Genomic DNA, 56,769 nt, shown 5'->3' on the forward strand with positions numbered 1-56,769 from the left:
GGAGATCAACGACCTGCTGGGCAGCAAGCGCAACATCGCGCGGCTGTCGGCGCGCGCCTATGCCCGCGGGCGGACGATGATCTGGTCGCAGATGGCCGAGACCGCTATGGCGGAGATCGTCGGCGGCATCGCGGCGCAGCCCGCGCGGCTGCGCGGTACGGCCGCGACGCGCAAGGTGCTTCCCGTCGACCTGACCGCGGTCGAACGGATGAGCGACGCGACGGGGATGCTTCAGCATTCGATCTTCTCCGTCCCCGACCGGCGCCACGGCTATTGCATCGACGACAATGCCCGCGCGCTGATGCTGATGAGCGCGGTGGAGGATTGCGACGCGGCGACGCGCGACAAATGGACCACCGTTTATGCCGCGTTCGTCCAATATGCGTGGAACCCCGACGCACGGCGGTTCCGCAATTTCATGAACTTCGACCGGACCTGGTGCGAGGATATCGGGTCGGAGGATTCGAACGGCCGCGCGCTGTGGGCGCTGGGCGTTACCGCGCGCGACGCGCATGAGACCAAGCATCGCGACTGGGCGCAGGCGATGTTCGATGCCACCGCCAGCCTGGCGCTGGAGCTGGAAAGCCCGCGCGCGCAGGCGTTCGCGATGCTGGGCGCGGCGGCGGTGCTGCAGGCCTCGCCCGGCCACCAGCTGGCGTCGCAGATCCTGCGACGCTTCCCCGACGAGCATCTGGCGCTGCTCGACGCGGCACGGCGCCCCGAATGGGGCTGGTTCGAGATCGTGCTGGCCTATGACAATGCCCGCCTGCCCGAGGCGATGATCCGCGCCGGGGTGGCGCTGGATCGCCGCGACCTGATCGAGTGCGGACTGGACACGCTGGCGTGGATCGTCACCAAGCAGACCGCGCCGGAGGGCCATTTCCGCGCGGTGGGATCGGAAAGCTTCGGCCGCATCTACGCCGAGCCGCTGCCGTTCGACCAGCAGCCGCTGGAGGCGCAGGCGACGATCGATGCGTGCGCGGCGGCGTTCGACGCGACCGGCGACCGTCGCTGGTTCGACGAGGCGAAGCGCGCCTATGACTGGTATCTGGGTGCCAACGACCTCGACCTGCCGCTCGCCTCGCTGGGGGATGGCGGATGTTTCGACGGGTTGATGCCCAGCGGGCTGAACCGCAACCAAGGCGCTGAATCGATCCTGGCGCTGCAAATGGCGTCGTGCGCGATTTCGGGGCTTTCAAAGCGCGTGGAAAAAGTGGCAGGGACTGGGGTGCACGAACGGTCGGCCTGACGCCGATCCGACGCGCGAGCGTTACGTCCATAACGACGAGGCTGGTCCTTGAAGCTGTTCAACCACCGGCTGCGTCTGCATGCCGATCCGTCGCGAGTGGTGGTCCGACCCTTTCATATCGGGTGGATGGCGCCGCAGAATGGCGGCCCCAGCCGGTCGCAACGGCTTATCAGCGAGGTGGTCAGCATGTCGCCGCAGGAAGCGCGCGACCAGCTGGAACTGGTGCTGAAGGATTTCGAGGCGCGCCACTGGCAGACGCGCCGCGTATTCATGACCCGTTACGACGAGATCGCGTCGGCGCACGGGCTGGACGGCAGCCGCATCTCTGATGAGAAGCGGCAGCTGATCGGCGCCTATTTCTGCCACGAATACAGCTATGCCGCTGCTGCGCTGATGAATCCCAGCGTGGTGCCGCATCCCGACCAGAGCGGGATGGAGGATGGGGCGCAGCGCATCCTGATGTCGCTGCGCGCGGTGGGGGAGGGGCATATCTCCTCGGTCGCGTTCCGCGAAGGCATCATCACCAGCGACAATGAGCTGAAGCTGGCGCCCGAGCCGCCGTTCGCGACCGCCACCGACGCGGTCGGCAGCGACGAGGAACAGATGCCGAGTGGCCCGGTGACCGTCTATCGTCACCGCGACAGCACGCTGTCGGGCACGGTGATCTTCCCGATCACCGAGGCGCAGTCGAAGGGGCTGGAGGACCTGCGGCTGGTGCAGTTCCACCATGACGACGGCAGCGTCGAATGGCTGGGCACCTATACCGCCTATAACGGCAGCGCGATCCAGTCGGAGCTGATGCGGACCAAGGATTTCCGCGCCTTCGACCTGGTGCCGATGACCGGCAGCGCATCGCGCAACAAGGGGATCGCGCTGTTCCCGCGCAAGGTCGGCGACCAGTATCTGGCGATCGGCCGGCAGGACGGCGAGAACCTGTACCTGCTCAAGACCGACGACCTGACCGTCTGGGACGGCGGCGAGCTGATCCTGAAGCCGGTGTTTCCGTGGGAGTTCGTGCAGATCGGCAATTGCGGCCCGCCGATCGAGATCGACGAGGGCTGGCTGCTGCTGACCCATGGCGTGGGCGCGATGCGCAAATATTCGATCGGCGCGGTGTTGCTGGACAAGGACAATCCGGCGCGGGTGCTGGGGCGCACGCGCTCGCCGATCCTGGCGGCGGCGGACCAGGACCGCGAAGGCTATGTCCCCAACGTCGTCTACACTTGTGGCGCGATGAAGCACGGCGACAAATTGTTCATGCCCTATGGCATCGCCGACAGCTCGGTCGGGTTCGCGTTCGTGTCTATCGCGGAGCTGCTGTCGAAGATGTGAGCGCCGTTGTGAGCTGGGGCAGCCAGGCGGGGTCGATCGTCTCCAGCATCGGCGCCTGATCGTCGAAGCGCAGCCCGGCGCGCCCCGCTACCGCCGCGGACAAAGCGACCGCGCGCAATGCCCCGGCGGGCTGGCGGCGCGCGAGTGTGTCGGCGGCGTCGGCATCTCCGGCTGCGGCGAGTAGCCGGGTCAGTTCGAAGCGGCGGTTGATATCGCCCGACCGCTCGTCCGTGCGATAGGGCGGCAGGATCGCCGCGGCCTCGCCCAGCAGCCGCCGTGCGGTCGCCGGGTCCGCGACCATCAGCCGCTGGCGCGCGACCTGCAAAACGGTGTCGATCAGCAGGAACGGGCTGGCCCGTTCCCTCCGGGCGCGGTCGAGCGCGTCGGCGGTTCGGCCGGCGGTGAGCGACAGGGCGACGTGCGTTTCGGCATCGAGGCCGTTGGGGCACAGCCGACGGAACAGCGGCGTGGCGCTCGCCCGATCGATGAAGGTGCCGACCGCCGGAACAGGGTTGCCGACGTTGCCGAGGCCACCGAGCGCCAGGCCGCCGATCGGCCCGAACCAGCCGAAGCAATCGTCCGACAGGCGGGGCGGCGTGTCGGCCATCGTATCGAATACCGCCATCGCCGCATCGACGTCGCCGGCCGCCAGCATCAGGCGGATCGCCGCCGCCTTGTCGTCGAAGGTGCGCGTGGCGCGGGCGGCGGTGAGCGCGGCGGCGCGCTCGCCCAGCCGGTAGCGCGCTTGCGGCGTCGCCAGCAGCGCGGCGACCGCCGGGTCCGGGCGGCGCGCCTGTTCGGCGGCGACGAAGCGCAGATCATCCGCGCCGCCATAGCCGTTCACCAGCATCGCCAGTACGCCACGGCGCACCCCGGCATCGCGCAGCCGCGATGCCACACCGCGGACCAGGGCGGCATCGGGCAGGCCGATCCAGTGGAAGTCCCGCTTCAGCAGGCAAGCGCGCGCCCAGTCGTCGATCGCGGCGTCGGGGGCGGTATCGCAGCGTGCGTCCGGGAAAGCGGTGCGCAGCGGGACGTAGCGGGGTGGCGCCGGGACGGTGCCGGGGGGTATCTCGTCCTTGCCGCCGTCGGTCATCGCGCGGGCGGCGCGGATGCCGACGTCGGGGTGCCCCGACCAGCGCAGGTTGCGTGATATCGCGCGCAGCACCGCGTCGCGGGGATAGCCGGGCGGGAGCGTCAACGCCTCCGCCACCGCCGCCTCCGCCTGCTCATCGGGTGCGGTATCGGGGGCCGGCGCGGCGCCGAGCAGCGCGAGCGCCGCCAGTGCCGCGCGCCACGTCATGCCGCCAGCCGCCGCGTGCGTCGGTACAGCCACCACGCGATCGCCGCGAACAGCAAGGTGCCCGCGATCAGCGCGGGCGTCTCGAACCCATCGACCAGCGCGAGCGGCGCGTCATTGCCCGCTTCGTAGACGATGCCGGCGAAGACGACGTTCCACAGGCTTTCGCCGACGATCATCCCCGTCGCGGTCAGCACGCCCAGCCGCTTCGTGCCCTCCACATCGGCGCGCCCGTCCGCCCAGCGATCGTAGAAATGGCCGATCACGGTGCCGACGACGACGGTCAGCGTCGCCGCCATCGGCAGATAGATGCCCAGCCCGACGCCGAGCGGGGGCAGGCGCATCCGGCCCATGCGTCCCAGCAGTTCGTCGACCGCGATGATCGCCACGCCGGTCGCCGCGCCCCAGCCGATCATCGTCCAATTGAGGTCGCCGCCCAGCACGCCCTGTGCCAGCGCGGAGATCAGCGCCGCCTGCGGCGCGGCGAGCGCATTGGCGCCGGCGCCGGGCATCCCCGCGAACCCGAACGAGGTGTAGAGCAATTGCAGCACCGGCGGCACCACCAGCGATCCGAAGCCGACGCCGATCACCAGCGCGACCTGTTGCTTCCACGGCGTCGCGCCGACCAGCTGCCCGGTCTTCAGATCCTGGAGATTGTCGTTGGAGATGGTCGCGACGCCGAAGACGATGCCGGTGACGATCAGCGCATAGGCGACCAGCGCCGAGGTTTCCTGCGCGCCGCCGCCGCGCCCGAACCAGCCGACCAGCATCAGCGATGCGGCGATGACCGACAGGATGCCGATCCCCGACACCGGCGAATTGGACGCGCCGATCAGCCCGGCCATATAGCCGCACACCGCCGCGATCACGAGGCCGACGACCAGCACGAACAACAGGCTGGCCGCGATCAGCAGCCATGCGCTGCCCGCCAGCGGCCCGCCCGCCAGCACGCCGTGCAGCAGCAGCGCGATCGGCACCAGCACCGCCAGCGTGCCGCCCGCGATGACCGCGAACGGCAGGTCGCGTTCCTCCAGCGCGACGCCCATGCCGCGTGCGCCGCGCGATGCCGCCAGCGATGCGCGCAGCCCGCCCGCGACCGGCCCGGCGATCCGCACCAGCGTCCAGATCGCCGCGACCCCGATCACCCCCGCGCCGAAGAAGCGCACGTCGTTGCGGAACACGGTGTTGGCCCATTGCGCGACGTCGCCCGCCTGCGGCGCGGCGGCGGTCAGGATCGGCAGCACGATCCACCAGCCGATCGCGACGCCGGCCAGGATCGCCAGCCCCGCCGACAGCCCGATCAGGTGGCCGGCACCCAGCAACGCGAACGACAGCCCGCCGACCACCCCGGTCGCGCCCGCGCCGACGCGGAAGAAGGTGGCGGCTTCCGCCGCGACCAGCTTCGTCTGGGTCAGGATCGCGAAGCCCGCCGAAGCGAGCGTGCTGGCGAGGATCGCGGACAGGCCCCTCGCGCTGTCCGCGCCGCCGGTGCGGCTTTCCTCGCCGACCTTCAGCACCTCCGCCGCGGCGCGGCCCTCCGGGTAGGGCAGGTCGGTGTCGACCACCAGCGCGCGGCGCAGCGGGACGGAGAACATCACCCCCAGCACGCCGCCGGTGGCGGTGATCGCGGCGGTGGTGAGGAAGGGGAACCCCTGCCAGTAACCGACCATCACCAGGCCGGGCAGGACGAAGATGATCGCCGCCAGCGTCCCCGCCGCCGATGCCACCGTCTGGACGATGTTGTTTTCGAGGATCGACGAGCCGCGGAACGCGCGCAGCACCGCCATCGAGATCACCGCTGCGGGGATCGAGGTGGCGAAGGTCAGCCCGATCTTCAGCCCCAGATAGACGTTGGCGGCGGTGAACAGCAGCGTGATCGCGCCGCCCAGAAGGATGCCGCGCAGCGTCAGTTCGGCGACGGGCGTGGGGGAGGGAGCGGGGGCGGAGGGGGATGCGGGGCCGGTCATGGCGCTACCGTGGCATAGCCGCGCCGGCTCCACCAGCGGGTGCGGCGTGCTTGTGCGCGCATGCCCCGCCACGGTACGATGTGCGGACCCGCGGCGGGTAGAGTCATGCCCGCCGGACCATCCGCCGACGCGCAGATAAGGGCTGGACGGGCAACAGTGGGATGGTGCGTTTATCGCATACGCGGGGGGAGCGCGGCCATGTCGCTCCCCCGGTCATCTGCCGGTCCTACCGGCGACATCCTGCTCCTGCGCACGTTGTTTTTTGGGGTGCGGCCCGATTCGTGTATCGCAAGCGGCGGCCAAAAAAAAGCCGGGCAGAAGCCCGGCTGTGAAAGTTTTTAGGAGAGGATGCCTGAAAGGCACGGCTTTTGTGCATCGCAACACATGATTGTGCAAGTGCAATGTGATTCGCTTGCGATTGCAAAATATGCATTCGTCAGCGAATCGCCTGTGCTCGACATCGCGTGCGCCACGCCGTAATCGCGGCCGGCGACTTGGGGGGACAGGCGATGGCGGACGTATTGCGGGTGGCATTGGCGGGGCTGGGCACCGTCGGTGGCGGGGTGATCCGCGTGCTGGACGAGAACCGCGAGCTGATCGCGCGCCGCGCCGGCCGCCCGATCGAGGTCGTCGCCGTGTCCGCCCGCGACCGGTTGAAGAACCGCGGCGTCGACCTGTCGCGCTTCGCCTGGGTCGACGATACCGCGACGCTGGCGGACGTGGATGCCGACGTGATCGTCGAGCTGATCGGCGGATCGGACGGCCCCGCGCTGGCGCTGGCGCGGCGCACGCTGGCGTCGGGCAAGGGGCTGGTCACCGCGAACAAGGCGATGCTGGCGCACCACGGCCTCGACCTGGCGCGCGCTGCCGAGGAAGCGGGCGCGGCGCTGAAGTTCGAGGCGGCGGTGGCGGGGGGTATCCCGGTCATCAAGGGCCTGCGCGAGGGCGCGGCGGCCAATGCGATCGGGCGCGTCTACGGCATCCTCAACGGCACGTGCAATTTCATCCTGTCGAAGATGGAGGCCGAGGGGCGCGACTTCGCCGCGGTGCTGGCCGAGGCGCAGGCGCTGGGCTTTGCCGAGGCCGATCCGTCGTTCGACATCGATGGCGTCGATGCCGCGCACAAATTGTCGATCCTCGCCAGCCTGGCGTTCGGCACCGCGCCCGCGTTCGACGACGTGGCGATCAGCGGGATCCGCCACCTGCTGGCGGCGGACATCGCGGAAGCGGCGGCGCTGGGCTATCGCATCCGCCTGATCGGCGTGGCGGAGGCCGGGCCGGCGGGGCTGTTCCAGCGCGTCCACGCGCATCTGGTGCCCAGCGACCATCCGCTGGCGCATGTCACCGGCGCGACCAATGCGGTCGTCGCGGAGGGCAATTTCGTCGGCCGGCTGCTGTTCCAGGGCGCGGGCGCGGGGGCGGGGCCGACCGCGAGCGCGGTGGTCGCCGACCTGATCGATATCGCGCGCGGCGAGTTCGGCCCGGCCTATGCGATGCCCGCCGACGCGCTGGCGACGACCGCGGCGGCCGACAGCGGTGAGCGGCGCGGGCGCGCATACCTGCGCTTTTCGGTCGCGGATCGTGTCGGCGTGCTGGCGGAGATCGCCGCGGCGATGCGCGATGCGGGCGTCTCGATCGAAAGTCTGATCCAGCGCGGCGCGTCAGCGGAGGGCAGCGTGCTGGTCGCGATCGTCACGCACGAAGGGCCGGAACGCTGCGTCGAGCAGGCGCTGGAGCGGCTGCGCGGATCGCAGAGCCTGACCGGCGAGCCGCTGTGGATGCATATTCTGGCGTAGGCGGGCCGGCCTAGGGGCTGACCCGTCCGGCCATCGACGGTTCGGCGAGGTCGATCGGCACCCGCTCGCCCTTCGGCGCCTTCGCGTGCGGGCGGAAGGCGCGCGCGACGCCGCCGATCACGTCGCCGACCAGCATCCCGGTGCTGGTTCCCTCTCCGTCGCGTTCGCAGCAGCTGCCCGGCGCGACCAGTTTCTGAATCCCGCGCACCGCCGCGGTCCCCATGCCGAGCAGGTCGATCCCCACCTGGCACCCGCCGACGCGCGCCGCGCATGGCGTGCCCTCCGCGGCGAGCGCGCCCATGCCGTCCGCGTTCCGGTTGACCGGCTGCGGCAGCGACGAGGGCACTTCGTGGGGCAGCGGCAGCTTCTGGTCGGGCAGCGGATCGGCGCATACGACGATCTCGTCCGGCGCGCGCCCGCGCACGCACGGCTGGTTGGCGACCGGTGCCAGCACCGAAAAGCGCGCGGGCACGTCCGCCGAAGCGGCCTGTAGCAGGAGCAGCAGGGCAGCGATCATGCGGACAGCGTGGCTGCGCGGGCCGCGATCGTCAACGCCCCGCGAACATGAACGCCGCCGCGCCGACCAGGCAGCCGAACGCCCCGGCGTGACGCCAGGTCAGCGGCTCCTTCAGCACGACGATCGCGAAGATGGTGAAGACCGCCAGCGTGATGACTTCCTGCGTCACCTTCAGTTGCCCGCCGGTCCACCCGTGCAGATAGCCAATGCGGTTGGCCGGCACCGCGAGGCAATATTCGAAGAAGGCGATCGCCCAGCTGATGATGATCACCAGCGGCAGCGCCTTGTCCTCCCCACCCTTCAGATGCCAGTACCAGGCGATCGTCATGAAGCAGTTGGACGCGATCAGCAGGGCGATCGTGGGCATGGCGCGCAGCGTTCCGCGAATGGGGAAAGGGGTTCCCCGCCATGCCGCCGCCGACGCGCCGGTGCAATGGCGCGCGTCGGCGGCGGGGGGCAGCGATCAGGGACGCAGCGCGGCGTCGTCGCGATCGGTGAGTTCGGCTTCCTCGCCATCATCGTCGGCGTCGTCGTCGAAGTCTTCCTGCACCTCGTCTTCCTCGACGTCGGCATCGTCCTGCGCCACGGTGGCGTCGGTCTCGCCGACCTGGCCGTCGCGCAGCGTCAGTTCGTCCTCATCCTCCAGATCGTCGTCCTCGCCGATATCGGGATCGAGATCGACGATGATCGTCCCGTCGCTCGGCCCGTCGCGGGTCGCCTCCAGGATTTCGGCGCGCTGGCTTTCGTCGTAGCCGTCCTCGTCATAGCCGTCGTCGCCGGAACCGTGTCCGTGGATATGCTGTCCGCCCATCGCGAAGCTCCTCATGCCGATGATGGCGACGAACGGCAGACGGGCGTGCGCGGTTCCGCGCGCATCGCTCGGTTCAGCGCGTCGTGAACAGCCGGCCGCGTTCGGTGACCAGCACCGCGGCGAGCGAGAGGATGCCCGCCACCAGGAAGCCGGCGGTCAGCGGCACGGTGGTGCCGTCGAACGCCTGCCCGATCGCGGCGCCCGCGCCCGCCGCGATCGTCACGCTGGTGAAGCCCTGCACGCTGGAGGCGGTGCCCGCGATATGCCCCATATTCTCCATCGCCATCGCGGAGAAATTGGCGCTGGCCAGCCCGAAACAGCCCATGGTGATCGCCTGGAGCACCGCGAAGACGTACAGGTTCTCGACCCCCGCCAGCGCCAGCGCCAGATGCAGCGCGGCGGTGGCGATCAGCAGCAGCACCGCGCCATGCGCCAGCCGCCGCGTGCCGACGCGCATCACCAGCCGCGCATTGGCGAGGTTCGCCGCCGCCATCGTCCCCGCGGTGGTGGCGAAGATCACCAGCAGCAGCCGCGGGCGCCCGAACGTGTCGGCCATGATCTGCTGGATCGAATTGAGATAGCCGTAGAGCGCGCCGAGCAGCGCGGTCGCCGCCAGCGTATAGCCCAGCGACCAGCGATCCGACAGCGTCAGCCGCCACCCGGCGACGATCCGCGCAGGGGACAGCGGCACGCGATCCTCGCGGTGCATCGTTTCGGGCATCCGCCACGAAAACCACGCCAGCACCACGATGGTCGCGACCGCCACCGCCCAGAAGATGTCGCGCCACCCGCCGAACAGCAGCACGCCCGCGCCGAACGCCGGCGCCAGCACGGGCACGATCATGAAGACGATGAAGGTGATCGACATCACCCGCGCCATCGCGCGCCCTTCGAAACAATCGCGCACGATCGCCACCGCCGATACGCGCGCCGCCGCGATCGCGAAGCCGGCGGCGACGCGCGCGGCCAGCAGCAGCGGAAAACTGGCGGCGATCGCGCACAGCGCGTTGGCGGCGACATAGATCGTCATCGCCGCGATCAGGCTGCGCCGCCGCCCGAACCGGTCGGCGAGCGGGCCGTGGATCAGCTGCCCGCCGCCGAACCCCAGCACGAAGGCGGTGATGACATATTGCCGCGCATTGGCATCCGGCGCGCCCAGCGTATCGCCGATCGCCGGCAGTGCGGGCAGCATCGAATCGATCCCCAGCGCGGTCAGCGCCATCAGCGCGGCGATCAGCGCGACAAATTCGGGCAGCGGTAGCGGCGGTCCCCGATCGGTGGGGGCAGGGGAAGACGACATGCCCCCGCGCCTAGGGCAGCGGGCGCGCGGTGTCACGCGTCCAGCGGTGCTGGCATGTCGGGGCGTGCGCGCCTATTGTCGGCACATCAACAAGTTGGACGTTCCTATGCTCGACACCCCCGCCGCCCAGGTTCCGACGCTGAGCCTGAAGGACCAGGATCGCGACCCCGACGGCTTCGCCGCGGCGCTGGGCGGATCGTTCGAGCGCTTCGGCTTTGCGATCGTCGCCGACCATGGTGTGCCGCAGCCGCTGATCGACCGCGCCTGGGCCGAGACCGCGGCGCTGTTTGCACTGCCGGAGGAGGAGAAGCGCGGTTATCACATCCCCGGCGGGGGCGGTGCGCGCGGCTATACCCCGTTCAAGACCGAGATCGCCAAGGACGCGCGCCACGTCGATCTGAAGGAATTCTGGCACGTCGGACGCGAGCTGCCGCCCGGGCATCGTTATGCCGGGGAGATGGCCGCGAACGTGTGGCCGGCGCGGCCCGAGGGGTTCCGCGACACGTTCGTTGAAATGTTCGCCGCGTTCGATCGTGCGGGCGACCGGCTGCTGTCGGCGATCGCGCGGCATCTGGGGCTGGCGCCCGACTGGTTCGACCCGGCGGTGAAGGACGGCAATTCGGTGCTGCGGCTGCTCCACTATCCACCGATCCCCGCCGATGCCGAGGGGGTGCGCGCGGGCGCGCATGAGGACATCAACCTCATCACGCTGCTGCTGGGTGCGGAGGAAGCGGGGCTGGAACTGCTCGATCGCGATTCGGGCCGCTGGCTGGCGATCAAGCCGCCGGAGGGGGCGATGGTGGTCAATGTCGGCGACATGCTGCAACGGCTGACCAACCATGTGCTGCCGTCGACCACGCACCGCGTCGTCAACCCGCCGCCCGAACGGCGCGGCCATTCGCGCTATTCGATGCCGTTCTTCCTGCACCCCGCGCCCGATTTCCTGATCGAGACGCTGCCGCAGACGATCACCGCCGACCGGCCCAACCGCTATCCCGCGCCGATCACCGCCAACGGTTACCTGCACGAACGGCTGGTCGAGATCGGGCTCATCAAGAAGTGAGGTGACGGCGCGGCGGATCAGATCACCGTGCCGGTCGCCTTGCCGATCAGCGCGGTGACCGCCATCGCCAGCGCGCCGAGCGCGACGACGCGCACCATCCCGCGCCCGACCGGCGCGCCGCCCGCTCGCGCGCCGAGTGCGCCCAGCAACGCCAGCAGCAGCAGCGCGGTGGCGGGGACGGCATAGAGGACGGCGCCGTGCGGGGCGAGCGCGGCCAGCACCGGCGGAATCGCGCCGGCGGCGAACGCCGCGGCGGAGAACAGCGCCGCCTGCGCCGGGTTGGAACCGCCGTCGTCCGCCAGCCCCAGTTCGTCGCGGCGATGCGCGCCCAGCGCGTCATGCGCCATCATCTGTTCGGCCACCCGTTGCGCCAGCGCGGGGTCGACGCCGCGCGATTCGTAGATGGCGGCCAGCTCGCGCGTTTCGGCGATCGGCGCGCGGGTCAGCTCGGCCGCCTCGCGGCGCAGGTCGGCGCGCTCGGTATCGGCCTGCGAACTGACCGAGACATATTCGCCCGCCGCCATCGACAGCGCGCCGCCGACCAGCGCCGCGGTGCCGGCGATCAGCACCGCGCCCGCGGTCGCCCCCGGCGCGGCCGCGACCCCGACGATCAGGCTGGAGACCGAGATGATCCCGTCATTGGCGCCCAGCACCGCGGCGCGCAGCCAGCCGGTGCGGTGGACCAGATGATGTTCGCCGGCGGCATGGGGAAGGGCGTCGGTCATGCTGCCTCCGGCATTCGGGACGTCAGGCGATGCGTTCGGGCACCTCGGCGGCGTCGGCGGCGATCGCGCTGTCGGGCGCCATCGCTTCCCACGGGAAGACGAACCAGTCCTTGGTTACCTGGCGGTCGATGCCGTGCGCGGCATATTCGACCCGCTGCCCCGATCGGCAATTGTCGATCAGCGTGGCGAAGCGCACCGCGCCTTCGGCCGCGCCCTCGCGCGCCAGCATCGTGCGCAGGTGCCCGATCGTGCGCCCGCTGTCGTTGATGTCGTCGACGAACAGCAGCCGCTGGCCCGCGCGGGTGCGCGCGGCGAGCTTGGCGATGGCATCGGCGGCCAGTTCCTCCGACTGCGACGAATAATCGACCGCCAGCATCGGCAGGCCGGTGGCGTGGCTGAGATAGACCGCGGGGATCAGCCCGCCACGGCCGATGCCGATGATATGCGCGGGCGTCCAGTCCGCATCCGCCGCCATGGCCGCGGCCAGCGCGCGGACATGGGCGACGAGATCGGCGTGGGTGATGGGGGTGAAGATCGGCGTGCTCATTGCGGCGATGTAACGGAGACGCGCGCGCGAGTCATCGGGGTTGCGCGGTGTGGGTGAAAGGGTGCGTCATCCCAGCGAAGGCCGGGATTTTCTGCCGGGCGGGCGGGGCGGATGATCGCGGGAGACCCCGGCTTTCGCTGGGGTGACGTTCCTTTCGGCGCCCCCTATCGCCGCAGCAGGCCGCCCAGCACGCCGCGCATCACCTGGCCCAGCAGGCCGCCGCCGGACCTGCCGCGGCCCGACCCCAGCACCGCCTTGGTCACCTCGTTCGCCACCGTCCGCCCGATCGCGGAGGAGGCGGAGCGGGTGGCGGAGGTCATCGCCTTGCTCCACGGGTTGTTCGCCGCCTCGCGCTCGGCGGCGCGGCGGGCGCGGTCGTCCTCGCGCGCCTGGCGGTCGGCGTCGCGCTGCGCGGCGATGCGCACGCGTTCGGCGTCCCTGGCGGCCTTCGCCTGCTCCTTTGCGGCGAGCGCGGCGGCCTTGTCCGCTTCGTCCTGCGCCCGGGCGGCGGCGACCGCGGCGGCGGCCTCCTGCGTCTTGGCGGCCAGCAGTTCCTCGGCCGAATCGCGATCGACGATCGTGTCGTATTTGGCGCCGATCGCGTCGGTCTGGATCAGCACGCGGCGTTCCTCGGGCGTGACCGGTCCGACGCGGCTGGCGGGTGGGCGGATCAGCGTGCGCTCGACCGGCGCGGGCGCGCCATCGGGCTGGAGCAGCGAGACCAGCGCCTCGCCGGTCTTCAGCTGGGTGATCGCGCTCGCCACGTCGACCGCCGGATTGGGGCGGAAGGTCTGCGCCGCGGCGCTGACCGCTTTCTGGTCGCGCGGGGTGAAGGCGTTCAGCTTGTGCTGGATGCGGTTGCCGAGCTGCCCGGCGACCTTGTCGGGGATGTCGATCGGGTTCTGGGTGATGAAATAGACGCCGACGCCCTTCGACCGGATCAGCCGGACGACCTGCTCGATCTTGTCCATCAGCGCATCGGGCGCGTCGTCGAACAGCAGATGCGCTTCGTCGAAGAAGAAGCACAGCTTCGGCTGGTCGGGGTCGCCGACCTCCGGCAAATGTTCGAACAGTTCGGACAGCAGCCACAGCAGGAACGTCGAATACAGCTTCGGGCTGGCCATCAGCCGGTCGGCCGCCAGCACGTTGACGAGACCGCGGCCCCGGTCGTCCACGCCGAACAGGTCGTCCAGATCGAGCGCGGGTTCGCCGAAGAAATGGTCGGCGCCCTGCGAGCGCAGCTGGAGCAGCGCGCGCTGGATCGCGCCGATCGACTGTTTGCCGACATTGCCATAGGTGACGGTCAGCTCGTCGGCGCGCTCCGCGCAATGCGCCAGCATCGCCTGCAGATCGTCCATGTCGATCAGCAGCAGTCCGTCCTGATCGGCGACGTGAAAGGCGATCGTCAGCACGCCTTCCTGCACCTCGTTCAGCCCCATCAGCCGCGCGAGCAGCAGCGGCCCCATCTCGCTGACGGTGGTGCGGATCGGGTGACCCTGTTCGCCGTACAGGTCCCAGAACTGCACCGGCGTGTCGGCATAGGCCCAGTCGGTCATGCCAATCTGTGCGGCGCGCGCGGCGAAGATCGGATGCGTCTTGGCGGCCGGGGATCCGGCCATGGCGAGGCCGGACAGGTCGCCCTTCACATCGGCGACGAAGCAGGCGACGCCCGCGGCGGAAAAGCCCTCCACCACGCCCTGCAACGTCACCGTCTTGCCGGTGCCGGTCGCCCCGGCAATCAGCCCGTGGCGGTTGGCGCAGCGCAGGTCCAGCCGCTGCGGCGCCACGCCGCCCTCGCCAGCGCCGATGAAGATGCCGTCGCTCACTCGTCACTCTCCCCACAGGCGAAAAGGGCCGCCGCATCCGATGATGCGACGGCCCCGATCACGGTGCAATGCGGCGCTTACTTGATCTTCACCGCCATGAAGACGCCGCTGGTGCGCTGGCGCGTGATGTTCAGCAGCACCTGCGGCCGGCCCTGCGCCTTGGCCGCGGCGACGACGCGCGCGACGTCGGCGGCGGTGCGCACCGGCTGCGAGTTGATCGAGGAGATCACGTCGCCGCGCTTCAGCTTCTGCCCGGCGTCGCTGGACGGATCGACCGCGCTGACGACGACGCCCTGCACCGTCGAATCGACCCCGATCGCGCGCGCGATCTGCGGGGTCAGCGGTTGGACGGTGACGCCGATCGAGCTGGACGCGGGCGCGACCGCGCCTTCGTCATCGTCGCCCGGCAGGCCGTCGTCATCGCTGCCGCCACCGGTGAGCGCGGCCATCTGGTCCTCCGGCGGGCGCGTCGCGACCGTGGCGGCGACCGTGGTCGGGCGACCGTCGCGGATCACATCCATGCGGATCGTCGAACCCGGCGCGGCATTGGCGACGAGGTAGGACAAGGTGCGGTCGGGCGTCACCGCCTGGCCGTTGATCGCGGTGACGACGTCGCCCTGGCGCAGCCCGGCCTTGGCACCCGGACCGCCCGGTTCGACCCGGCCGATGATCTCGCCCTTGTTCTTCGGCAGGCCCAGCGCCGCGGCGATATCGTCGTTCACCGGCTGGATGCCGACGCCGAGATAGCCGCGCTGGATCTTCTGACCCTTCATCAGCGTGTCGATGATCGGCTTCGCCTCGGTCGCGGGGATCGCGAAGCCGATGCCGATGTTGCCGCCCGACTGCGAATAGATCTGGCTGTTGATGCCGATCACCTCGCCGTTCAGGTTGAACATCGGGCCGCCCGAATTGCCCTGGTTGATCGCGGCATCGGTCTGGATGAAGCTGTCGAACGGGCCGTTGCCGGTCGAACGGTGCACCGCCGAGACGATGCCCGCGGTGACCGTGCCGCCCAGTCCGAACGGCTGGCCGATCGCGACCACCCAGTCGCCGACACGCGCGCGTCCCGAATCGCCCATGCGCACGAACGGCAGCGGGGTGGGCGAATCGATCTTCAGCACCGCCAGGTCGGAGGTGGGATCGCGGCCGATCAGCCTGGCCTTGTATTCCTTGCGGTCCTGCAGCGTGACGGTGATCGATTCGACCGTCGCGCCGCGCGCCGCCGGCGCGATAACGTGGTTGTTGGTGACGACATAGCCGTCCGCCGAGATCAGGAAGCCCGAACCGAGCGACTGCCCCTCACGCGTGACCGGCGCGCCGCCGCCCCCGCCGCCGAACTGGCCGAACAGGTCGCCGAACGGCGTGCCGGCGAACGGATTCGCCTGCTGCTGGACGGTGACCTTCTGGGTGGTGGAAATGTTGACGACCGCGGGTTGCAGCTTCGCAACCAGGTCCGCGAAGCTCATCGGCGCGCCGGCGCGCGGCGCGGCGGCGGCGATGCTGCCCGGTTCGTTCTGGGCGACTTGCGCGGTCGCCGGATTCTGCAGCGTCAGCGACGCGGCGGTGCCGCCGAGCAGAAGGGCGCCGGTAAGGGCGTAGGCGTAACGCACTTTTCTCATGTCCTTCTCAATCACCCATTCAATGTAAGGAGGAACGATGCGTCATCCAGTGCCGGACGTGCGATGAACGCGGTTTGAATGTGAACGCATCGACAGCTGTTTCTGTCCCGGCCCGCCGTGGCGCGCCGGAACGACGTCAATTGCGTCCGCGCCCGTTGAATTCGCGCAGATAGGCGTTGTTCGGGCTCATGATGATGTTGGTCGATCCTTCCGGTGCCGGCCCGCCGTCCGCACCGAAGGTGTGGCGGTAGCTCTGCATCGCGCGATAGAAATCATAGAAATCGGCATCCTTGCTGAACGCGTCGGCATAGACGCGCGCGGCCTGCGCATCCGCTTCGGCGCGGACGATCTGCGCCTGCTTCTGCCCCTGCGCGCGGATCGTGTTCGCTTCCTGCTGACGCGCGGTGCGCATCCGCTGGAGCGCGCTTTCCAGCGGGCTGCCCTCCGGCAGGTCGGCGTGCTTGATGCGCACGTCGACGATCTCCGCGCCATATTGGCGGGCATAGCGTTGCAGTGACGCCTGGATCGCGTCCATCACCTTGCCGCGTTCCGGGCTGAGCAGCACCGAGAACGGCACCTTGCCCAGTTCGTTGCGCAGCGCCGTGCCCAAGAGCGGGCGCAGCTGGTCGGCGACGCGCTCCTCTGTGTTCGACGTGCTGCCGGTCGAGGTCACCGCCTTCAGCGGATCGACGATGCGGAAGCGGGCGAAGGCATCGACGTTGAGCCGCAGCTGGTCGGTCGACAGCACCAGCGTGTTGTCGAGATCGGCGTCGAGCACGCGCTTGTCGACCCACACGATCTTGTCGACGAACGGGATGCGCGCGATCACGCCAGCGCCGGTGTTGCCGATCGTCTGGCCCGGCTGCCACTGGTTGACCAGCCGGATCGGGTTGTTGAGCCGCAGGACGACCGCCTGCTGCGTTTCGGGCACGATCGCGAAGGTCGCGGCCGCGAGGATGGCGACGATCAGCGCGGCGAAGCCGAGCGCGATCGGATGGCGGAACCAGTGCGGCATCACCGCTGCCCCCCCTGCGCGGGCTGGGCGGGCTGGGTGGGGGCGGCGGGCGTGGTGGCATCGCCCTCGCCGGGTTCACGCAGGCGGCGGCCCTCGCCGAGCGGCAGATAGGGCGTCACGCCGGGCGTCTCCACGATCGTCTTGTCGGTCCTGGCCAGTACGGCCTCCATCGTCTCGTAATACATGCGGCGGCGCGTCACCTCGGGGGCGAGGCGATATTGCTCGTACACCTGGTTGAACGCCGACGCCTCGCCCTGCGCGCGCGCGATCACCTGCTGCGAATAGGAGCGCGCGTTGTTGAGGTTGCCGACCGCTTCCTGCTGCGCGGCGGTGACGGCGTTGAAATCGTCGGCCAGCTGGGGCGGGGCGGATGCCTGCTTGATCGACACGCCCTGGACGCGCACGCCCGCTTCGTAGCTGTCGAGGATTTCCTGCATCATCTGCGCCACGCGCGCCTCGATCGTGGTGCGGCCCGCGCCGATCGCCTCGTTCAGCGTGGTGGTGGCCAGTACCGCGCGCATCGCGCTTTCCGCGGTGGCGCGCACGGTTTCCTGCGGATCCTTGATCTCGAACACGTAGTCGCGCGGGTTGGAGACGCGCCAGCGCACGGTATAGGCCAGGTCGATGATGTTCTGGTCGCCGGTCAGCACCATCTCCCCGCCTTCCTGCGGGAATTCGTCGGTGCGTACCTGTTCGACGTCCACCTTCGTCACGTTGACGATCGGCGCGGGCAGGGTGAGGCGGATGCCCGGTTCGAGTTCGCCGGCGTAGCGCCCGAAATAGGTCACCACGCCGCGCTGCTGCGGGCCGATCTGGTGGAAGGACGTGAGCAGCAGCCACAGCCCGACCAGCAGCGCGATGCCGATCAGCCACAGCATCCGCGCGTTGGCGCCCGCCTGCCACTGCGGGCCGCCGCCACCGCCGAACCCGCCGCCGCCGTTGCCGCCGCCGCGCGCCTTCTTGAGGAATTCGTCGAGCGCGGTCGGCTTCGCCGCGGGGCGGCGCCCGCCGCCGGGGGGCGTCGACCACGGGTTGCGCGGGCCGGCACTGTCGTCCCCGCCGCCGCCCCATGGGCCATTGTCATTGTTGTCGGCGGCAAGGATGATCGGGCGCCGGAGCCAGCGTCGCAGGATGGTCATATCCGCCTTTATAGGAGCGGCGCGCCCGAAAAACAGTGCCAAGCCGCACGAGCGCGCGTAACGGATCATGTCCATGAGCGAAATGCAGGTGAAGGACGCGGTGCGCGCCGTCGCGGGCGACCGTGCGACGGTGCGGATCGAGGGGCAGCGGATCGGCGTGGTGGTCGATGCGACCGGGCTGGACGCGACCGCGCGCGACGCGCTGGAGGCGAGCGTGCGGATGGCCGCGTCGCTGCCCGGACATGAGGTGCGCGTGGTCGTCACCGCCGAGCGGGTGGCGCGGCGGATCGTCGCGGTCGCCAGCGGGAAGGGCGGGGTGGGCAAGTCGACGCTGTCCGCCAATCTGGCGATCGCGCTGGCGCGCGCCGGGCGGCGCACCGGGCTGGTCGATGCGGATATCTACGGCCCGTCGCAGCCGCGGCTGATGGCGGTGGAGGGCACCCGGCCGCAGGCGCGCGACAAGGTGCTGCTGCCGGTCGCGACGCCCTATGGCGTGCCGCTGCTGTCGATGGGGCAGCTGGTGGAGCCCGGCCGCGCGATCGCGTGGCGCGGGCCGATGACCGCGGGTGCGCTGGGCCAGCTGGTCGATGCCGACTGGGGCGCGACCGATACGCTGGTGGTCGACCTGCCGCCGGGTACCGGCGATGTCCAGCTGACGATGGTGCAGAAACATCGCCCGGCCGGTGCGGTGATCGTATCGACGCCGCAGGACCTGGCGCTGATCGACGCGCGCCGCGCGATCGACCTGTTCCAGAAGGCCGGCGTGCCGATCATCGGGCTGGTCGAGAACATGGCCGGCTATGCCTGCCCGCATTGCGGCGAGGTGTCGGACCCGTTCGGGCGCGGCGGCGCGGAGGCGGCGGCGGCGGAGGCGGGGATCGCGTTCCTGGGGCGCGTGCCGCTCGACATCGCGATCCGCACCGCATCGGACGCAGGGCAGCCGCCCGCGGCGACGGACGACGACCGCGTGTTCGCGCCGATCGCGGCGCAGGTGGCGGCGTGGCTGGCGGCGCATTGACGCCGCGCCACGCAACCGGTGCGGTGGTGGCGCCCTATCCCCGGACGGGAGGGCCGTCATGCGAGAGGCGCCGGTCGCGGTGGCGCTGTCGGGACCTTCGGGTCCGGGCCAAAAATCGGTGTCCGGACCATCTGCCGGGTTCAGTGGGAATGTACGACCGGCATGCCGATATCGCCGTCCGCGCTGTTCGCATGGCGTAGGCGTCGAGCGGGGCGATCGCCGTCATCAAGGGGTTATACGCATGCGACATCCCGGGTGCCGAGCCACCACGTTCAGGGAGTTGCATGGATATGACCGTTTCGGCCGGTTCGGCGCGTGTGAAGCATCGCGGCCGCCAGCTTCTGGCGCTGCTGTTTGCCATGCCGCTCATGCTTGGGGCGCGGTCCGCGCCGCACGCCGCGACCGTCGAGGGCCTGCCGGCGTCGCTTCGCATCGACCAGATGCGCGTTCTGGGATCGCACAACAGCTACAAGCCCTATCCCAATGCGGCGGCAGAGGCGCGCATTCGCGCGCTTGCCCCCGCGGAATGGGAAGCGTTGGCTTATGGCCATCCTTCGCTGGAGACGCAGCTGACGCTGGGGCTGCGGCAGATCGAGATCGACGTCGCGCCCGATCCGGTCGGAGGCCTTTATGCCGAACCCTATCTGATGACGACGCCGGAATCCCGCGCCGCGATGACCGCGCCGGGAGCCAAGGTATTGCATATCGCGGGCCTCGATGTCGCCAGCCATTGCCTGACCTTCCGCGCCTGTCTCGACACGTTGCGGCGCTGGTCGGATGCCCATCCCGACCATCTGCCGATCACGGTGCTGGTCAATGCAGCGGCATTTGAACCCGCCCCCGGTCGGTGGCCGCATGCCGCGCGCTTCGATGCGGCCGGGCTCGACGCACTCGACGCCGATCTGGCGGCGGTGATCGGGCGCGACCACATCATCACGCCCGATGCGGTGCGCGGTCTCGATGCCACGCTTGCCGCCGCGATCCGTGCGCATCGCTGGCCGCGCCTGGCGGATGCGCGGGGCCGGTTTCTGTTCGTGCTGGATGGTTCGGACGCCTATGAAGACCTGTACCGCACCGGGCATCCTTCGCTGCGCGGACGGTTGATGTTCGGATATTATCCGGAGGATGCCCCGGAAGCGTCGGTCTTCAACATTCAGGACGCCCGCCGGGAAGGCGCGCATATTCGCCAGCTGGTATCGGCGGGCTTCCTGGTGCGTACCCGTGCCGATGCCGACACGCGCGAAGCACGGGCGAAGGACCGCAGTCGGCTCGACGCGGCGATCGCATCGGGCGCGCAGTTCGTCAGCACCGATTATTATGACGGCGCCCCCGATCCGGCCAACTTCGGCTATCGCGCGGCCTTGCCGGGCGGGTGGCATGACTGCGATCCCGTCACCGCCCCACGCTGCGCACACTGACCCCCGGCATAAAAAGGGGCGGCCGGCATTGCGCCGACCGCCCCCGGGCGGGTCACAGGACCGTCCGATTACATCCGGTAGGCCAGGTTGAGCAGATAGGTGCGGCCGGTTTCGATATAGCCGCCCGAACGGTCGACCGACAGCAGCGTCTGCTTTTCACCATAGGTCGCCCAATAGTTCGACGCGTTCAGCAGATTCTGCAACGACGCGCCGACGGTGAGCCGCTTGCCGATCGTATAGGTGGCCGACAGGTTCAAGAGGGACGTCGGTTGCAGATAGGTGTCGGGTTGCGGGGTACGAACGTCGATCAGCTTGTTGCCCGTGTAATTATAGCTGACCCATGCCGAGACCGGCCCGTGATCGTAATAGAGTTCGGCGTTGAACATCACTTGCGGCGCGTTCGGCATCCGTCGCTTGGCGCGGAGATTGTTCGTGATCGGAATGGTCGCGTCGGCGCGCTGCAGCGTCAGGTTGGCCTGAATGCCCAGCCCGTCGAGCAGCCCCGGCAAGTTCTTCAGGCCGTAACGGGCGAAGACTTCGATCCCGTACACCGTCCCCTTGCCGCTCGAATCGTTCGACGACAGGACGACGGCGTCGTCGCCCGGCTTCGAAATGCCGACCAGCGTCGTATCGGTCGATGTCGCGAACCACACATTGCTCAACCGCTTGTAATAGAGCGCGGTCGAGAAGAAGTCGGACCCCGCCCCGGCGAATTCGACCGATCCGTCGACATTCCAGGCTTCCGTCGCCTTCAGGTCCGGGTTCGGGACGGTCATCCCGACGATCTTGCGCACCGGCTTGTTGTCGATCAACTGCGTATCATATGCGATCGTCGTCGGGCCGACGAGCAGTCCGAAGGGCGGCCGCGTATAGCTTTTGCGCACCGACGCGCGGTAGACCATCGTATCGCTGGGGCGGTAGGAGGCGATCAGGCTCGGCAGCCATTGGTCATAGCTTTTCGTGCTGGTCGCGAAGTGCCCCACGGAACCACTCTTGTCCGACTCCGTCTGCCAATAGGTCGCTTCGAACCGGTTGCGTTCGAACCGCACGCCCGGCACGATTTCCAGGCCGCCGAATTTCAGATTGGCGAGCAGGTAGGCGCTGAAGCGCTGTTCCGTACCATCCTGCTTCTGCTGGTTGAGCACGTTGGGATCGACGGTGGCCAGCTTGCTGAGCGACAATTGCCGCGCCTGCCCCTCGATATAGTCATGGTCGTAGATGTAGAGCGGGATCTGCGCGCCGCCATGCATGAAATCGTTGACGCGCGTGCCGGGAGCCTTGTCCAGGGTGGGGATGTTCGCGCCCGAGAAGTCATATTCCAGCGCTTCGTTGATGCCATTGGAATCCCGGTCCGCCGATTCATACTTCAGTCCGGCCCGGATCGCCGAAAGCCCTTCGTCCGCCAACGTATAGGTGAAGTTCACCGCGCCTTCGCCCTTGGCCTCGGTCACATGCTCGAACTGGACGATCGAATAGACTTCCTGGAAATTGGCGAAATTGGTCAGATAGCTGTTCGCTGCGGAATCGAGCACGACATGCGGAGCGATCGGATCGGCGGCCTTCGTCACCAGGCGAAAGGTTGCCGTGCCGGTGTTGGTGCCGCCGATGTAGGCCGGCGTCTGGTACTTCGCCTGAAGGCGGAAGGGGTATTCGGTCTTGCCGCGCGAATAGGCACCGTAGAAATCGACCACTGCCTTGTCGCTCAGACGCAGGTCGCCGCCCAGCTTGCTGGTGACGAGGCGCTGATTGCTGTGTTCGGTACGGAAGTAGTTGCTGGCGCCGGTGCCGTAGATTGCCGCATAGCCGTCCGCATTATAGTCCCCGCCGCCGGGGTTCGGATTGACCTGCCCCGAGGACAGGCCGACGACGCGGATCGCGGTCTGATCCATCCAGCTCTTCAATCGATATTCGCCATAGGTCGTGCGCGAATAGAGGTTGAGCGCATCACTCCTCCACTCAAGGTTCACGGTGCCGCCGAAACGCTTGATGTCGTTCTGATAGACGTTCCAGGCCACGCCGCGACCGAAGGCATTGTCCAGATTGTCGCGGATGTCGCCCGGAATATTCTTGTTATATTTGATATAGTCTTTGTGCATGGTCACGGCTTCGCCATACACGTTCTTCTGGCCGTAATAGGCGGAGGCATAGATGCCGAAATCGCCGAACTGCTGTGCCGTTTCGACCTGGGCGGTGCCACCCAGATAATCCTGGTCGCGCGCGGCGGCGCGACCGTTGACCTGCCCCTGCGCGCGGACCTGGAGATAATGGTTCGGCAGGCTGAACGGCGATGCCGTGCGAAAATCCAGGACGCCGGCGATGGCATCGCCATCCTGCGCGGCGGTCGGCGCCTTGTCGACCCGCACCTCGGCCAGCGCGAAGGGCGACAACAGGTTCATCGAAATGGCGCGATTGTTCGCGTTGGTCTGCGCGATGCGGACGCCATCGAACTGATAGGCGTTATAGCTCGAATCCAGGCCGCGGATCGTTACATATTGCGCCTCGCCGGTCGCCGCGGCGTTATATCCCTGATCCACCGAGGAGCTGACGCCCGGCAGGCGGGTCAGCAGATCGGCGAGATTCTGTTGCGGCTGCGCGCGCAGTTCCTCGCCGGACACGATCGTGGCGAGGGATCCGCTCGCGAGCTGGTCGGTCTGCGCCTGGCGGCGGGCGCGCAACTTGCCGTCGATGACGATGTCGGTATTGCCCGTCTCCTTGCCGTCGTCGGTGTCCGGCGCAATCGCTGCGGCATCGATCGTCGCGGCGGTGGTGTCCGACGGTCCTGCGCGCGTCGCGGCGAAGGCGGGGCTTTGCATGGCAAGCACGAGCGCAGTGCTGCCGAACAGGCGTGCAAAACGCCAGTCAAGGCTTCTGTACAACGGATTTCCCCTTTGGTGCATGACCCATGATCAAGACGGCTGGTGAGATCGGTTGGCGAAGCCCCCCGGCGACCCCCTCGTCATGTGATCGTGCCGCTAGCAGTCGATTATTACGCACCCGTTTCGAATTTAAGGTATGCGTAAGACGGTTTCCGGCAGGACGATCCCGAGCCGGCATCGGCGTCTTGCGCGAATGTCACGGCCGCTACGCAATGTTGGTCTATCGGGCGGCATGGTCATGTCACATCGCATCCGCGCCATCGCGCTGACCGCCTGTATCGCCACGCTTCCCGCAGCGCCGGCCATGTCCCGGCCCGCGCCGGCGGTAGCCCCCCCGCCCGTGATGCGCATCGTCCTGCTGATGCGGCATGGTGTGCGCGCGCCGCTGCGGGGCGAAGTGCCGGATGGCACGCGCACCGGCGCGCCGTGGCCGGTATGGAATGTCCCCGATTCACAGATCACCCCCCATGGAGCTGCCGCCCTGCGCGCGCTGGGGCGGGCCGACCGCCGCTGGTTCGCGCGGGCCGGGATACTGCCGGCGACCGGTTGCCCGGCCGATGGCGTCGTGCGGCTGTGGGCCAACACGTCCTCGCGTACCATCGCCAGCGGTGAAGCCTATGCGGCGGGGTTGGCGCCGGGCTGCCCGCTGCCGGTCGGCCACCGTTCGGCGCCGGGCGCCGATCCGCTGTTCGAGCCGTTGAACACGCGACCGGCCGGATTCGACGCCGCTGCCGCTGCACTGTCGGTACAATCCTATACCGGCGGGGTCGACGCGCTGGCGATGCGCCACCGGGCCAGCCTGGCGTTGCTCGACCATATCCTTGGCTGCCCCGCGCCCGGCCCCTGCAGCCCGGTCGCCCCCTCGACGGTCGCGCCGAGCGGCGACCGCCACGATATCGCGGTCACCGGCCCGATCCGCGCTGCATCGGGCACCGCGCAGGTCTTGATGCTCCAATATCTCGAAGGGATGCCGATGGCGCGGGTCGGGTGGGGACGGGCGACGCCGCAAATGCTCGAACGGATCGGCGCGGTCCATGGCGCGCTGTTCGATCTGTATGCGCGTCCCCCCTATATGACCGCGTTCCAGACCGCGCCTACCGTCGCCCGGATCGCGGCCGACTTCACCCGCCCGGACGCGCCGCGCGTCGACATGCTGGTCGGCCATGACACCAATGTCGCCGCGCTGGCCGCGGTGCTGGGGGTGACGGTGAAGGCGCCCGGCTTCGCGGCGGGCGATCCTTCCCCCGGTGGTGCGCTGGCGGTGGCGCTTGTCCGTGATGCGCATGGCCTGCCGGCTGTCCGCCTGTGGTATCGCAGCCAGAGTGCCGCCGCGATCCGGGCCGCCGCCGACCGCGTGACCTGGACGGCGCTGCCGCTGGCGGGATGCGACGATGGCCCGGCCCATGTCTGTCCGCTGCCGCGCTTCCTTGCCCGGCTGCGCGCGGGGACGGTGGTGGCGGACGGTCTGCAGGGGGAAACGGGATCCGCCGACCCGCCCCGGCTGGGCGTGGCGCCGGTGGGCGAGCGGGGGTGAGCGGCGCGGCGCTGGCGCTGCTGCTGGTCGCGGCGCAGGACGACGGCGCGCTGCTGGCCACCGCCGCCAGCCGGCTGTCGGCGATCCCGACGGAGTCGCGCACGCCGGGCCGCTACCGCATCGACGGCACGCCGCGGGTGGACGACGACAAGGAACGCGCGCTTGGCACGACCGGCGGGCAATGCCAGGTGGTCGGCGCGCGGATGTGCACCAAGCCGCCGCGGACATGGTGGCGCGGGCAGTTGCCGCGATAAGCGGCTAACCGAGAATGCGCCGGTAAAGCGCGATATAGGCGTCGGCCATCCGGTCGATGCTGAACCGGTCGGCGACCGCGCGGCGGCACGCGGCGCGGTCGATCGTGTCGGCGCGTTCGATCGCGGCGATCGCGCCGGACAGGTCGTCGACCAGGAAGCCGGTGACGCCATCCTCGATGATCTCCGGCATCGACCCGCGCCGCGTCGCGATCACCGGGGTGCCGCACGCCATCGCCTCCACCACCGACAGGCCGAACGGCTCGTCGAAGTTGATGAGGTGGAGCAGCGCACGCGCCCCGCCCAGCGCCCGCACCCGCGCCTGCCCACCGACCGCGCCGTGATAGCGGATGTCGGCATCCAGTTCGGGCGCGACGGCGCGGTCGTGATAGCCCTGGTCCTGCACGATCCCGTACATATCCAGCGCCCGGCCCGATGCCCGCGCGGCGGCGATCGCCTCCGCCGCGCCCTTGTCGGGATGCAGCCGGCCGAAGAACAGCAGGTCGTCACTGCCGACCGGGTCGAACGCGAAATCGTCCAGCGGGATGCCGTGGTGGATCGTCGCGGCATAGCGCAGCGCCGGGTGCCGGTCGGCGTCGCTGATCGCGACGTAATGGACGCGATCCTGATAGGGCGCGTACATCGGCAGGATGCGGTCGGACGAGAAGCCGTGGATCGTCGTCACCATCGGCGTATCGACCAGCGGGGCGAAGGCGTGCGCGGGGAAATCCGCCTGGTTGTGGATCAGGTCGAACCGGTGGCGTTGCGCGAACAGGTGCGACAAATGGCGATATTCCCACACCTTCGCATCGATCGACGGGTCTTCAGAGTATGGCGCGGGCACCACCCCGTCGAGCGTCGCGGCGGTGACGCTGTCGAGTGTCGCGAACAGCGTCACGTCCACCCCGCGCGCCACCAGCGCCTCGGTCAGCAGGCTGGTGACCAGTTCCCACGGGCCGTAATGGCGCGGTGGCGTGCGCCACGCGATCGGGGCGAGCATGGCGATCTTCATGGGTGGTTGTCCTTTGTCCTTCCTGTCATCCCGGCGAATGCCGGGGTCCAGCGGCGGGCGTGTCGTGTGATGCGGATATGTCGCCATCTGGACCCCGGCCTTCGCCGGGGTGACGGTCAGCGGATGATGATCCCTTCGTCGGCGCGCAAGGTCTCGTGCGCCGAACCGGGCAGGGTGGACAGCAGCGTTTCACCCCTGAATGGCAGCGGTTTCGCCTCATGGCTCAGGTTCAGCGCCACCCGCAGCACCGCGTCGCCGTGGCGGCGTTCATAGGCCAGCACCCCGTCCGCCGCATCCAGCAGGCGGAAGTCGCCCACCGCCAGCGCCGGATGCGCGCGCCGTAATGCCAGCAGCCGGCGGTACAGCGCCAGCATCGACCCCGGATCGCGTTCCTGCGCTGCGACGTTGCGGATGCGCCAGTCGGGGTTGATCGGCAGCCACGGATCGACGGTGCTGAACCCGGCGTGTGGCGTCGCGTCCCACGGCATCGGCGTGCGCGAGCGATCGCGGCCGATGCCGATGCCGGGCTGGCGCAATTCCTGCGGATCGCGGACGCGGTCGGGGGGGATATCGACCTGTCCGATCCCGATCTCGTCGCCCTGATACAGCGTCGGCGTACCGCGCAACGTCAGCAGCAGCATCGCGGCGACGCGCGCCTGCGCCTCGCCGACCCGCGCGGCGATGCGCGGCGCGTCATGGCTGCCGATCACCCAATTGGGCCAGCCGTGCGGCGGCAGCGATGCTTCGTAGGCGGCGATCATCGCGCGCAGCCTGGCGGCGTCCCAGCCATTTTCGATCAGCTGGAAATTGAACGGCAGATGCACCTGCGGCCGCTCCGGCGTGCCGTACCAGCGCGCATGGCGATCGTTGGGGAGGAAGATCTCGCCGATCAGCACGCGATCGCCGCCATAGCCGTCGGCAATCGCGCGCATCTCCGCCGCGATCGCATGCGCCTCGGGCTGGTCGGTGGAATGCTGCTGGATCAGCCGGTCGCGCTCGGTGATGCCGGGGCGCCAATAGGGATTGGGCGGGTTGTCGGGGAAGCCCTCCGCCTTCACGATATGCCACAGCACGTCGATGCGGAAACCGTCGACGCCGCGATCGAACCAGAAGCGCAGGACGTCGAACATCGCCGCGCGCAGTTCAGGGTTGCGCCAGTTGAGGTCGGGTTGCTGCTTCAGGAAGGCGTGCAGGTAATATTGCCCGGTCGCCTCGTCCCACTCCCATGCCGGGCCGCCGAAATCGCTGATCCAGTTGTTGGGCGGTCCGCCGTCGGGGGCGGGATCGCGCCAGATATACCAGTCGCGCTTCGCGCTGCGGCGGCTCGACCGGCTGTCGAGGAACCACGGGTGGCGATCCGAACTGTGGTTGGGGACGAAATCGAGCAGCAGCTTCAGGCCGCGCGCATGAACCGCCGCCAGCAGCCGGTCGAACGCGGCGAGATCGCCGAACAGCGGATCGACCCCGCAGTAATCGGCGACGTCATAGCCGAAATCGGCCATCGGCGACGGGAAGATCGGCGACAGCCAGATCGCGTCGACCCCCAGCGCAGCGATATGATCCAGCCGGCGTTCGATCCCCGCAAGATCGCCGACCCCGTCGCCATCGCTGTCCTGGAATGAACGCGGATAGACCTGGTACACCGTCCCGCGCCGCCACCACGGCATCTCGTCCCCCACGCCCCTCGTCCTTTCGCTGCGTCGGGGCAGATAACCGCCGAGGTGCGCAAGCGTTCATGTCTGTTGCGTAACATTATGCTTCCTGCCGGGGTGCGGCCCGGAACAAAGCGGTGGCCGTTCCTTTCTGCCTGATGAACGGGGACGGACAGGGGGCACCGCGCGGCGTGGGTTCGGGGCGGCAATCGATCTTCTCGACATTCGGTGCGGAGGCGGAGACGCTGGCCGGGCTGACGTGGTGGATGACCGCGGGGGCGGTGGTGATCTTCGTCGCGGTGGCGACGCTGATCGTCATGGCGCTGCGCGCGCGCCGCAACGCGATCACCCACCAGCAGGGGATGCGGCTGGTGCTGTGGGCGGGCGGCATCGTGCCGACGGTGGTCCTGCTGTCGCTGCTGGTGTCCACCCTGCCGCAGATGCGCCCGATCGCGATCGCGCCCGGCGACCTGCGCGTGACGGTGGAGGGCGAGCAATTCTGGTGGCGCATCCGCTATCGCCCCCCCGGCGCGGCCGAACTGGTGACCGCGAACGAACTGCGCATCCCCGTCGGCCGGACGGTGGCGCTGGAGCTGGAGGCGGGCGACGTCCTGCACAGTTTCTGGGTGCCGGGGCTGGCGGGCAAGATGGACATGGTGCCCGGCCGCACCAACACCCTGGTGGTGCGCGCGACCCGCGCGGGGCGCTTCCGCGGGCAATGCGCCGAATTCTGCGGGCTGAGCCATGCGCTGATGGCGTTCGACGTGATCGCGATGGAGCCGGCGGCGTTCGATCGCTGGCTGGCCGAACGGCGCGGCCCGGCGCGTGACGGCGCCGCGACCGAAGCAGGCGCGCGCGTGTTCGCGGCCTATGGCTGCGCGGCATGCCATGCGGTGCGCGGCACGAATGCGGCGGGGACGATCGGCCCCGACCTGACGCATATCGGCGCGCGCGCGACGCTGGGCGCGGGCATCCTGCCGATGGATGCCGACCACCTGCGCCGCTTCGTGAAGGATGCGCCGGCGGTGAAGCCGGGCGCGCGGATGCCCGCCTATCCGCACATGACGAACGACGACGCGACCGCGATCGCGCGCTGGCTGGAATCGCTGACATGAGCCTTCACGCACAGGACGATCCACAGCTGCGCGCCGATCAGGAACGGCGGCTGCGCGCGGTGTGGGCGCCGCCGACCGGCTGGTTCGGGCGCTGGACCGACGTCAACAACAACCGCGTCGGCATCTGGTACACGCTGACCGCCTTCACCTTCATGCTGTTCGCGGGCGTGCTGGCCCTCATCATGCGCACGCAGCTGGCCGCGCCGGGCAACGACCTCGTTTCCGCATCGACGTTCAACCAGCTGTTCACGCTGCACGGCTCGATGATGATGTTCCTGTTCGCGGTGCCGATGTTCGAGGCGGTGGCGGTGATCCTGCTGCCGCAGCTGCTGGGCGCGCGCGACCTGCCGTTCCCGCGGCTGTCGGCGTTCGGTTACTGGAGCTTCCTGATCGGCGGGGTGTTCGTCGGCGGATCGATCTTCTTCAACGTCGCGCCCGACGGCGGCTGGTTCATGTATCCGCCGTTCACGACGCGCACCGACCTGTCCGGGCTGGGCGCCGATATCTGGATGCTGGGCCTCAGCTTCATCGAGGTATCGTCGGTCGCCGCGGCGGTGGAGCTGATCGTCGGCGTGCTCAAGACGCGCCCGCCGGGGATGCGGCTGAACCTGATGCCGCTCTACGCCTGGTACATCCTGGTCGTGGCGGTGATGATCCTGTTCGCCTTCCCGCCGCTGATCGCCGGGGACATCTTGTTCGAGATGGAGCGGCTGCTCGGCTGGCCGTTCTTCGACGCGGCGAAGGGCGGCGACGCGATCCTGTGGCAGCACCTGTTCTGGATCTTCGGCCACCCGGAGGTCTATATCGTCTTCCTTCCCTCGATCGCGCTGTTCGCGATGATGGTGCCGACCTTCGCGCAGCGCCACCTGCTGGGCTATCCGTGGATCGTGCTGGCGGCAGTGGGAACGGCGTTCCTGTCGTTCGGCCTGTGGGTGCACCACATGTTCACCACCGGGCTGCCCAAGATCAGCCTGGCGTTCTTCTCCGCCGCGTCCGAAGCGGTGGCGATCCCCACCGGCATCCAGATCTTTGTGTTCATCGCCACGATGTGGGCCGGGCGCGTCACTTGGTCGACGCCGCTGCTCTATGCCTTCGGTTCGATCGCGATCTTCGTCATCGGCGGGCTGACCGGGGTGATGGTAGCGATCGCGCCGTTCGACTGGCAGGCGCACGACACCTATTTCATTGTCGCGCACCTGCATTACGTGCTGATCGGCGGGACGCTGATCCCGCTGATGGGCGGGCTGTATTATTACTGGCCGCTCATTACCGGAAAGAAGCTGTCCGACCGGGTCGGGCGCACCGCCTTCTGGTTCCAGTTCGTCGGCGCGAACCTGACGTTCTTCCCGATGCATTTCTCCGGACTGATGGGGATGCCGCGGCGCGTGTTCACCTATCCGGCGGAGCTGGGGGTGGGCGGGCTCAACATGGCGTCGACGATCGGGTCATACGTGTTCGCGGTCGGCGTGCTGCTGGTGTGCGTCGACCTGGCGCGCAGCCCGTGGCGGCAGAAATCGCCGCGCAACCCGTGGAACGCCGGCACGCTGGAATGGCTGGCGCACCCGGATGACGAGGATTGGGGCATCCGCTCCGTCCCGCTCATCACCAGCCGCTATCCTATCTGGGACCAGAAGAACTTCGTGCGCAACGTCGACGAAGGGCGCTTCTTCCTGCCCGATGCGCAGGAGGGGCGGCGCGAGACGATCATCACCAGCGTGCTCGACGCGCGCCCGGTGCAGGTGATCCGGCTGGGCACGCCGAGCGCCAAGCCGATGGTCACCGCCGTCGCGCTGGGCAGCGTGTTCATCCTGACCACCTATCACCTCTATTGGGCGGCGCTGGCGGGGGCGGTGGCGACGCTGGCGATGGTGCTGTGGTGGCTGTGGACCGGCACCGCGGAAATCCCGGAGAAGGAAGAGAAGTCGATCGGCCACGGGCTGACCGTGCCGCTCTATTGCTCCGGCGGGTCGTCGGCGGGGTGGTGGGCGATGTTCATCACGATGATGGCGGATGCGACGGCCTTCTCGGGCCTCGTCTTCGGCTATTATTTCTTCTGGACCCGTCATGACGATTTCCCGCCGGGCGGCCCGGGGCTGGACGGGCCGGGGGCGTTCTGGCCGATGGTGGCGCTGGCGGTCACGCTGGCGTCCTGGGCGATGACGGTCGCGGCGCGCGAACTGAACGCGCGCGGCGCGGAGGGAGCGGCGCGCGGGCTGCTGGGCGCGGGCGCGATCGCGTCGCTGGCGGCGATCGGTGCGGGGCTGGCGGGGCCGATGACGACGGGGCTGGAACCCTCGCTCCACGTCTATCCCGCGATCGTGTGGACGCTGGTGATCTGGACCGTCGCGCACAATGGCGTCGGCGCGATCATGCAGCTGTACACGCTGGCGCGCAGCATCGCCGGGCGGATGACCCCGCGCTACGACGCCGATGTCCGCAACATCACCGTCTATCACCATTTCATGGCGCTGACCGCGATCGTCACCTACGCCACGATCGGGCTGTTTCCGGGGGCGGGATCGTGAAGAACGAGAGTCCGCCCCACGAAAGCCGGGAGGGCGACCGCCCCCGCGGCCTGCGCGCCCGCATCCTGGCGCTGCGCGTCACATTGTGGACGCTGATCGTGCCGCCGACCGTCTGGGCGGTGCATTTCCTGTTCTGTTACCTGTGGGTGTCGGTCAGTTGCGCGAAGCTGGGGCAGTTCCCGCGCTTCACCACCGCGTTCGTGATCGGCACGGGCGCGGCGCTGGCGATCATCGTCGCGGCCGGCGCGATCGCCTGGGTCCAGTCGCGCACCCCCGGCGACCCGCCCCCGCATGATGAGGGCACGGATATCGACCGGCTGCGCTTCATCGCCAAGTCGACACTGCTGCTGGCGGGGCTGAGCTTCGTCGCGGTGGTGTTCACCGCCGCGCCGGCGCTGATGCTGACGGACTGCCGGTGAGCGCGGCGGGCTGGATCGTCGCCGCGCTGTCGGCGGTGCTGGCGGTCGCCGGGCTGGGGATGACCGGGCATATGATGGCGCATATGGCCGCCGTCGCGATCGCCGCGCCGCTGATCGCGCTCGGCGCGCCCGCGCGCGGCGGATCGGCGGGCGCGCCGCTGGGCTGGGCGATGGCGGAGTTCGCGATCGTCTGGGCGTGGCACGCGCCCGCGCTGCGCGCGCTGGCCGACGCGCATCTCGCGGTCGCGCTGGTCGAACAGGCGCTGTTTCTGGGCGTCGGCATCGCGCTGTGGCGATCGGCGCTGGCGCAGCCGGCGGCGGGGGTGGCGGCGCTGTTGGTCACGTCGATGCACATGACGCTGCTGGGCGTGCTGATCGGGCTGGCGGGCCGGCCGCTGTACATGATGATGGCGATGCACCCCGCACCGGGGCTGGACGCGCTGGCCGACCAGGCGCTGGGCGGGGTGGTGATGCTGGTGGTGGGCGGCGCGAGTTACTGCCTGGGCGGGCTGTGGCTGCTCGGCACGATCCTGAAAGGACGCAGGGCGGCATGACGATCCGGCTGACGTGGAAGCGTATCGCGGCCGTCCTGGCGGGGCTGGCGGCGGCGGGGCTGCTGTTCGCCTGGTCGGGCATCTTCAACATCGCCGCCTCGTCCGGGCATTGGGCGATCAGCGACTGGTTCCTGCACTGGACGATGCGCAATTCGGTGAAGACCCACGCCTGGTTCGATTCACCCGAGGATGTGATCGCCACCGACGGCCAGCTGGTCAGCGCGGCGGGGCATTTCGCCGCCGCCTGCGCCACCTGCCACGGCGCGCCGGGGCAGCGCCCGTCGCCGGTGATGCAGAAGGCGACGCCGCCCGCGCCCGACCTGACCGACGCGGCGCTGAAGGACAAATGGACCGACGCGCAGTTGTTCTACATCCTGCGCCACGGGGTGAAGTTCACCGGGATGCCCGCCTGGGGCGCGGCGGGCCGCGACGACGAGATCCGGCGGATGGTCGCGTTCCTGCGCCGCCTGCCGGCGCTGTCGCCCGCGCAATATCGCGCGCTCAGCGGGATGGCGACGGGGGCGGGCACCACCGACCCGCGCGCGCTGGGCGGCGATGTGCTGGCGGGCTGCGTCGCGTGCCACGGCGCCGACGGGCGCGGGCGCGGGCAGGGCGACATACCGGTGCTGGGCGGGCAGGACCCGCGCTATCTGGAACGGGCGCTGCGCGATTACGCGAGCGGCGCGCGCGCCAGCGCGGTGATGGCCAACGCCGCCGCGACGCTGACGCCGGAGGACCGGCGCGCGCTGGCGCGGCATTTCGCGGCGCTGCCGGGGCTGGGCGATGCCGTTCCCGCCGGTGGCGACGAGCGTGTGCGCACGATCGTGACGCGCGGTCTGCCCGAACGTCAGCTGCCCGCCTGCGCCGGCTGTCACGCGCCGGGCAAGGCGCAGCCGGTGCTCGCCGGGCAGCGCGCATCCTATCTGGCGCAGCGGCTGCGGCAGTGGCGGCACGACGACAAGACGATCGACGCGCGCCAGCCGCAGGACGCGATGGCGGTAATCGCGCGGCGCATCCCGGACGACATGGTCGAGCCGCTCGCGCGCTATTTCGCGGGGGCCGAGGCGCCGCTTCGGCGCTAGGCCGATCCTCTCTCCAACCAAACGTCATCCCGGCGAAAGCCGGGATCTCCCGGAGATGGCGCGCCGCAGGAGCCGCATGAGGCCCCGGCCTTCGCCGGGGCGACGTGTCGTGCGGCGGGGTCATGTCCGTGCGGCCCGCCGTATCGCAGCGCCGGTTGGCCGCGGGATGAAAATATTTTTGTTCGCGTGACGTTCTCTTGCAATCGGCGAACCCCGCGGAAGTCCGTGCGTCGCTGACTCCGCGCGACGGCGATGGCGCGCCGTTCGGTGCGTAAGGTCCGGTAACGGCCATTTTTACCGACTTGCCTGCCCCGCCGATCTGCCACAATCTGTAGAGGTTCGGTTCGGGGGCGAACCCAAGTTATGGTAGAACGGCGTCGGCGGCCCCATATCGGGGTCACGCGCGGAGGCCGCCGCCGGGATGACCGGCGATCACGGTTTGTTCTCAACGGTTTGCCCTGTTAGAGTCGGTGCTTCGTCATCGATTCGCCGGAACGGTACGGGAACGCGGGAGCGGTGCGAACATGGATTTCAGAGGGACGGACGGCGAGGCGATGACCACCGACACGATCGAGGCGGCGACCGCGGGTGACGCCGCCGCAGAGGCGACCAAGGGCGCGCTGGGCAAGCCCTATCCGGTCGAGGTTGATCACGGGCGCGACGCGCTCCTGACCGATTTCGGCAAGGAGACGCTGAAGGACCGCTATCTCCTGCCGGGCGAAAGCTTCCAGGACCTGTTCGTGCGCGTCGCCAGCGCCTATGCCGACGATGCGGCGCATGCGCAGCGCATCTACGATTACATCTCGAAACTGTGGTTCATGCCGGCGACGCCGGTGCTGTCGAACGGCGGCACCGGGCGCGGGCTGCCGATCAGCTGCTACCTCAATTCGGTGCCCGACAGCCTGAACGGCATCGTCGACACCTGGAACGAGAATGTCTGGCTCGCCTCGCGCGGGGGCGGGATCGGCACCTATTGGGGCAATGTGCGCGGTATTGGCGAGCCGGTCGGCCTCAATGGCAAGACCAGCGGGATCATCCCGTTCGTGCGCGTGATGGACAGCCTGACGCTCGCCATCTCGCAAGGCTCGCTGCGCCGCGGTTCGGCGGCCTGCTACCTCGACATCTCGCATCCCGAGATCGAGGAATTTCTCGAGATCCGCAAGCCGTCGGGCGATTTCAACCGCAAGGCGCTGAACCTCCACCACGGCGTGCTGATCCCCGACGCCTTCATGGAAGCGGTGCGCGACGGCGCCGAATGGGAGCTGAAGAGCCCCAAGGACCAGACCGTGCGCGGCAAGGTGGATGCGCGCGCGCTGTTCCAGAAGCTGGTCGAAACCCGGCTGGCGACCGGCGAGCCGTACATCGTCTTCGCCGACCATGTGAACAATTCCATGCCCCGGCATCACCGCGAGCTGGGGCTGAAGGTGTCGACGTCGAACCTGTGCAGCGAGATCACGCTGCCCACCGGCCGCGACCATCTGGGCAACGATCGCACCGCAGTGTGCTGCCTGTCGTCGCTCAACCTGGAAACCTGGGACGAGTGGAAGGACGAGAAGGGCTTCATCGAGGATGTGATGCGCTTCCTCGACAACGTGCTGCAGGACTACATCGACCGCCACGAACCGGGGATGGAGCGTGCCGCCTATTCCGCCGCGCGCGAGCGGTCGGTCGGACTGGGGGTGATGGGTTTCCACTCCTTCCTCCAGGCGCGCGGGCTGCCGTTCGAAGGCGCGATGGCCAAGAGCTGGAACCTGCGGATGTTCAAGCACATCAACGCGCAGGTGAACCAGGCGTCGATGACGCTCGCGGCGGAGCGCGGGCCGTGCCCCGACGCCGCCGACGTCGGCGTGATGGAGCGGTTCTCGTGCAAGATGGCGATCGCGCCGACCGCGTCGATCAGCATCATCTGCGGCGGGACCAGCGCGTGCATCGAGCCGATCCCGGCGAACATCTACACCCACAAGACGCTGTCGGGCAGCTTCGCGGTCAAGAACCCGTATCTGGAAAAGCTCCTGTCCGAAAAGTCGAAGAATTCCGACGCGGTGTGGAATTCGATCCTGGAGCATGGCGGCTCGGTCCAGCACCTCGACTTCCTCAGCCAGGAAGAGAAGGATTGCTACAAGACCTCGTTCGAGATCGACCAGCGGTGGCTGCTGGAACTGGCCGGCGATCGCGCGCCGTTCATCGACCAGGCGCAGTCGCTCAACCTGTTCATCCCGGCGGACGTCGAGAAATGGGATCTCCTGATGCTCCATTTCCGCGCCTGGGAACTGGGCATCAAGTCGCTTTATTACCTGCGTTCCAAGTCGGTGCAGCGCGCCGGCTTCGCGGGCGGGGTGGAGAACGACAATACGATCGAGAAGCCGAAGTACGAATTCGGCGAGAGCACCGACTACGACGAATGCCTGGCGTGTCAGTGAGGTGGCGGAGCGGTCGCATCTGACGGCCGACACCGGTGAGCGGGTCACCCTCACCTTTCCGGCGTTGCGCGCCTCCCTCCCTCTCCCGTCGGGAGAGGGAAGGGGCCCGCCCGGCGCAGCCGGGTGGGAAGGGTGAGGGTGAGTAGGGGAGCAAAGACGGTGAGGCTTTACGATCACCAGCCCGCCGGCACCGTCGACCGCGCCCGGTCGCTACGTCGCGGCGCACCCGCTCCTGAACGGCGCCTGCTACGCGCGCTGCGTGCCGCCTTTCCGCATCTCAAATGGCGTCATCAGGCGCCGGTTGGACCCTATTTCGCCGACATGCTGTGTTTTTCGGAACGACTGGTGATCGAAGTGGACGGCGATACCCATGCCGATGCCGCGCCCTATGATGCGCGGCGCGACGCCATGCTGCGACAGGCAGGATTCCGCACGATCCGCTTCACCAACCGTGACGTGATGCAGAACATCGACGGCGTTGTGGCGTGCATCTCCTTCTCCCTGCGGGAGAAGGAAGGGGCCTATGCGCAGCATGGGGAGGCTGAGGGTGCCGCGGCCAAGGAAAAGGGCGTCGCGGCATGAACCGCGACGCCCTCACCCTTCCGGCCCTGCGGGCCTCCCTCCCTCTCCCGCCGGGAGAGGGAATGACGCGGCTATTCCGCCTCTTCGAACATGTCCTGCGCGTTCTGCGCGGTCGCGGACAGGCGGACGGTGTCGCCCTCCACCTCGGCGACCAAGCCGAGCGGAATATAGTGATGCCGGGCGCCCTGGCCGTCCTGCGTCTGCGGGCTGTCGTCCTTGGTCAGCTTGATGCGGTCGCCGTCGACATGGTCCACGGTGCCGACATGCACGCCGTCCGCACCGATCACCTTGGCATGTTCCTTGATCTGGCTGGCATCGGCCATCGTCATTCTCCTTCGGGGGTGTGTCCGCTGGCGCAACGCGCGGGACGGGAGTTGGTGGCATGACGCTCGCCACGCTGCCGCTCGAAAGCGCGATCATGTTCGCGGTCGCCGCGGTGCTGGTGCTGGTCGGGCTGTGGCTGCTGCTGCAATTGCGCCACCCGCAGGGGCCGGCGCGCGTCTATGTCTATCGCATGGTCGGCGTCATGACCGTCGCGGGCGGCAGCACGCTGGCGATGAGCGCCTGGGCGATGTGGCAATGGAGCGCCGCCCCCTGATCGGCCGTTTCCTTCAAGACTTCCAGAGATTTACCCCGGAGTAGTTCGATGTCCCTCCTTCAAGCATCCAAGCAGTACAAGCCGTTCGAATATCCCTGGGCCTATGAATATTGGAAGCGCCAGCAGCAGCTGCACTGGCTGCCCGAGGAGGTGCCGCTGGGCGAGGATTGCCGCGACTGGGCGCAGAAGCTGACCGATCACGAACGCAACCTGCTGACGCAGATCTTCCGCTTCTTCACCCAGGCGGACGTCGAGGTGCAGGATTGCTACCACGAGAAATACGGCCGCGTGTTCAAGCCGACCGAGATCAAGATGATGCTGACCGCGTTCAGCAACATGGAGACGGTGCATATCGCCGCCTATTCGCACCTGCTCGACACGATCGGGATGCCGGAAAGCGAATATGGCGCGTTCCTGGAATATGCCGAGCTGAAGGACAAGCACGACTATCTCCAGAACTTCGGCGTCGATACCGATGAGGATATCGCCCGCACGCTGGCGATGTTCGGCGGCTTTACCGAGGGTGTGCAGCTGTTCGCGTCGTTCGCGATGCTGATGAACTTCCCGCGCTTCAACAAGATGAAGGGCATGGGGCAGATCGTGTCCTGGTCGGTCCGCGACGAAAGCCTGCATTGCGAGGGGATCATCCGGCTGTTCCACGCCTTCGTGAAGGAGCGCAACTGCCTGACCAAGGCGGTGAAGGACGATATCGCCGACCAGTGTCAGACGACGATCCGGCTGGAGGATGCGTTCATCGACCTGGCGTTCGAGATGGGGCCGGTCAACGGCATGACCGCCAAGGATATCAAGAAGTATATCCGCTACATCGCCGACTGGCGGCTGGGGCAATTGGGGCTGAAGCCGATCTATATGATCGACGAGCATCCGATCCCGTGGCTGACCCCGCTGCTCAATGGCGTCGAGCATGCCAATTTCTTCGAGACGCGTGCCACCGAATATTCGAAGGCCGCGACCAAGGGGCAGTGGAACGACGTCTGGGACGCCTTCGACAAGCGCCGCAAGGCGAAGGGCGCGAAGGCCGCGAACGAGGATCCGGCCGAGACCGGCGACATGTTCAGCCGCGCGGGCGTCGCCGCGGAGTGACGATGTGACGGGTGACGGGCGCCGATGAGGCCCACGTCACCCGCCTGGTTCAGGCGGCGCGCGCGCCCGCGGCCAGCGGCGGGGTCTGCTGGTGCTGGATCACGCGCCAGTCCTTGTGCGTGACGCGGCGATAGGTCGACGTGCAGTGTGCGACATAATCGTCGTGGCCCGCGCGTTCGGCAGTCGCGGTATAGGCGACGACGATCAACCCCTCCTGCGGGCGTGCGACGCGCCGGTCCGCAAGCGCGACGCGGTCCCAGCGTGGCGTCGCCCCGACCGCGTCGACCGCGCCGTCACCCGCCATGACGAACGGTGGCGTGGGCAGCACCATCAGGCACGCTTCGTCGATCGCCTCGCGATACTGCGCCGCATCGGCGGTCCACAGGCTTTCCTCGAAAGCCCAGATGCGCGCGTCGTCCATGCCCGTTTCTCCGATCGTGTCGGGGCACAGCGATCGATTGCGCAGGCGGTTCCTGACACGGTCGCGCCCGCGTTACCCAAACCGCCTTTGGCGGCGGGATCGTCCCGCGTCGCGGCGGCGGGGCGCTTGCCCCCTGTACCCGCGCGGCGCCGCGTGCCAGTCTACTCCGCGATGACGACCGAGCCCTTCCGCCGCGAACAATGCCGTGTCGCGGCCGCGATGGCCGCGGCGTTGCTGACCGCGCTTGCGCTGCTTGGATTTGCCTTCGCGCGCGCGGGCGCGTCGGTGCCGTTCGCGGATCGGTTGCAGGCGACACTGCGCGCCGATCTGTTCGTGCTGCTGTGCCTCGCCGCGGCGATCGGTGACGTCGCGCGGCGGCGCTTCTTCTCGGTGCAGGACATTGCCGCCGCCGGCCCTGCGTCGCCTGCGGTGGCCGCGGCGCGATCGATGTTGCAGAACACGCTGGAGCAAAGCGTGCTGGCGATCGGCGCGCACCTCGCGCTCACGGCGGCGTTCGATCGCTCCGCCGTGCCGGTCGCGGTGCTGGTGGGGCTGTTCGTGGCGGGGCGCGTGATGTTCTACGGTGGCTATCGCCACGGCGCCGGCGCGCGCGCCTTCGGCTTCGCGCTGACCTTCTACCCCAGCGTGCTGGCGCTCGTCGCGGCGCTCGCCCTGGCGTTCTGATCAAGCAGCCCAAGCGCCACCATCTCCGCACGCAGTGGCTCCGACCCGCGGAACAGGTGCGAGCGGATGCCCAGCGCCTGCGCCGCCGCGACGTTCGCCGCATTGTCGTCGACGAAATACGCCTGTTCCGCGCGCAGCCCGAATCGGTCCAGCGCCAGCCGGAAGATCGCCGGATCGGGCTTCACCAGTTTTTCGTCGCCCGACACGACGATGTCGCGGAACCGGTCGAACATCGCCGCCTCTCGCGCGCGGAACGGCGCGAAGAACTCGCCCGAGAAATTGGTGATCGCGAACAGTGGTACGTCCGCGGCGTCCAGTTCGTCGACCAGCGCCACCATCCCCGGCATCGGACCGGGGATCTGCTCCGAAAAGCGTGGGCCCCACAGCGCGATCATCGCGGCATGTTCGGGGTGGCGCGCGCTCAGTTCGGCGGACGTTTCGGCGAAGGGGCGGCCGGCGTCGTGCTGGAAATGCCAGTCCTTCGTCGCGACCGTATCCAGAAACACGTCAAGCGCCTGTTCGTCATCGAACAGGCGCTCGTAGAGAATCCGGGGATTCCAGTCGTACAGGACGTGCCCGACGTCGAAGATCACCGACGTCGGCATCGTGCCGTCAGTCACCGCGCGGGCTGATCAGCCCTGGCGCGCCTTGAACCGGCGGTTGGTCTTGTTGATGACATAGGTGCGGCCGCGGCGGCGGATCACGCGGTTGTCGCGATGACGGTCCTTGAGCGACTTGAGGCTGTTGCGGATCTTCATGGGATGGCTTCTTCAGGTAAATCGTGAAGCGCGGCGCGTAGAGAGCAGCGCCCGCAAAGTCAACCGGGCGTCGCGCCCGTCCGGGGCGATCGACGACCGTCCGGCACATGGGGACCTTGCGGCGGACCGGCGCGTTGCTATGTCGAAACGATCGCCATCGCGGCGGTGCCGGCTGGCGGCGCCGACCGCATTGATACGGGGTAGTCCATGCGTCGTGCCGTCCTGTTCCCGTTGACCGCCGCGCTGGCGCTGTCCGCCTGCGCCACCGGGCCGCAACGTTTCCCGGTGGAGGCGACGCGCTTCCATTACGATGCGGTGAAACAGCGCGGGACGGTCTCGGTCGAGCCACTGCAGGGCGCGGCATCGGCGAGCCTGGAGTACAAGACCTATGCCGCGGCGGTGCAGGCGGAGCTGCTGAAGCTGGGCTTCACCAACCCCGCGCCCGGCGCCACGGCGCAGTTCATCGTCACCGTCGGCTTCACGCGCACCGACCGTGCGCTGCCGCCGCGCCGCTCGCCGATCACGATCGGGCTGGGCGGGGGCGTCGGCGGCGGCGGGTGGCGCAGCGGCGGCGGTGTCGGCGGCGGGGTCAGCTTCCCGGTCGGCGGCGGCGGGGCCGGCCGCGGCGCGATCGTCACCGAATTGGCGGTGCGCATCCGGCAGGGCGGCGACGCGATCTGGGAAGGGCAGGCGCAGTCGCTGACCGACACCAGCGCCCCCGACGCCGACGTCGCATCGGTCGCCGCGCGGCTGGCGTCGGCGCTGTTCAAGGACTTTCCCGGCGAATCGGGCCGGACGATCGAGGTGAAATGACCCTGACCATCAATGCCGCCTTCGATGGCGGGAACATCCGCGTCGTCGCGATCGACGATTCGGGGGCGACGCGCCGCTGCGACGTGGAGATCGTTCGCGATCACAAGTCGGATTTCTACCAGTGGTTCTATTTCCGCGCCGCCGGGCTGGCGGGGAAGCCCACGACGTTCCGCATCGTGAACGCGGGGCAAAGTGCCTATCCGTTCGGCTGGCCCGGCTATCGCACGCGCGCGTCGACCGATCTGGTGGGCTGGCCGATGATCGACACGCGCTACGCCGACGGCGTGCTGGAATTTGACTGGCCGGCGACCGGCGGCGACCTGGCGTGGTTCGCCTATTTCGCGCCCTATACGATGGAACAGCACGCCCGGCTGGTCGCGCGGATCGCCGCGCGCCCCGGCGTCACGCACCGCGAACTGGGGCAGACGCTGGACGGGCAGGCGATCGATTACCTGCGCATCGGCGCCGGCGCCAAGCAGGTGTGGCTGTATGCGCGCCAGCATCCGGGCGAATCGATGGCCGAATGGTGGATGGACGGCGCGCTCGACTGGCTGACCAGCGATGCGGCCGCGCCGCTGCTGGCGGCGGCGACGGTGCATGTCGTGCCCAACATGAACCCCGACGGCACCCGCCGCGGGCATCTGCGTACCAATGCGGCAGGGGTGAACCTGAACCGCGAATGGCACGCGCCCAGCGCCGAGCGGTCGCCCGAGGTATTGTGCGTGCTGGCGGAAATGGATCGCACCGGCGTCGACTTCGCGCTCGACGTCCATGGCGACGAGGCGATCGCGGCCAATTTCATCGCCGGGTTCGAAGGCATCCCGTCGTGGACCGAGCGGCAGGGCGCGTTGTTCACCGACTTCGGCCGGCGGCTGGCGGCGCATACCGCCGATTTCCAGACCGAGAAGGGCTATGACAAGGCCGCACCGGGCAAGGCCAACCTGTCGATGTCGACCAACCAGCTGGCCGAGCGGTTCGGCGCGGTATCGGTGACGCTGGAGATGCCGTTCAAGGACCACGATCCGAACCCGGACGCGACCTTCGGCTGGAGCGGCGAGCGATCGGCGCAACTGGGGGTATCGTGCCTGGAGGTGCTGACGGAGATGATCGGCACGTTGTAAGGCCGTCCCGGCGCTCTTCCCGTCATGCCGGACGTGTTCCCGCATCCACCGTGCCTGATACGGGTAAGGGATGTTGGCGCGGATCGGTAGACCCCGGAACAGTGCTCTCTTGAGCGACGTGGAAGGGACCGGGGCGAGGATCATCGACCGGCCCAGGCGGGGCCATCGGAACCACATATGAGAAGAGGTTGCCGAACGCCCGCTGACGGGCGCCCGACAACCCCTAAACATGGTCAGCGGCCGGAGAGCTCCAGCCCGGGAGACCATGCAGGCCTCCGACATATCGATCGCCGTGTTACCGGGGGAGGATACCCCCCACGACGATCAACCTGTCAGAAGCGCGTCCCCCGAACGAACTGAACCGACCCCATTGCTGAACCATGAGACATCGGATCACCTCCTTTCGCTGGTTGATAACGAGCGCGATCTGAAGATCGCAGGTCCAATGTGAGGGGTTCGGGGCGTGCATGCAAGTCTTGTATTATGCGCGCGTTTCGACGATTCTCCCGCCCCTCGTCGACGCTGCCTCAGCCGCGGCAATCCTCCACTACCCGCGCCAGCTCCGCCCAGGGCGGCAGCACCGTCGGCGCGGTGCCCGGCTGCTCGATCGTGAACCGCCCGCGGGAGAAGATCATCGCATCCAGCAGCCGGTCGTCGGCCGCCAGCCGCACCGCGACATAGGGCAGCGCGCCGCCGGTCGGCTGCACCGCCAGCGCGCGCGTCATACTGGTGGTGCGGATCGTGAAGGCGCCGGTCGCGCGGCCCGCGCGCGACAGGTACAGCGCGCGCGCGCCGCGATCGCAGCGCACCACCACCGCCGCATCCGCGCCCGCCGCGCCGTACAGCGCGCGGCTGCCGCGCGCGTCGCGGTCATAGGTCCAGGTGCCAGGCGTCCATGGCCAGTCCTGCCAGTCGGCGGCCGGGGTGGGCGACGGTGCCGGCGCGGGAACCGGCACGGGGCGCGGCGCCGGGGCGGGCGTCGGTTCGGTGCGGGGCACGCACCCCGCGGCGATCAACGCGGCGAGGATCGGCGCGGCCTTGTAGCGAAGGGAGGGGCGGGCGGGCGGAAAGCGGGTCACCCCCCGCGCTATGCCGGATCGCCCCGCACGGCTCAACCGCTGCGGCCACGCCCCGTCGCGGAACCGGCGCGGCGGGCCGGCGGTTTGATCCATCGCAAGTTCGACAGCCGGAGGTTTCATGTCCGACGCCACGCCGACCCAGATCCTGGTGCAGGCCAATCTTTCCGAAACGATGAAGGTCGACAGCCGCGACGGCGATCACCTGGGGTCGGTCCATGCCTTCATGGTCCACAAGGGGTCGGGGCGCACGACGCACGCGGTGCTGAGCCTGGGCGGCTTTCTGGGCATGGGCAAGAGCTTCTACCCGCTGCCCTTCTCGCTGCTGCAATATGATCCGGTGCGCGACGGCTTCGTCGTGACGATCGACAGGCGGATGCTGGAAGGTGGACCGAGCTGGGCGAACAACGCACCGGTGTTCGACCAATCCTATGCCGATCGCGTCGCCAGTTACTATCAGGTCGGCGGCGAGAATCTGGCGGTCGGGTGAGGAGCGGTACGATGACGACGACAAAGCGCGACGGCGACAATGCGATGCAGGAAGCGGTCGAGGAATTGCTGACCGATCCCGATTCGCCCGACAAGGGCAACACCAATCCGCCGCAGACGATCGATGCCGAGCCGGAGGACGAGCCGTCCGGCGATCGGTAAGCGCCCTCAACGATCCGGCTCGATCACCCATTGATGGTTCTCGACGATCCACGCCGGCACCGCGCGTCCGTCCGCATCGCGTGACGGGCGGTAGCGGAAGCGCTGCTCGATCAGGCGGCAGGTGGTGGCGTCCAGCGTCGCATTGCCGCTCGACCGGGTAACGGCGCAGTCGCGTACCCGCCCGTCGACCCACACTAGGAACTTGACCGACACGGTGCCCTGGAAGCCCGCCTCGCCGACATCCCCCGGATAATCGGCATCGCGCAGCCGCCCGCGGATATGCACCGGCGGCGTCTCGTCCATCCCGCCGCCATCGCCGTCACCCCAGCCGCCGCTCCCCGTGCCGTCGCCCACGCCGCCGGCGCCCGTCCCGGGGCCGACGCGCGTGGTCGCGCCCTGCGTCGCGTCATCGCCCGCGAACGGCTTGAGCGCGACGGTGATCGGGGGCGGGGGCAGGGGCACGACGACGATCGGCCGCGGCGCGGCGACCTGCGTCGCCTGCGACCGGATATTGGGCGGCGCCGCGCGACCCGACGGGCGTGACACCGCCGTCTTCTTCGGCACCACCTTTTCCGCCGGGCGCGGCGGTGGCGGGGCGACGCGGAAGATCGCGAGGCCTTCGTCGAGCGGAGCGCGCATCATCCCACCGGCCAGCCCGTTGAGCAGCGCCCAGCCGATCGCCGTGGTCAGCACCCCGGCGGCGACCGCCGATCCGATCCGTTCCTGGCGTGGCGCTGCGTACATAACACCCACGCTACCGCGATCCGGCTGAACGCAGGCTGATGCGCGTCACCGCGCCCCGCGCGCGCCGCCGAACTTGCGCTGGGTCTTGCCGAAGCGGGTCTTGCGCGTGCCCGGCTTGCCTTCGTTGCTGCGCCCCATCACCGGCGCCTTGTGCTGCTCGACCGGCAGGCCCAGCTCTTCCTGTTCCAGCTGGCGGATTTCGTCGCGCAGGCGACCGGCCTCTTCGAACTCCAGATCCGATGCGGCCTTGCGCATCTTCTTCTCCAGCTCCTCGATATAGGCGCGCAGATTGTGGCCGACCATGTGCGGGCGATGCTCGTCGATCTCGACCGTCACCTGATCCTGCGAGGCGACGTGCGCGATGATGTCGCCGATGTTGCGGCGGATCGTGGTCGGGGTGATGCCGTGTTCGCGGTTGTACGCCTCCTGCTTTTCGCGGCGGCGCGCGGTTTCGTTCATCGCGCGCTCCATGCTGCCGGTGATGCGGTCGGCGTAGAGGATCACGCGCCCCTCGACGTTGCGCGCCGCGCGCCCGATCGTCTGGATCAGCGACGTTTCGGAACGCAGGAACCCTTCCTTGTCGGCATCCATGATGCACACCAGCCCGCATTCCGGGATGTCCAGCCCCTCGCGCAGCAGGTTGATGCCGATCAGAACGTCATACACCCCCAGCCGCAGGTCGCGGATCAGCTCGATCCGCTCCAGCGTCTCCACGTCGGAGTGCATGTAGCGCACGCGCACCCCGGCCTCGTGCATATACTCCGTCAGGTCCTCGGCCATCCGCTTGGTCAGCGTGGTGACGAGCGTGCGGAACCCCTTTTCGGCGGTCGCGCGGCATTCGACGATGCAATCCTGCACCTGTTCCTCGACCGGGCGGATTTCCACCGGCGGGTCGATCAGCCCGGTCGGGCGGATCACCTGTTCGGCGAAGACGCCGCCGGCCTGTTCCATTTCCCACGACCCCGGCGTCGCCGACACGCACACCGTCTGCGGGCGCATCGCGTCCCATTCGTTGAAGCGCAGCGGGCGGTTGTCGATGCAGCTGGGCAGGCGGAAGCCGTATTCGGCCAGCGTGATCTTGCGCCGGTGGTCGCCGCGCGCCATCGCGCCGATCTGCGGCACCGTCTGGTGGCTTTCGTCGACGAACAGCAGCGCGTTTTCGGGCAGATATTCGAACAGCGTGGGCGGCGGTTCGCCGGGCAGGCGCCCGGTCAGGAAGCGGCTGTAATTCTCTATCCCGTTGCAGCTGCCGGTCGCGGCGATCATCTCCAGGTCGAAATGCGTGCGCTGCTCCAGCCGCTGGCGCTCCAGCAGCTTGCCCTCCGCCTCCAGCTCCTTCAGCCGCTCGGTCAGTTCGTGGCGGATCGCCTCGCTCGCCTGCTTCAGCGTCGGGCCGGGGGTGACATAGTGCGAATTGGCATAGACGCGGATCGACGACAGGCTCGCGGATTTCTTCCCCGTCAGCGGGTCGAATTCGACGATATCCTCGATCTCGTCACCGAAGAACGACACGCGCCACGCGCTGTCCTCATAATGCGACGGGAAGATTTCCAGATTGTCGCCCTTGACGCGGAAATTGCCGCGCTGGAACGCCGCGTCGTTGCGCTTGTATTGCAACGCCACCAGCTTGCGCACGATCTCGCGCTGGTCGACCGACTGGCCCTTCTTCAGATCGAAGATCATCGCCGAATAGGTTTCGACCGATCCGATGCCGTACAGGCACGATACCGATGCGACGATCAGCACGTCGTCGCGCTCCAGCAGCGATCGCGTCGCCGAATGGCGCATCCGGTCGATCGCCTCGTTGATCGAGCTTTCCTTCTCGATATAGGTGTCGGAGCGCGGGACATACGCCTCCGGCTGGTAATAGTCGTAGTAACTGACGAAATATTCGACGGCGTTCTCGGGGAAGAAGCTCTTGAACTCGCCGTACAATTGCGCGGCCAGGATCTTGTTCGGCGCCAGGATCAGCGCGGGGCGCTGCAACGCCTCGATCACCTTGGCCATGGTGAAGGTCTTGCCCGAACCGGTGACGCCCAGCAGCACCTGGTCGCGCTCCCCCTGCCGCGCGGCGCCGACAAGCTCGGCGATGGCGGTCGGCTGGTCGCCCGACGGCTGATAGTCGCTGACCAGCTTGAACGGCTTGCCGCCCTCCACCTTGTCGGGGCGCTGCGGCCGGTGCGGGACGAAGCTGTCGCCGGTTTCGGGCTCGGCAAGGCTGGTGCGGATCTGGATCGCCATATGGGGGAATATGGGGAACATCGCCGCGCGCGCAACGACGGTGGACGGCGAAAGGCGCTGCGACCTGTTCGCAAAAAATGCTTGCATCCGCCAAGCCAAGCGTTTCTTGCGGTGGATCGGCGCAGCGGCCATCGGCACGCTCGTGAATTGGGCAGCCGCGGGCCATTGGCCGTCGCGACGGTTGCCGCGATGGAGATAGACAGAAGTGAGCATCGATGCGGGCGCGCCCGTCCTGATCCCGGAAAATGCCGCGTTCCAGACCGTGGCCGTGAAGTGGGTGCGCCACTGGAACGAGCATCTGTTCAGCTTCGCCGTCGAGCGGCCGGCGTCGTTCCGCTTCCGCTCGGGCGAGTTCGTGATGATCGGCCTGCCCGGTGAGGGCGAAGGGGTGGCGGGCAAGCCGCCCAAGCCGGTGATGCGCGCCTATTCGATCGCCAGCCCGTCCTGGGCCGAGGAGCTGGAATTCCTGTCGATCAAGGTGCCGGACGGCCCGCTGACCGGCCGGTTGCAGGCGGTGAAGCCCGGCGACCAATTGTACATGGGCAAGAAGCCGACCGGCACTTTGGTGCTCGATGCGCTGCTGGGCGGCAAGCGGCTGTTCCTGCTGTCGACCGGTACGGGGCTGGCTCCTTTCCTGAGCGTCGCGCGCGATCCGGAAGCCTATGAGCGGTTCGAGCAGGTGGTGATCGTCCACGGCGTGCGCCGCGTCGACGATCTGGCGTGGCACGACATGCTCAGCGAGCGGCTGGCCGACGATCCGCTGGTGTCCGACCAGGCCGCCGAGCAGTTCCATTACCTGCCGTGCGTCACGCGCGAGGAATTCCACACCATGGGCCGGATCACCACGCTGATCGAAGACGGCCGGCTGTTCGGCGCGCCGCTGGTCGGCGATACGCGCTTCAACCCGGAAACCGACCGCGTGATGCTGTGCGGATCGACCGCGATGATCCGCGAAACCGCCGGCATCCTGGAAGCGGCGGGGCTGACCGAAGGGTCGAACGCCAACCCCGGCCAGTTCGTGATCGAGCGCGCGTTCGTCGACTGAGGGAAGCAGAACGTCACCCCGGCGAAGGCCGGGATCTTCGTGGAGCGGGCGATGCGCTCGCCCACCGGAAGATCCCAGCTTTCGCCGGGATGACGTTCAACGTTCGTGCTCCGGCGAAGGCCGGCGCCCAGGCGGGCGGACGGCGGCCCGCCCGGCCCCGGATCACACCCGCGCCATCCCCTTCAGCACCTTGTCAAGCGTCAGCGGATAGTCGCGGATGCGCACGCCGCAGGCGTTGTAGACCGCATTGGCGACCGCCGCGGCGGCGCCGCACAGGCCCAGTTCGCCGACGCCCTTGGCCTTCATCGGCGAGGTCTTGTCGTCGAGCGTGTCGAGGAACACCACTTCCTGATGCGGCACGTCGAGGTGCACGGGGACGTGATACTCGGCCAAGTCGTGATTGACGAAATAGCCGAAGCGCGGATCGACGACCGCATCCTCCATCAACGCCGCGCCGATCCCCATCGACATCCCGCCGATCACCTGGCTGCGCGCCGATACGGGGTTGAGGATGCGCCCGGCGTCGTACACGCCCGCCATGCGGCGCACGCGGATCTCGCCGGTGTGCGCATCGACGCCCGCCTCGACGAAATGCGCGCCGAACGTCGCCTGCGCATAATCGTCGTTGAGGCGTCCGAACTCGATCGTGTCCTCGCCGCTGATCCCCTCGTCGCCGGCGGCCTTCGCCAGATCGACCGAGCGCCCGCCGTCGCTGACCTTGCCGTCGGCGAAGGTGGCGCGATCGGGGTCGAAGCCCAGTTTCTGTGCGATGCGGCGACGCAGGTCGACGCACGCGGCATAGACGCCCGCGGTCGAGCTGTTGCCGCCCCATTGCCCGCCCGACCCGGCCGATGCGGGAAAGCGGCTGTCGCCCAGCAGGACGATGACCTTGTCGAGCGGCACGCCCATCATCTCCGCCGCGGTCTGCGCGATGATCGTATAGCTGCCGGTGCCGATGTCGGTCATGTCGGTGGCGACGGTTACCACGCCCTTGCGGTCGACGCCGACACGCGCGCCGCTCTTCATGTTCATGTTGTTACGGAACGCCGCGGCCATGCCCATGCCGACCAGCCAGCGCCCGTCGCGGACCGTGCCGGGCGTCGGATTGCGCCGCGACCAGCCGAAGCGCTGCGCGCCTTCCTCCAGGCAGCGCACCAGGTTGCGGTCCGAAAACGGTCGTTCGGGCTTTTCGGGATCGACCTGCGTATCGTTGATGACGCGCAGGCGCACCGGGTCCATCCCCAGCTTTTCCGCCAGTTCGTCCATCGCGACTTCCAGCGCCATCATCCCCGGCGCCTCTCCGGGCGCGCGCATCGCATTGGCTTCGGGCAGGTCGAGCACCGCGAGCCGGGTCTCGGTCAGCCGGTTGGCGCCGGCGTAGAGCAACTGCGTCTGGTTGGCCGCCGTCTCCGGCCCGCCGCCGGGCAGGTCGCCCGACCACGTCTGATGCGCGATCGCGGTGATCTTGCCCGTCTTGTCCGCGCCCAGCCGGATGCGCTGGATCGTCGCGGGGCGGTGGGTGGTGTTGTTCATCACCTGCTGCCGGGCCAGCGCCACCTTGACCGGGCGCTTCGCCGCGCGCGCGGCCAGCGCGGCCATCACCGCGTCCGAGCGCACCCACAGCTTCCCGCCGAACCCGCCGCCGATATAGGGGGAGACGACGCGGATCTTCTCCTTCGGGATCAGCAGCGTCTCGCTCATGTCGCGCACCGCCCAGGCGATCATCTGGTTCGACGTCCACAGCGTCACCGTGTCGCCGTCCCACGCCGCGATGGTGGCGTGCGGCTCCATCATCGTGTGGCTCTGGTCGGGGGTGGTATAGGTGGCATCGACCGTCACCGGCGCCGCGGCGAAGGCGCGCGCAAAGTCGCCCACCGCGGTCTTCATCTTGTCGCCCGGGGCGATCGGCGCGCCGGCCTTCGCCGCGGCCAGATTGTAGCGGCCCTTTGCGCGCGCATAGTCGACGCGCACCCGCTTTGCGGCGTCACGTGCCTGTTCGAACGTCTCGGCAACGACGATCGCCACCGCCTGATCGTAATGTTCGACCATCGGGCCGGCGAGCATCGTGGCGGTATGCGCCTTCGCCTTGCCCAGCTTGCCGGCGTTTTCGCGGGTGACGATCGCGATCACGCCGGGCGCGCGCTCGGCATCGGCGGTATCGATGCGCGCGATCCGCCCCTTGGCCACCGCGCTGCCGACGATCACGCCATAAGCGTGGCCGGGCGCGACGTCGTTGCGCTCGAAGGCGTAGGGCGCGGTGCCGGTCACCTTCAGCGGGCCGTCGATGCGCGGCGTCGGCTTGCCGATCACGCGGCGCTGGTCGATCGGATTGGTGCCCGCGGGCGTCTCGAACTTCATGCCGCGGCTCCTTCGGCAAGGACCGAGGCGAGCGTTCGCTCCACCAGCGGCACCTTGAATGCATTCTGGTCGGTGGTCTGCGCGCCGGCCAGCGCGGCGGCGGCAATCGCCTTCGCCCCGCCGTCGACGCGGGTCTCGGCCGCCTCGACCCGCCACGGCTTGTGCGCAAGGCCGCCGAAGGCGAAGCGCGCGGTCCCGGTCGTCGGACGCAGCACCGCCGCGACCGAGATGGTGGCGAAGGCATAGGAGGAGCGGTCGCGCACCTTGCGATAGATGTGCGTGCCGCCGACCGGCGCGGGCAGGGTCACCGCGGTGATCATCTCGCCCGCGACCAGCGCGGTTTCCACCCACGGCGTGCCGCCGGGCAGGCGGTGGAAATCGGCGATCGCGATACGCCGCGCCTGACCATTGGGCATCACCGTCTCGACGGTCGCGTCGAGCGCGCGCATCGCCACCGCCATGTCGCTGGGGTGCGTGGCGATGCAATCCTTGCTGGTGCCCAGGATCGCCAGGTTGCGGTTGAACCCACCGATCGCGGCACAGCCCGACCCCGGCTGGCGCTTGTTGCACGGCTGGTTGGTGTCGTAGAAATACGGGCAGCGCGTGCGCTGGAGCAGGTTGCCCGCGGTCGTCGCCTTGTTGCGCAGCTGCCCAGAGGCGCCCGACACCAGCGCGCGGCTCAGCACGCCGTAATCGCGGCGCACGCGCGGATCGGCGGCCAGCGCGGTGTTGCGGACCAGCGCGCCGACCCGCAATCCGCCCTCGGCGGTCGGCTCGATCGTGTCGAGGCCCAGCCGGTTGACGTCGACCAGGTGGCGCGGCGTCTCGATCTGCAATTTCATCAGGTCGAGCAGGTTGGTGCCGCCCGCGACGAATTTGGCGCCCGGCGTGCGGGCGACCGCTGCGGCCGCGGCGGCGGGGCTGGCGGCGCGTTCGTAGGTGAAGGGCTTCATGCGACGTCCTTTGCCCCCGCCACGTCGGCGATCGCGGCGATGATGTTGGAATAAGCGGCGCAGCGGCAGATGTTGCCGCTCATCCGCTCGCGCAGTTCCTCGCCGGTCAGCGCGGGTTTGCCCGCGACGTCGGCGGTGACGTAGCTTGGCACGCCGTCCTTGATCTCCTCCAGCACCGCGATCGAGCTCATGATCTGGCCGGGGGTGCAATAACCGCACTGGAAGCCGTCATGCTTCACGAACGCGGCCTGCATCGGGTGGAGGTCGCCGGGGCGGCCCAGCCCCTCGATCGTGGTGATGTCGTCGCCGTCATGCATCACCGCCAGCGTCAGGCACGAATTGATCCGCTTGCCCTCCACCATCACGGTGCACGCGCCGCACTGGCCGTGATCGCAGCCCTTCTTGCTGCCGGTCAGCTCCAGATGCTCGCGCAGCGCATCGAGCAGCGTGACGCGCGGATCGAGTTCCAGTGCGCGCGCCTTGCCGTTGACGGTGAAACGGACCGGGACGGCCGGCGGCGCGGGCTGCGCCGGGGCGGCCCCGGCGTCGATCGGCACCGCCCCGGCGGCAGCGGCGGCGGCACCGCCGACGAGCGCGCCGCGGCGCGACAGGGTAAAGGCCGGTTTGTCGTTCATGAAAGTCCCCCTGGGCAGCCGGTATCGAGACGGATTCGCCCGTCGAAGTTCTGCATCGCGGAACGCCGCTGATCCAGATCGTTTCCGACTGTATCGAACGGTATACGGTCATGGGCCGCGGGTCATATCGCGCTTGCGCTGCGCCGCGCTTGCGCCATGGTCACCGCTGTCACCATTTGCCGGAGCCGATCGACCGTGCGTTTCCTTCTGTCCGTGGCGCTGATCGCGCTGACCCCCTATCCCGTCCTCGCCCAGAGCCAGCCGCCGTCCCAGCCGACGTCCCAGCCCGCCGCCGCCACCGCCGACGGCCCGGTACGCGGCTTCACCGGCGCCGACCTGTTCGGCCTGTCGATCGCCAGCGATCCGCAGATCAGCCCGGATGGCCGCCAGATCGCCTATGTCCGGCGTACCGGCGACATCATGACCGATCGCATGGCCGGATCGCTGTGGCTGATCGATGTGGCCAGCGGGCGGCAGACGCCGCTGGTCGCATCGGGCAGCAACCCGCGCTGGTCGCCGGACGGCACGCGCATCGCCTATGTCGCGGGCGACGGCGATGCGGCGCAGCTGTTCGTGCGCTGGGTGGCGACCGGCGTGTCGGCGCGCATCACCAGCTTTCCCGGCGATCCGGGCGCGATCGCCTGGTCGCCCGACGGGCGGCAGATCGCCTATATCGCCAATGTCGCGGGTGACGCCGCCACGCTGGGCAAGGCACCGGCCAAGCCGGAGGGTGCGAAATGGGCGCCGCCGCTGGAGGTGATCGATCGCATCACCTATCGCAACGACGGGCCGGGGTATCGCAAGCCGGGCTACGACCATCTGTTCGTGGTCGGCGCGGACGGCGGCGCGGCGCGCCAGCTCACCTTCGGCCGGTTCGACGACGAAGGCCCGCTGTCGTGGAGCCGCGACGGCCGCCGCATCACCTTTTCCGCGATCCGCGCGAAGGATGCCGAGCGCGAGGTGATGAACACCGACGTCCATGCCGTCGACGTCGCCACCGGTGCGTTGACTACGCTGACCACGCGCGACGGGCCGGACGGCGGCGCGCGTTGGTCGCCGGACGGTACGCGGCTCGCCTGGGTGGGGTTCGACGACAAGCGCCGCGCCTATGAGAATGGCGAACTGTACGTCGGCGGCGCGGACGGCGCGGCGCCGCGGTCGCTGACCGCGTCGCTCGACCGCACGATCGAGGATGCGCAATGGGCCGGCGACGGGCGCAGCCTGTTCGCCAGCTATGACGACCATGGCCTGCGCAAGCTGGCGCGGATCGGGCTGGACGGGCGCGTCGTGCCGGTCGCCGACAATCTGAAGGGCGGCGGGCTGGACCGGCCGTACACCGGCGGCGACTTCTCGGTCTCGACCGGCGGCGCGGTCGCCTTTACCGGCGGCGGGGCGGAGGCGCCGGCCGACGTGTGGCTGTGGTCCGGCGGCAAGGCGCGTCGCCTGACCGATCTCAACGCGATGCTGGCGACGGCCAAGGCGATGGCGCCGGTGCGCAAGATCGCGGTGACCGCGCCGGACGGCCGCTCCATCGATGCGTGGATCGCCACCCCGCCGGGGCGCCGGCCGGGGCAGCGCGTGCCGCTGGTGCTCGAAATCCACGGCGGCCCGCATGCCGCCTACGGCCCCGGTTTCGGCACCGACATGCAATTGTACGCCGCCGCCGGCTATGCCGTGCTGTGGACCAACCCGCGCGGTTCCACCTCCTATGGCGCGGAATTCGCCAACCTGATCAACAAGACCTATCCGGCGCAGGATTACGACGACCTGATGGCCGCCGTGGATGCCGCGATCGCGGACGGCACCGCCGATCCCGACAATCTGTTCGTCACCGGCGGATCGGGCGGCGGGCTGCTGACCGCGTGGATCGTCGGCAAGAACAACCGGTTCAAGGCCGCGGCGACGCAGAAGCCGGTCGTCAACTGGATCAGCGAGGCGCTGACCATGGACAACACGCTGTTCACGTCGCGCTACTGGTTCGCCAAGCTGCCGTGGGAGGATCCGATGGGCTATTGGAACCGCTCCCCGCTCAGCCTGGTCGGCAATGTGAAGACGCCCACACTGGTGGTGGTCGGCAGCGAGGATTATCGCACGCCGGTCAGCGAGGCGGAGCAATACTACGCCGCGTTGCGCATCGCCGGGGTTCCCAGCGCGCTGGTGAAGGTGCCGGGCGCCAGCCACGGCGGGCTGGCGGCGCGCCCGTCGCAATCCGCGGCGCGCATTGCGGCCATTGTCGCATGGTTTGATCGTTATCGTACCGCTACAAAGGGCGATGCCCAGTGATAAAGCATTATTTATCAACGAAATTTCCGTAGATAGGTGATGTGTGACGGCGGAGTGGCGAGGATGGAATACCCCCATGCGATCCTGATGGACGCGCTCCGTCGGAAGAATGCGGTGCTGGAAGGCATCAACCGGATCTTCCGCGAGGCGCTGTCCGCCTCGTCGGAGGAAACGCTGGGCCAGATGTGCCTGGCGGTGGCCGAGGACGTCACCGGCGCCGCGTTCAGCTTCATGGGGGAGGTGAACGACACGACCGGCCGGCTCGACGATCTGGCGATCAGCGAGCGCGGCTGGGCGGCCTTCACCCGCGACGATCCACAATGGCCGCGCGGCAAGCTGCTCAACGGGTTCCATGTCCACGGGCTGCACGGGCGGGTCGTGCGCGACGGGGTGAGCCTGATCGCCAACGATCCGGCGACCCACCCCGACCGGATCGGCACGCCGGACGGCCACCCGCCGCTCCGCAGTTTCATGGGCGTGCCGCTGCGTCACGGTGGTCGGACGATCGGGCTGATCGCGCTGGGCAACCGCGAGGGCGGGTTTCGCGACGAGGAACGCGAAATGGTGGAGGAAATGGCCCCCGCGATCGTCCAGGCGCTGATGCGCCAGCGCGCCGAGCGGCACTTGCGCGAAAGCGAGGCGATGCGCGATGCCATGTTCGAGCTGGTGCCGGCCATGCTGTGGCGCGCCGATTCCGAAGGGCGCACCCTTGCCACCAACAGCCAGTGGCAACGCCTGACCGGTCAGCCGTTCTACGAAAGCAGCGACTGGGGTTGGCTGGAGCAGATCCACCCCGACGACGCCCCCGCCAGCGAGCGCGCGTTCCGCCATGCCTATGCAAGCGGAGAGCCGCTGACCCATCAGCATCGCGTGCGCCAGCGCGACGGCAGCTATCGCTGGTATCTGGTCCGCCAGGTTCCGGTCCGCGATGACCGGCGGGCCGTCACCCACTGGCTGGGCGCGGCAAGCGACGTCAGCGAGCTGCGCCTGCTCCAGGATCGTCAGCGCGAGCTGGTCGCGGAGTTGCAGTATCGCGTGCGCAACATCCTGACGGTGGTACGGTCGGTGTTCGCGCAGACGGTCGATTCGGGTGCCGCGCTGGACGAGGTCGCCGACCATTTCCGCGGCCGGCTCGATTCGCTGGCGCGCACGCAATCGGTGGTGGCGCAGACCGCCAGCGGGCGCGTCGACCTGGAAAATCTGATCCGCGACGAATTGCTCAACGTCGGCGTGGGGGAGGGGGCCGGGCTACGGCTGGACGGTCCCGATGTTGCGCTGCCGCCGATGGTGGCGGAGGTGCTGGGCCTGACCATCCACGAACTCGCGATCAACGCGGTCAAGTTCGGCGCGTTCAAGGTGCCCGGCGCGCGGGTCGACATCGGCTGGTCGGTCGACGCCGCAACCGACGCGACGGCGCCCCGCCTGCGGCTCGCCTGGACCGAAAAGGGGGTGCCCGCGGTGCCGATCGCGCCGGCACGTCAGGGATTCGGCACGCTGCTGATCGAGGATTCGCTGCCGCGGCGGCTGGATGCGACGGCGACGCTGGAATTCCTGGGCGGTGGCGTGCGCTGCACTATTGACGTGCCGCTGGTCGATGGCGATGCGATGCTGTGAGCGCGCGGGGATGCGGCGCGACGCGGCACGAATGGGCGGCGCGAATCGTGACGGCGGCGCGGGTGCGCGTCAAGCACCTGGCAGGCCGCTCCTCCCGGTGGGGCACCGCTTGGCCGCATCGGCCGTGCTATCCGGCGTAAAGGACTATATTGATTGGCATTACCCAATCTGGTGTAGGCTGTGTGTCGCCACCCGGATGTACCCCCCGACGTCCTGTCATCCGAGCGGTCGAGCGTCTGGTGCCAAGGAGAATATGCAATGCCCCGCAACAACGCGCACGCCGCAGACGCTCGGCACGAGCTGGCACGTGAACCCGCGCTGGTCGGGCTCGCCGCGCTGGGTCTGAACGACGCCGCTGGCGCCGCCAGCCTGGCGGATGCCGTCGCCCGCGCCTATCCGGTCCGTGCGCGCCGCGAGCTGACCAGCGAGGGGCGCCCGATCGCCGAGCCGCGGATGCTGCTGCGCGGCTGGGCGGCGCGGGTGCGATTGCTGCCGGACGGCCGCCGCCAGTTCATGAGCTTCCTGCTGCCCGGCGACCTGATCGGGATGAGCGCGCAGCCGCAGCCGCTGGCGGCGGCGACGGTGATCGCGGTGACCGACGTCGTCGCCTGCCGCCCGCCGTCGATCGAAGAGACACCCGCGCTGGCCGGTGCCTATGCGCTGAGCGCGGCGCTGGACGAGGCGTATCTGCTGGCGCAGATCACCCGGCTGGGGCGGCTCAACGCGCAGGAGCGGATCGCCGACCTGCTGCTCGAACTCCACGAACGGCTGACGCGTAACGAGATGGCGCAGGGCAATGCCTTTGACCTGCCGCTGACCCAGGAAGTGCTGGCCGATGCGCTCGGCCTCACCTCGGTCCATGTCAACCGCATGGTCCAGCAGGCGCGCCGTGACGGCGACCTGCAATGGAAGGGCGGCCGCGTCACGCTGGCCGATCCGGCCGCGCTGGCCCGCAAAATCGGGCGCACGCCGCCGCGCGTGTCCGGCATGCAGGGGGTGGCCGTCG

General features: G+C 68.9%; 51 protein-coding genes (2 of these 51 running past the window's edge). 26 read left to right on the forward strand and 25 right to left on the reverse strand.

Features of this window, described 5'->3' with window-relative positions; translation table 11 throughout:
- Positions 1–1,249, forward strand: partial view of a glycosyltransferase family 4 protein gene (locus COA17_RS13225; protein WP_096613064.1) — the 3' portion only. Its footprint begins 1,028 nt before the window's first position; 1,249 of the gene's 2,277 nt are visible here — the last part of the coding sequence; its start codon lies beyond the left edge, outside the window; its stop codon occupies positions 1,247–1,249.
- A gap of 48 nt (positions 1,250–1,297) precedes the next feature.
- Positions 1,298–2,581, forward strand: a complete 1,284-nt coding sequence (locus tag COA17_RS13230; RefSeq protein WP_070321855.1) for a glycoside hydrolase family 130 protein — start codon at positions 1,298–1,300, stop codon at positions 2,579–2,581.
- On the opposite strand, the gene COA17_RS13235 is transcribed toward COA17_RS13230, so the two are convergent.
- Positions 2,553–3,884 (reverse strand): hypothetical protein, encoded by a 1,332-nt coding sequence (locus COA17_RS13235; protein ID WP_141397099.1) that lies wholly within the window; start codon positions 3,882–3,884, stop codon positions 2,553–2,555. The two genes, COA17_RS13230 and COA17_RS13235, sit on opposite strands and share 29 nt — an antisense overlap.
- Positions 3,881–5,848: an OPT family oligopeptide transporter gene (locus COA17_RS13240; RefSeq protein WP_096613068.1), complete on the reverse strand. Its 1,968-nt coding sequence runs from the start codon at positions 5,846–5,848 to the stop codon at positions 3,881–3,883. Before COA17_RS13240 ends, COA17_RS13235 begins: the two co-directional genes overlap by 4 nt.
- Positions 5,849–6,357: 509 nt before the next feature.
- Here COA17_RS13240 and COA17_RS13245 point away from each other — a divergent pair.
- Complete coding sequence (locus COA17_RS13245; protein WP_066489317.1) at positions 6,358–7,644, forward strand: homoserine dehydrogenase; 1,287 nt, start codon at positions 6,358–6,360, stop codon at positions 7,642–7,644.
- A gap of 10 nt (positions 7,645–7,654) precedes the next feature.
- On the opposite strand, the gene COA17_RS13250 is transcribed toward COA17_RS13245, so the two are convergent.
- The 4 genes from COA17_RS13250 to COA17_RS13265 form a co-directional block, all read right to left on the reverse strand.
- On the reverse strand, positions 7,655–8,161 hold the full coding sequence (locus COA17_RS13250) for a hypothetical protein (protein WP_096613070.1): 507 nt from the start codon (positions 8,159–8,161) through the stop codon (positions 7,655–7,657).
- Positions 8,162–8,192: 31 nt separating this feature from the next.
- The gene (locus tag COA17_RS13255; RefSeq protein ID WP_066489313.1) at positions 8,193–8,528 is read right to left on the reverse strand and encodes a DMT family protein; all 336 of its coding nucleotides are present in this window, start codon (positions 8,526–8,528) and stop codon (positions 8,193–8,195) included.
- A gap of 96 nt (positions 8,529–8,624) precedes the next feature.
- Positions 8,625–8,972, reverse strand: coding sequence for a DNA primase (locus COA17_RS13260; RefSeq protein WP_096613072.1), 348 nt, complete (start codon positions 8,970–8,972; stop codon positions 8,625–8,627).
- Positions 8,973–9,045: 73 nt separating this feature from the next.
- Positions 9,046–10,272 (reverse strand): Bcr/CflA family efflux MFS transporter, encoded by a 1,227-nt coding sequence (locus COA17_RS13265; RefSeq protein WP_096613074.1) that lies wholly within the window; start codon positions 10,270–10,272, stop codon positions 9,046–9,048.
- 106 nt (positions 10,273–10,378) lie between these two features.
- Between COA17_RS13265 and COA17_RS13270 the strand changes: the two genes are divergently transcribed.
- A complete protein-coding gene (locus COA17_RS13270; protein WP_066489309.1) occupies positions 10,379–11,335 on the forward strand; it encodes an isopenicillin N synthase family dioxygenase in 957 nt (318 codons plus the stop codon).
- Between the two features lie 17 nt (positions 11,336–11,352).
- On the opposite strand, the gene COA17_RS13275 is transcribed toward COA17_RS13270, so the two are convergent.
- From COA17_RS13275 to hflK, 6 genes are all read right to left on the reverse strand, one after another.
- Entirely contained in the window at positions 11,353–12,060 is a 708-nt protein-coding gene (locus COA17_RS13275; RefSeq protein ID WP_066489305.1) for a VIT1/CCC1 transporter family protein, read from the reverse strand.
- 22 nt (positions 12,061–12,082) lie between these two features.
- Positions 12,083–12,607 (reverse strand): phosphoribosyltransferase family protein, encoded by a 525-nt coding sequence (locus COA17_RS13280; RefSeq protein ID WP_066489304.1) that lies wholly within the window; start codon positions 12,605–12,607, stop codon positions 12,083–12,085.
- Between the two features lie 164 nt (positions 12,608–12,771).
- The gene (locus tag COA17_RS13285; RefSeq protein ID WP_096613076.1) at positions 12,772–14,433 is read right to left on the reverse strand and encodes a helicase HerA-like domain-containing protein; all 1,662 of its coding nucleotides are present in this window, start codon (positions 14,431–14,433) and stop codon (positions 12,772–12,774) included.
- A gap of 77 nt (positions 14,434–14,510) precedes the next feature.
- Positions 14,511–16,043, reverse strand: coding sequence for a Do family serine endopeptidase (locus COA17_RS13290; RefSeq protein ID WP_096613078.1), 1,533 nt, complete (start codon positions 16,041–16,043; stop codon positions 14,511–14,513).
- A gap of 145 nt (positions 16,044–16,188) precedes the next feature.
- Positions 16,189–17,067, reverse strand: coding sequence for a protease modulator HflC (gene hflC, locus COA17_RS13295; protein WP_096613080.1), 879 nt, complete (start codon positions 17,065–17,067; stop codon positions 16,189–16,191).
- Positions 17,067–18,206, reverse strand: a complete 1,140-nt coding sequence (gene hflK / locus COA17_RS13300) for a protease modulator HflK (RefSeq protein ID WP_096613198.1) — start codon at positions 18,204–18,206, stop codon at positions 17,067–17,069. The genes hflC and hflK overlap by 1 nt, the downstream gene beginning before the upstream one ends.
- A 73-nt stretch (positions 18,207–18,279) precedes the next feature.
- Here hflK and COA17_RS13305 point away from each other — a divergent pair, with 73 nt between their 5' ends.
- Both COA17_RS13305 and COA17_RS13310 read left to right on the forward strand, forming a co-directional pair.
- Complete coding sequence (locus COA17_RS13305; protein ID WP_096613082.1) at positions 18,280–19,224, forward strand: Mrp/NBP35 family ATP-binding protein; 945 nt, start codon at positions 18,280–18,282, stop codon at positions 19,222–19,224.
- 290 nt (positions 19,225–19,514) lie between these two features.
- Complete coding sequence (locus COA17_RS13310) at positions 19,515–20,642, forward strand: Ca2+-dependent phosphoinositide-specific phospholipase C (RefSeq protein WP_245857805.1); 1,128 nt, start codon at positions 19,515–19,517, stop codon at positions 20,640–20,642.
- 68 nt (positions 20,643–20,710) lie between these two features.
- Here the strand turns inward: COA17_RS13310 and COA17_RS13315 are convergent, their stop codons facing one another.
- A complete protein-coding gene (locus tag COA17_RS13315) occupies positions 20,711–23,455 on the reverse strand; it encodes a TonB-dependent receptor (protein WP_096613084.1) in 2,745 nt (914 codons plus the stop codon).
- Between the two features lie 301 nt (positions 23,456–23,756).
- Here COA17_RS13315 and COA17_RS13320 point away from each other — a divergent pair, with 301 nt between their 5' ends.
- Together COA17_RS13320 and COA17_RS13325 are read left to right on the forward strand one after the other, a co-directional pair.
- Entirely contained in the window at positions 23,757–25,052 is a 1,296-nt protein-coding gene (locus COA17_RS13320) for a histidine-type phosphatase (protein WP_217991015.1), read from the forward strand.
- Positions 25,049–25,306, forward strand: a complete 258-nt coding sequence (locus tag COA17_RS13325; RefSeq protein WP_096613086.1) for a hypothetical protein — start codon at positions 25,049–25,051, stop codon at positions 25,304–25,306. Before COA17_RS13320 ends, COA17_RS13325 begins: the two co-directional genes overlap by 4 nt.
- A 4-nt stretch (positions 25,307–25,310) precedes the next feature.
- On the opposite strand, the gene COA17_RS13330 is transcribed toward COA17_RS13325, so the two are convergent.
- Positions 25,311–26,315 carry a glycosyltransferase family 4 protein gene (locus tag COA17_RS13330; RefSeq protein WP_096613088.1) on the reverse strand — a complete coding sequence of 335 codons (1,005 nt, stop codon included), beginning with the start codon at positions 26,313–26,315 and terminating at the stop codon, positions 25,311–25,313.
- Between the two features lie 116 nt (positions 26,316–26,431).
- Entirely contained in the window at positions 26,432–27,982 is a 1,551-nt protein-coding gene (locus COA17_RS13335) for an alpha-amylase family glycosyl hydrolase (protein WP_096613202.1), read from the reverse strand.
- Between the two features lie 122 nt (positions 27,983–28,104).
- On the opposite strand from COA17_RS13335, the gene coxB reads away from it, so the two are divergent.
- From coxB to COA17_RS13370, 7 genes are all read left to right on the forward strand, one after another.
- Positions 28,105–29,082 (forward strand): cytochrome c oxidase subunit II, encoded by a 978-nt coding sequence (coxB, locus tag COA17_RS13340; RefSeq protein ID WP_245857806.1) that lies wholly within the window; start codon positions 28,105–28,107, stop codon positions 29,080–29,082.
- Complete coding sequence (locus COA17_RS13345; protein ID WP_096613092.1) at positions 29,079–31,607, forward strand: cbb3-type cytochrome c oxidase subunit I; 2,529 nt, start codon at positions 29,079–29,081, stop codon at positions 31,605–31,607. The genes coxB and COA17_RS13345 overlap by 4 nt, the downstream gene beginning before the upstream one ends.
- Positions 31,608–31,657: 50 nt before the next feature.
- Positions 31,658–32,026, forward strand: coding sequence for a hypothetical protein (locus tag COA17_RS13350; RefSeq protein WP_066486523.1), 369 nt, complete (start codon positions 31,658–31,660; stop codon positions 32,024–32,026).
- Positions 32,023–32,580, forward strand: coding sequence for a cytochrome c oxidase assembly protein (locus COA17_RS13355; RefSeq protein ID WP_231738612.1), 558 nt, complete (start codon positions 32,023–32,025; stop codon positions 32,578–32,580). The genes COA17_RS13350 and COA17_RS13355 overlap by 4 nt, the downstream gene beginning before the upstream one ends.
- Complete coding sequence (locus COA17_RS13360; RefSeq protein ID WP_066486522.1) at positions 32,577–33,662, forward strand: c-type cytochrome; 1,086 nt, start codon at positions 32,577–32,579, stop codon at positions 33,660–33,662. The genes COA17_RS13355 and COA17_RS13360 overlap by 4 nt, the downstream gene beginning before the upstream one ends.
- Positions 33,663–34,186: 524 nt before the next feature.
- Positions 34,187–36,082 carry a ribonucleoside-diphosphate reductase subunit alpha gene (locus tag COA17_RS13365; protein WP_066487354.1) on the forward strand — a complete coding sequence of 632 codons (1,896 nt, stop codon included), beginning with the start codon at positions 34,187–34,189 and terminating at the stop codon, positions 36,080–36,082.
- Positions 36,083–36,241: 159 nt separating this feature from the next.
- Positions 36,242–36,664 carry an endonuclease domain-containing protein gene (locus COA17_RS13370; RefSeq protein WP_066487352.1) on the forward strand — a complete coding sequence of 141 codons (423 nt, stop codon included), beginning with the start codon at positions 36,242–36,244 and terminating at the stop codon, positions 36,662–36,664.
- Positions 36,665–36,735: 71 nt separating this feature from the next.
- On the opposite strand, the gene COA17_RS13375 is transcribed toward COA17_RS13370, so the two are convergent.
- Complete coding sequence (locus tag COA17_RS13375; protein ID WP_096613204.1) at positions 36,736–36,987, reverse strand: DUF2171 domain-containing protein; 252 nt, start codon at positions 36,985–36,987, stop codon at positions 36,736–36,738.
- 59 nt (positions 36,988–37,046) lie between these two features.
- Between COA17_RS13375 and COA17_RS13380 the strand changes: the two genes are divergently transcribed.
- Both COA17_RS13380 and COA17_RS13385 read left to right on the forward strand, forming a co-directional pair.
- Positions 37,047–37,262 carry a hypothetical protein gene (locus tag COA17_RS13380; RefSeq protein ID WP_231738691.1) on the forward strand — a complete coding sequence of 72 codons (216 nt, stop codon included), beginning with the start codon at positions 37,047–37,049 and terminating at the stop codon, positions 37,260–37,262.
- Positions 37,263–37,310: 48 nt separating this feature from the next.
- Complete coding sequence (locus tag COA17_RS13385; RefSeq protein ID WP_096613094.1) at positions 37,311–38,366, forward strand: ribonucleotide-diphosphate reductase subunit beta; 1,056 nt, start codon at positions 37,311–37,313, stop codon at positions 38,364–38,366.
- Positions 38,367–38,415: 49 nt separating this feature from the next.
- Here the strand turns inward: COA17_RS13385 and COA17_RS13390 are convergent, their stop codons facing one another.
- Positions 38,416–38,787, reverse strand: a complete 372-nt coding sequence (locus tag COA17_RS13390) for a DUF4440 domain-containing protein (protein WP_096613096.1) — start codon at positions 38,785–38,787, stop codon at positions 38,416–38,418.
- A 171-nt stretch (positions 38,788–38,958) separates the two neighbouring features.
- Between COA17_RS13390 and COA17_RS13395 the strand changes: the two genes are divergently transcribed.
- Positions 38,959–39,471 carry a hypothetical protein gene (locus tag COA17_RS13395; protein ID WP_096613098.1) on the forward strand — a complete coding sequence of 171 codons (513 nt, stop codon included), beginning with the start codon at positions 38,959–38,961 and terminating at the stop codon, positions 39,469–39,471.
- On the opposite strand, the gene COA17_RS13400 is transcribed toward COA17_RS13395, so the two are convergent.
- On the reverse strand, positions 39,423–40,076 hold the full coding sequence (locus COA17_RS13400) for an HAD-IA family hydrolase (protein WP_096613100.1): 654 nt from the start codon (positions 40,074–40,076) through the stop codon (positions 39,423–39,425). The genes COA17_RS13395 and COA17_RS13400 overlap by 49 nt on opposite strands.
- Before the next feature lie 27 nt (positions 40,077–40,103).
- The gene (gene ykgO / locus COA17_RS13405; RefSeq protein WP_003046794.1) at positions 40,104–40,229 is read right to left on the reverse strand and encodes a type B 50S ribosomal protein L36; all 126 of its coding nucleotides are present in this window, start codon (positions 40,227–40,229) and stop codon (positions 40,104–40,106) included.
- Positions 40,230–40,436: 207 nt separating this feature from the next.
- Between ykgO and COA17_RS13410 the strand changes: the two genes are divergently transcribed.
- Positions 40,437–41,042, forward strand: coding sequence for a DUF4136 domain-containing protein (locus tag COA17_RS13410; RefSeq protein WP_096613102.1), 606 nt, complete (start codon positions 40,437–40,439; stop codon positions 41,040–41,042).
- Entirely contained in the window at positions 41,039–42,163 is a 1,125-nt protein-coding gene (locus tag COA17_RS13415) for a M14 family metallopeptidase (protein WP_096613104.1), read from the forward strand. Before COA17_RS13410 ends, COA17_RS13415 begins: the two co-directional genes overlap by 4 nt.
- 527 nt (positions 42,164–42,690) lie before the next feature.
- Here the strand turns inward: COA17_RS13415 and COA17_RS13420 are convergent.
- Positions 42,691–43,242 carry a hypothetical protein gene (locus COA17_RS13420; RefSeq protein WP_096613106.1) on the reverse strand — a complete coding sequence of 184 codons (552 nt, stop codon included), beginning with the start codon at positions 43,240–43,242 and terminating at the stop codon, positions 42,691–42,693.
- 118 nt (positions 43,243–43,360) lie between these two features.
- Here COA17_RS13420 and COA17_RS13425 point away from each other — a divergent pair, with 118 nt between their 5' ends.
- Positions 43,361–43,729: a PRC-barrel domain-containing protein gene (locus tag COA17_RS13425; RefSeq protein ID WP_066485077.1), complete on the forward strand. Its 369-nt coding sequence runs from the start codon at positions 43,361–43,363 to the stop codon at positions 43,727–43,729.
- A gap of 11 nt (positions 43,730–43,740) precedes the next feature.
- Positions 43,741–43,890 carry a hypothetical protein gene (locus COA17_RS19420; protein ID WP_176484909.1) on the forward strand — a complete coding sequence of 50 codons (150 nt, stop codon included), beginning with the start codon at positions 43,741–43,743 and terminating at the stop codon, positions 43,888–43,890.
- Between the two features lie 6 nt (positions 43,891–43,896).
- Here the strand turns inward: COA17_RS19420 and COA17_RS13430 are convergent, their stop codons facing one another.
- Together COA17_RS13430 and uvrB are read right to left on the reverse strand one after the other, a co-directional pair.
- Positions 43,897–44,634, reverse strand: a complete 738-nt coding sequence (locus COA17_RS13430) for a TonB family protein (protein WP_245857808.1) — start codon at positions 44,632–44,634, stop codon at positions 43,897–43,899.
- Positions 44,635–44,679: 45 nt separating this feature from the next.
- Positions 44,680–46,875: an excinuclease ABC subunit UvrB gene (gene uvrB / locus COA17_RS13435; protein WP_096613208.1), complete on the reverse strand. Its 2,196-nt coding sequence runs from the start codon at positions 46,873–46,875 to the stop codon at positions 44,680–44,682.
- A gap of 205 nt (positions 46,876–47,080) precedes the next feature.
- On the opposite strand from uvrB, the gene COA17_RS13440 reads away from it, so the two are divergent.
- Positions 47,081–47,920: a ferredoxin--NADP reductase gene (locus tag COA17_RS13440; protein ID WP_066485075.1), complete on the forward strand. Its 840-nt coding sequence runs from the start codon at positions 47,081–47,083 to the stop codon at positions 47,918–47,920.
- A 162-nt stretch (positions 47,921–48,082) separates the two neighbouring features.
- Here the strand turns inward: COA17_RS13440 and paoC are convergent, their stop codons facing one another.
- The 3 genes from paoC to paoA are packed head-to-tail and all read right to left on the reverse strand — an operon-like array spanning position 48,083 to position 51,866.
- The gene (gene paoC, locus COA17_RS13445; protein ID WP_096613108.1) at positions 48,083–50,278 is read right to left on the reverse strand and encodes an aldehyde oxidoreductase molybdenum-binding subunit PaoC; all 2,196 of its coding nucleotides are present in this window, start codon (positions 50,276–50,278) and stop codon (positions 48,083–48,085) included.
- Positions 50,275–51,231, reverse strand: a complete 957-nt coding sequence (locus COA17_RS13450; protein WP_096613110.1) for an FAD binding domain-containing protein — start codon at positions 51,229–51,231, stop codon at positions 50,275–50,277. Before COA17_RS13450 ends, paoC begins: the two co-directional genes overlap by 4 nt.
- Positions 51,228–51,866: an aldehyde dehydrogenase iron-sulfur subunit PaoA gene (gene paoA / locus COA17_RS13455; protein ID WP_096613112.1), complete on the reverse strand. Its 639-nt coding sequence runs from the start codon at positions 51,864–51,866 to the stop codon at positions 51,228–51,230. Before paoA ends, COA17_RS13450 begins: the two co-directional genes overlap by 4 nt.
- Before the next feature lie 156 nt (positions 51,867–52,022).
- Between paoA and COA17_RS13460 the strand changes: the two genes are divergently transcribed.
- The 3 genes from COA17_RS13460 to COA17_RS13470 form a co-directional block, all read left to right on the forward strand.
- Complete coding sequence (locus tag COA17_RS13460) at positions 52,023–54,149, forward strand: S9 family peptidase (protein WP_096613114.1); 2,127 nt, start codon at positions 52,023–52,025, stop codon at positions 54,147–54,149.
- 63 nt (positions 54,150–54,212) lie between these two features.
- Positions 54,213–55,763: a sensor histidine kinase gene (locus COA17_RS13465; RefSeq protein WP_066491735.1), complete on the forward strand. Its 1,551-nt coding sequence runs from the start codon at positions 54,213–54,215 to the stop codon at positions 55,761–55,763.
- Positions 55,764–56,021: 258 nt separating this feature from the next.
- On the forward strand, positions 56,022–56,769 hold the 5' portion of the coding sequence (locus COA17_RS13470; protein WP_096613116.1) for a Crp/Fnr family transcriptional regulator. The gene runs 23 nt beyond the window's last position; the window shows 748 of its 771 coding nt (coding positions 1–748); its start codon is at positions 56,022–56,024; its stop codon lies beyond the right edge, outside the window.

This window comes from Sphingomonas ginsenosidimutans, from assembly GCF_002374835.1.
GTDB classification, from domain to species: domain Bacteria; phylum Pseudomonadota; class Alphaproteobacteria; order Sphingomonadales; family Sphingomonadaceae; genus Sphingomonas; species Sphingomonas ginsenosidimutans.

What these genes read in the sequence shown, in the direction of transcription:
- COA17_RS13390 (WP_096613096.1), bottom strand. Translation starts at nt 38,787, where the DNA reads ATGGACGACGCGCGCATCTGGGCTTTCGAGGAAAGCCTGTGGACCGCC.
- hflC (WP_096613080.1), bottom strand. Translation starts at nt 17,067, where the DNA reads ATGCCGCACTGGTTCCGCCATCCGATCGCGCTCGGCTTCGCCGCGCTG.
- COA17_RS13450 (WP_096613110.1), bottom strand. Translation starts at nt 51,231, where the DNA reads ATGAAGCCCTTCACCTACGAACGCGCCGCCAGCCCCGCCGCCGCGGCC.
- COA17_RS13270 (WP_066489309.1), top strand. Translation starts at nt 10,379, where the DNA reads ATGCTCGACACCCCCGCCGCCCAGGTTCCGACGCTGAGCCTGAAGGAC.
- COA17_RS13345 (WP_096613092.1), top strand. Translation starts at nt 29,079, where the DNA reads ATGAGCCTTCACGCACAGGACGATCCACAGCTGCGCGCCGATCAGGAA.
- hflK (WP_096613198.1), bottom strand. Translation starts at nt 18,206, where the DNA reads ATGACCATCCTGCGACGCTGGCTCCGGCGCCCGATCATCCTTGCCGCC.
- COA17_RS13260 (WP_096613072.1), bottom strand. Translation starts at nt 8,972, where the DNA reads ATGGGCGGACAGCATATCCACGGACACGGTTCCGGCGACGACGGCTAT.
- COA17_RS13280 (WP_066489304.1), bottom strand. Translation starts at nt 12,607, where the DNA reads ATGAGCACGCCGATCTTCACCCCCATCACCCACGCCGATCTCGTCGCC.
- ykgO (WP_003046794.1), bottom strand. Translation starts at nt 40,229, where the DNA reads ATGAAGATCCGCAACAGCCTCAAGTCGCTCAAGGACCGTCATCGCGAC.
- COA17_RS13320 (WP_217991015.1), top strand. Translation starts at nt 23,757, where the DNA reads ATGTCACATCGCATCCGCGCCATCGCGCTGACCGCCTGTATCGCCACG.
- COA17_RS13255 (WP_066489313.1), bottom strand. Translation starts at nt 8,528, where the DNA reads ATGCCCACGATCGCCCTGCTGATCGCGTCCAACTGCTTCATGACGATC.
- COA17_RS13335 (WP_096613202.1), bottom strand. Translation starts at nt 27,982, where the DNA reads ATGCCGTGGTGGCGGCGCGGGACGGTGTACCAGGTCTATCCGCGTTCA.
- COA17_RS13385 (WP_096613094.1), top strand. Translation starts at nt 37,311, where the DNA reads ATGTCCCTCCTTCAAGCATCCAAGCAGTACAAGCCGTTCGAATATCCC.
- COA17_RS13240 (WP_096613068.1), bottom strand. Translation starts at nt 5,848, where the DNA reads ATGACCGGCCCCGCATCCCCCTCCGCCCCCGCTCCCTCCCCCACGCCC.
- COA17_RS13310 (WP_245857805.1), top strand. Translation starts at nt 19,515, where the DNA reads ATGACCGTTTCGGCCGGTTCGGCGCGTGTGAAGCATCGCGGCCGCCAG.
- COA17_RS13275 (WP_066489305.1), bottom strand. Translation starts at nt 12,060, where the DNA reads ATGACCGACGCCCTTCCCCATGCCGCCGGCGAACATCATCTGGTCCAC.
- uvrB (WP_096613208.1), bottom strand. Translation starts at nt 46,875, where the DNA reads ATGGCGATCCAGATCCGCACCAGCCTTGCCGAGCCCGAAACCGGCGAC.
- COA17_RS13380 (WP_231738691.1), top strand. Translation starts at nt 37,047, where the DNA reads ATGACGCTCGCCACGCTGCCGCTCGAAAGCGCGATCATGTTCGCGGTC.
- COA17_RS13235 (WP_141397099.1), bottom strand. Translation starts at nt 3,884, where the DNA reads ATGACGTGGCGCGCGGCACTGGCGGCGCTCGCGCTGCTCGGCGCCGCG.
- COA17_RS13430 (WP_245857808.1), bottom strand. Translation starts at nt 44,634, where the DNA reads ATGTACGCAGCGCCACGCCAGGAACGGATCGGATCGGCGGTCGCCGCC.
- COA17_RS13410 (WP_096613102.1), top strand. Translation starts at nt 40,437, where the DNA reads ATGCGTCGTGCCGTCCTGTTCCCGTTGACCGCCGCGCTGGCGCTGTCC.
- COA17_RS13330 (WP_096613088.1), bottom strand. Translation starts at nt 26,315, where the DNA reads ATGAAGATCGCCATGCTCGCCCCGATCGCGTGGCGCACGCCACCGCGC.
- COA17_RS13425 (WP_066485077.1), top strand. Translation starts at nt 43,361, where the DNA reads ATGTCCGACGCCACGCCGACCCAGATCCTGGTGCAGGCCAATCTTTCC.
- COA17_RS13375 (WP_096613204.1), bottom strand. Translation starts at nt 36,987, where the DNA reads ATGGCCGATGCCAGCCAGATCAAGGAACATGCCAAGGTGATCGGTGCG.
- COA17_RS13365 (WP_066487354.1), top strand. Translation starts at nt 34,187, where the DNA reads ATGGATTTCAGAGGGACGGACGGCGAGGCGATGACCACCGACACGATC.
- COA17_RS13360 (WP_066486522.1), top strand. Translation starts at nt 32,577, where the DNA reads ATGACGATCCGGCTGACGTGGAAGCGTATCGCGGCCGTCCTGGCGGGG.
- COA17_RS13265 (WP_096613074.1), bottom strand. Translation starts at nt 10,272, where the DNA reads ATGTCGTCTTCCCCTGCCCCCACCGATCGGGGACCGCCGCTACCGCTG.
- COA17_RS13395 (WP_096613098.1), top strand. Translation starts at nt 38,959, where the DNA reads ATGACGACCGAGCCCTTCCGCCGCGAACAATGCCGTGTCGCGGCCGCG.
- paoC (WP_096613108.1), bottom strand. Translation starts at nt 50,278, where the DNA reads ATGAAGTTCGAGACGCCCGCGGGCACCAATCCGATCGACCAGCGCCGC.
- paoA (WP_096613112.1), bottom strand. Translation starts at nt 51,866, where the DNA reads ATGAACGACAAACCGGCCTTTACCCTGTCGCGCCGCGGCGCGCTCGTC.
- COA17_RS13400 (WP_096613100.1), bottom strand. Translation starts at nt 40,076, where the DNA reads ATGCCGACGTCGGTGATCTTCGACGTCGGGCACGTCCTGTACGACTGG.
- COA17_RS13415 (WP_096613104.1), top strand. Translation starts at nt 41,039, where the DNA reads ATGACCCTGACCATCAATGCCGCCTTCGATGGCGGGAACATCCGCGTC.
- COA17_RS19420 (WP_176484909.1), top strand. Translation starts at nt 43,741, where the DNA reads ATGACGACGACAAAGCGCGACGGCGACAATGCGATGCAGGAAGCGGTC.
- COA17_RS13245 (WP_066489317.1), top strand. Translation starts at nt 6,358, where the DNA reads ATGGCGGACGTATTGCGGGTGGCATTGGCGGGGCTGGGCACCGTCGGT.
- COA17_RS13305 (WP_096613082.1), top strand. Translation starts at nt 18,280, where the DNA reads ATGAGCGAAATGCAGGTGAAGGACGCGGTGCGCGCCGTCGCGGGCGAC.
- COA17_RS13250 (WP_096613070.1), bottom strand. Translation starts at nt 8,161, where the DNA reads ATGATCGCTGCCCTGCTGCTCCTGCTACAGGCCGCTTCGGCGGACGTG.
- COA17_RS13465 (WP_066491735.1), top strand. Translation starts at nt 54,213, where the DNA reads ATGGAATACCCCCATGCGATCCTGATGGACGCGCTCCGTCGGAAGAAT.
- COA17_RS13315 (WP_096613084.1), bottom strand. Translation starts at nt 23,455, where the DNA reads ATGCAAAGCCCCGCCTTCGCCGCGACGCGCGCAGGACCGTCGGACACC.
- COA17_RS13460 (WP_096613114.1), top strand. Translation starts at nt 52,023, where the DNA reads ATGGTCACCGCTGTCACCATTTGCCGGAGCCGATCGACCGTGCGTTTC.